The sequence below is a fragment of the Kitasatospora sp. UYEF31 genome, from assembly GCF_057291755.1.
Map to the genome: position 1 here is coordinate 1 of NZ_JBXAWK010000006.1, position 57,671 is coordinate 57,671.

At 69.7% G+C, this 57,671-nt stretch carries 54 protein-coding genes and 2 tRNA genes (1 of these 56 running past the window's edge); 47 read left to right on the forward strand and 9 right to left on the reverse strand.

What is annotated here, in order from left to right; genetic code table 11:
• The 3 genes from AC0Z36_RS04405 to AC0Z36_RS04415 all read left to right on the forward strand — a co-directional run.
• The coding region (locus AC0Z36_RS04405; protein WP_485461330.1) for a transposase at window positions 1–405 on the forward strand (405 nt) is incomplete at its 5' end.
• A gap of 67 nt (window positions 406–472) precedes the next feature.
• Complete coding sequence (locus AC0Z36_RS04410) at window positions 473–613, forward strand: hypothetical protein (RefSeq protein ID WP_485461331.1); 141 nt, start codon at window positions 473–475, stop codon at window positions 611–613.
• Window positions 610–933 carry a type II toxin-antitoxin system PemK/MazF family toxin gene (locus tag AC0Z36_RS04415; protein ID WP_485461332.1) on the forward strand — a complete coding sequence of 108 codons (324 nt, stop codon included), beginning with the start codon at window positions 610–612 and terminating at the stop codon, window positions 931–933. The genes AC0Z36_RS04410 and AC0Z36_RS04415 overlap by 4 nt, the downstream gene beginning before the upstream one ends.
• Before the next feature lie 219 nt (window positions 934–1,152).
• Here AC0Z36_RS04415 and AC0Z36_RS04420 read toward each other — a convergent pair whose 3' ends face one another.
• The 6 genes from AC0Z36_RS04420 to AC0Z36_RS04445 form a co-directional block, all read right to left on the reverse strand.
• The gene (locus tag AC0Z36_RS04420; protein ID WP_485461333.1) at window positions 1,153–2,793 is read right to left on the reverse strand and encodes an ABC transporter substrate-binding protein; all 1,641 of its coding nucleotides are present in this window, start codon (window positions 2,791–2,793) and stop codon (window positions 1,153–1,155) included.
• Between the two features lie 374 nt (window positions 2,794–3,167).
• Window positions 3,168–4,766, reverse strand: a complete 1,599-nt coding sequence (locus tag AC0Z36_RS04425) for an ABC transporter substrate-binding protein (protein WP_485461334.1) — start codon at window positions 4,764–4,766, stop codon at window positions 3,168–3,170.
• Window positions 4,767–5,197: 431 nt separating this feature from the next.
• Window positions 5,198–6,208 (reverse strand): ABC transporter ATP-binding protein, encoded by a 1,011-nt coding sequence (locus AC0Z36_RS04430; RefSeq protein ID WP_485461335.1) that lies wholly within the window; start codon window positions 6,206–6,208, stop codon window positions 5,198–5,200.
• Window positions 6,205–7,245 carry an ABC transporter ATP-binding protein gene (locus tag AC0Z36_RS04435; RefSeq protein WP_485461336.1) on the reverse strand — a complete coding sequence of 347 codons (1,041 nt, stop codon included), beginning with the start codon at window positions 7,243–7,245 and terminating at the stop codon, window positions 6,205–6,207. The genes AC0Z36_RS04430 and AC0Z36_RS04435 overlap by 4 nt, the downstream gene beginning before the upstream one ends.
• The gene (locus AC0Z36_RS04440; RefSeq protein WP_485461337.1) at window positions 7,242–8,135 is read right to left on the reverse strand and encodes an ABC transporter permease; all 894 of its coding nucleotides are present in this window, start codon (window positions 8,133–8,135) and stop codon (window positions 7,242–7,244) included. Before AC0Z36_RS04440 ends, AC0Z36_RS04435 begins: the two co-directional genes overlap by 4 nt.
• Complete coding sequence (locus AC0Z36_RS04445) at window positions 8,132–9,118, reverse strand: ABC transporter permease (protein ID WP_485461338.1); 987 nt, start codon at window positions 9,116–9,118, stop codon at window positions 8,132–8,134. The genes AC0Z36_RS04440 and AC0Z36_RS04445 overlap by 4 nt, the downstream gene beginning before the upstream one ends.
• Before the next feature lie 539 nt (window positions 9,119–9,657).
• Between AC0Z36_RS04445 and AC0Z36_RS04450 the strand changes: the two genes are divergently transcribed.
• From AC0Z36_RS04450 to AC0Z36_RS04575, 26 genes are all read left to right on the forward strand, one after another.
• On the forward strand, window positions 9,658–10,965 hold the full coding sequence (locus tag AC0Z36_RS04450) for an ammonium transporter (protein ID WP_485461339.1): 1,308 nt from the start codon (window positions 9,658–9,660) through the stop codon (window positions 10,963–10,965).
• Complete coding sequence (locus AC0Z36_RS04455) at window positions 10,962–11,300, forward strand: P-II family nitrogen regulator (RefSeq protein ID WP_485461340.1); 339 nt, start codon at window positions 10,962–10,964, stop codon at window positions 11,298–11,300. Before AC0Z36_RS04450 ends, AC0Z36_RS04455 begins: the two co-directional genes overlap by 4 nt.
• 75 nt (window positions 11,301–11,375) lie before the next feature.
• The gene (locus AC0Z36_RS04460) at window positions 11,376–13,739 is read left to right on the forward strand and encodes a [protein-PII] uridylyltransferase (protein WP_485461341.1); all 2,364 of its coding nucleotides are present in this window, start codon (window positions 11,376–11,378) and stop codon (window positions 13,737–13,739) included.
• 214 nt (window positions 13,740–13,953) lie between these two features.
• Window positions 13,954–15,513: a signal recognition particle protein gene (ffh, locus tag AC0Z36_RS04465; RefSeq protein ID WP_485461342.1), complete on the forward strand. Its 1,560-nt coding sequence runs from the start codon at window positions 13,954–13,956 to the stop codon at window positions 15,511–15,513.
• Window positions 15,514–15,521: 8 nt separating this feature from the next.
• Window positions 15,522–16,091, forward strand: a complete 570-nt coding sequence (locus tag AC0Z36_RS04470; RefSeq protein WP_485461467.1) for a GNAT family N-acetyltransferase — start codon at window positions 15,522–15,524, stop codon at window positions 16,089–16,091.
• Window positions 16,092–16,256: 165 nt separating this feature from the next.
• Entirely contained in the window at window positions 16,257–16,460 is a 204-nt protein-coding gene (locus AC0Z36_RS04475) for a cold-shock protein (RefSeq protein WP_485461343.1), read from the forward strand.
• 149 nt (window positions 16,461–16,609) lie between these two features.
• Window positions 16,610–18,022, forward strand: a complete 1,413-nt coding sequence (gene proS, locus AC0Z36_RS04480) for a proline--tRNA ligase (RefSeq protein WP_485461344.1) — start codon at window positions 16,610–16,612, stop codon at window positions 18,020–18,022.
• A 603-nt stretch (window positions 18,023–18,625) separates the two neighbouring features.
• A complete protein-coding gene (gene rpsP, locus AC0Z36_RS04485; protein ID WP_485461345.1) occupies window positions 18,626–19,105 on the forward strand; it encodes a 30S ribosomal protein S16 in 480 nt (159 codons plus the stop codon).
• 2 nt (window positions 19,106–19,107) lie between these two features.
• Window positions 19,108–19,347, forward strand: coding sequence for an RNA-binding protein (locus AC0Z36_RS04490; protein ID WP_485461346.1), 240 nt, complete (start codon window positions 19,108–19,110; stop codon window positions 19,345–19,347).
• A 124-nt stretch (window positions 19,348–19,471) separates the two neighbouring features.
• A complete protein-coding gene (gene rimM / locus AC0Z36_RS04495; RefSeq protein WP_485461347.1) occupies window positions 19,472–20,029 on the forward strand; it encodes a ribosome maturation factor RimM in 558 nt (185 codons plus the stop codon).
• Complete coding sequence (gene trmD / locus AC0Z36_RS04500) at window positions 20,026–20,946, forward strand: tRNA (guanosine(37)-N1)-methyltransferase TrmD (protein ID WP_485461348.1); 921 nt, start codon at window positions 20,026–20,028, stop codon at window positions 20,944–20,946. Before rimM ends, trmD begins: the two co-directional genes overlap by 4 nt.
• A 258-nt stretch (window positions 20,947–21,204) precedes the next feature.
• The gene (gene rplS / locus AC0Z36_RS04505) at window positions 21,205–21,567 is read left to right on the forward strand and encodes a 50S ribosomal protein L19 (protein ID WP_485461349.1); all 363 of its coding nucleotides are present in this window, start codon (window positions 21,205–21,207) and stop codon (window positions 21,565–21,567) included.
• Window positions 21,568–22,079: 512 nt separating this feature from the next.
• Window positions 22,080–22,682 carry a signal peptidase I gene (gene lepB, locus AC0Z36_RS04510; RefSeq protein WP_485461468.1) on the forward strand — a complete coding sequence of 201 codons (603 nt, stop codon included), beginning with the start codon at window positions 22,080–22,082 and terminating at the stop codon, window positions 22,680–22,682.
• Window positions 22,683–22,918: 236 nt separating this feature from the next.
• Complete coding sequence (gene lepB, locus AC0Z36_RS04515; protein WP_485461350.1) at window positions 22,919–23,725, forward strand: signal peptidase I; 807 nt, start codon at window positions 22,919–22,921, stop codon at window positions 23,723–23,725.
• A 188-nt stretch (window positions 23,726–23,913) separates the two neighbouring features.
• Window positions 23,914–24,966: a signal peptidase I gene (gene lepB, locus AC0Z36_RS04520; protein WP_485461351.1), complete on the forward strand. Its 1,053-nt coding sequence runs from the start codon at window positions 23,914–23,916 to the stop codon at window positions 24,964–24,966.
• A gap of 100 nt (window positions 24,967–25,066) precedes the next feature.
• Entirely contained in the window at window positions 25,067–25,642 is a 576-nt protein-coding gene (locus AC0Z36_RS04525; RefSeq protein ID WP_485461352.1) for an NUDIX hydrolase, read from the forward strand.
• 127 nt (window positions 25,643–25,769) lie between these two features.
• A complete protein-coding gene (locus tag AC0Z36_RS04530) occupies window positions 25,770–26,096 on the forward strand; it encodes a DUF2469 domain-containing protein (protein WP_485461353.1) in 327 nt (108 codons plus the stop codon).
• Window positions 26,097–26,246: 150 nt separating this feature from the next.
• Window positions 26,247–26,615, forward strand: a complete 369-nt coding sequence (locus AC0Z36_RS04535) for a YraN family protein (protein WP_485461354.1) — start codon at window positions 26,247–26,249, stop codon at window positions 26,613–26,615.
• Complete coding sequence (locus tag AC0Z36_RS04540) at window positions 26,615–28,201, forward strand: YifB family Mg chelatase-like AAA ATPase (protein WP_485461355.1); 1,587 nt, start codon at window positions 26,615–26,617, stop codon at window positions 28,199–28,201. The genes AC0Z36_RS04535 and AC0Z36_RS04540 overlap by 1 nt, the downstream gene beginning before the upstream one ends.
• Window positions 28,202–28,204: 3 nt before the next feature.
• Window positions 28,205–29,401 (forward strand): DNA-processing protein DprA, encoded by a 1,197-nt coding sequence (dprA, locus tag AC0Z36_RS04545; protein WP_485461356.1) that lies wholly within the window; start codon window positions 28,205–28,207, stop codon window positions 29,399–29,401.
• Window positions 29,402–30,355: a tyrosine recombinase XerC gene (locus AC0Z36_RS04550; protein WP_485461357.1), complete on the forward strand. Its 954-nt coding sequence runs from the start codon at window positions 29,402–29,404 to the stop codon at window positions 30,353–30,355.
• The gene (gene whiG, locus AC0Z36_RS04555) at window positions 30,330–31,226 is read left to right on the forward strand and encodes an RNA polymerase sigma factor WhiG (protein ID WP_485461358.1); all 897 of its coding nucleotides are present in this window, start codon (window positions 30,330–30,332) and stop codon (window positions 31,224–31,226) included. The genes AC0Z36_RS04550 and whiG overlap by 26 nt, the downstream gene beginning before the upstream one ends.
• Before the next feature lie 40 nt (window positions 31,227–31,266).
• Complete coding sequence (locus tag AC0Z36_RS04560; RefSeq protein WP_485461359.1) at window positions 31,267–32,556, forward strand: deoxyguanosinetriphosphate triphosphohydrolase; 1,290 nt, start codon at window positions 31,267–31,269, stop codon at window positions 32,554–32,556.
• Window positions 32,557–32,604: 48 nt separating this feature from the next.
• Window positions 32,605–33,033 (forward strand): GNAT family N-acetyltransferase, encoded by a 429-nt coding sequence (locus tag AC0Z36_RS04565; protein WP_485461360.1) that lies wholly within the window; start codon window positions 32,605–32,607, stop codon window positions 33,031–33,033.
• A gap of 46 nt (window positions 33,034–33,079) precedes the next feature.
• Entirely contained in the window at window positions 33,080–34,993 is a 1,914-nt protein-coding gene (gene dnaG, locus AC0Z36_RS04570; RefSeq protein WP_485461361.1) for a DNA primase, read from the forward strand.
• Between the two features lie 75 nt (window positions 34,994–35,068).
• The gene (locus AC0Z36_RS04575) at window positions 35,069–36,133 is read left to right on the forward strand and encodes an RNA polymerase sigma factor (RefSeq protein WP_485461362.1); all 1,065 of its coding nucleotides are present in this window, start codon (window positions 35,069–35,071) and stop codon (window positions 36,131–36,133) included.
• 235 nt (window positions 36,134–36,368) lie between these two features.
• On the opposite strand, the gene AC0Z36_RS04580 is transcribed toward AC0Z36_RS04575, so the two are convergent.
• Window positions 36,369–36,698: a YtxH domain-containing protein gene (locus AC0Z36_RS04580; protein WP_485461363.1), complete on the reverse strand. Its 330-nt coding sequence runs from the start codon at window positions 36,696–36,698 to the stop codon at window positions 36,369–36,371.
• A gap of 479 nt (window positions 36,699–37,177) precedes the next feature.
• Between AC0Z36_RS04580 and AC0Z36_RS04585 the strand changes: the two genes are divergently transcribed.
• A tRNA-Asn gene (locus AC0Z36_RS04585) sits at window positions 37,178–37,250 on the forward strand.
• Between the two features lie 197 nt (window positions 37,251–37,447).
• Window positions 37,448–37,524 (forward strand) — tRNA-Ile (locus AC0Z36_RS04590).
• A 183-nt stretch (window positions 37,525–37,707) separates the two neighbouring features.
• Here the strand turns inward: AC0Z36_RS04590 and AC0Z36_RS04595 are convergent.
• Window positions 37,708–38,427: an SGNH/GDSL hydrolase family protein gene (locus tag AC0Z36_RS04595; RefSeq protein ID WP_485461364.1), complete on the reverse strand. Its 720-nt coding sequence runs from the start codon at window positions 38,425–38,427 to the stop codon at window positions 37,708–37,710.
• Window positions 38,428–39,042: 615 nt separating this feature from the next.
• On the opposite strand from AC0Z36_RS04595, the gene AC0Z36_RS04600 reads away from it, so the two are divergent.
• Window positions 39,043–39,537 (forward strand): DUF3145 domain-containing protein, encoded by a 495-nt coding sequence (locus AC0Z36_RS04600; protein ID WP_485461365.1) that lies wholly within the window; start codon window positions 39,043–39,045, stop codon window positions 39,535–39,537.
• Window positions 39,538–39,630: 93 nt separating this feature from the next.
• On the opposite strand, the gene AC0Z36_RS04605 is transcribed toward AC0Z36_RS04600, so the two are convergent.
• The gene (locus AC0Z36_RS04605; RefSeq protein WP_485461366.1) at window positions 39,631–40,632 is read right to left on the reverse strand and encodes an alpha/beta hydrolase; all 1,002 of its coding nucleotides are present in this window, start codon (window positions 40,630–40,632) and stop codon (window positions 39,631–39,633) included.
• A gap of 331 nt (window positions 40,633–40,963) precedes the next feature.
• Between AC0Z36_RS04605 and AC0Z36_RS04610 the strand changes: the two genes are divergently transcribed.
• From AC0Z36_RS04610 to AC0Z36_RS04680, 15 genes are all read left to right on the forward strand, one after another.
• A complete protein-coding gene (locus tag AC0Z36_RS04610; protein ID WP_485461367.1) occupies window positions 40,964–42,253 on the forward strand; it encodes a flavin reductase family protein in 1,290 nt (429 codons plus the stop codon).
• 53 nt (window positions 42,254–42,306) lie between these two features.
• The gene (locus AC0Z36_RS04615) at window positions 42,307–43,623 is read left to right on the forward strand and encodes an acyl-CoA dehydrogenase family protein (RefSeq protein ID WP_485461368.1); all 1,317 of its coding nucleotides are present in this window, start codon (window positions 42,307–42,309) and stop codon (window positions 43,621–43,623) included.
• A complete protein-coding gene (locus AC0Z36_RS04620) occupies window positions 43,620–45,164 on the forward strand; it encodes an aldehyde dehydrogenase family protein (RefSeq protein ID WP_485461369.1) in 1,545 nt (514 codons plus the stop codon). The genes AC0Z36_RS04615 and AC0Z36_RS04620 overlap by 4 nt, the downstream gene beginning before the upstream one ends.
• Window positions 45,161–46,333 carry an FAD-dependent oxidoreductase gene (locus tag AC0Z36_RS04625; protein ID WP_485461370.1) on the forward strand — a complete coding sequence of 391 codons (1,173 nt, stop codon included), beginning with the start codon at window positions 45,161–45,163 and terminating at the stop codon, window positions 46,331–46,333. The genes AC0Z36_RS04620 and AC0Z36_RS04625 overlap by 4 nt, the downstream gene beginning before the upstream one ends.
• Window positions 46,330–47,808, forward strand: a complete 1,479-nt coding sequence (locus AC0Z36_RS04630; RefSeq protein ID WP_485461371.1) for an aldehyde dehydrogenase family protein — start codon at window positions 46,330–46,332, stop codon at window positions 47,806–47,808. Before AC0Z36_RS04625 ends, AC0Z36_RS04630 begins: the two co-directional genes overlap by 4 nt.
• Window positions 47,809–48,016: 208 nt before the next feature.
• Window positions 48,017–49,816 (forward strand): carbon-nitrogen hydrolase family protein, encoded by a 1,800-nt coding sequence (locus AC0Z36_RS04635; protein ID WP_485461372.1) that lies wholly within the window; start codon window positions 48,017–48,019, stop codon window positions 49,814–49,816.
• Entirely contained in the window at window positions 49,813–50,625 is an 813-nt protein-coding gene (locus AC0Z36_RS04640; RefSeq protein ID WP_485461373.1) for a hypothetical protein, read from the forward strand. The genes AC0Z36_RS04635 and AC0Z36_RS04640 overlap by 4 nt, the downstream gene beginning before the upstream one ends.
• Entirely contained in the window at window positions 50,622–51,641 is a 1,020-nt protein-coding gene (locus AC0Z36_RS04645; RefSeq protein ID WP_485461374.1) for an alpha/beta hydrolase family protein, read from the forward strand. The genes AC0Z36_RS04640 and AC0Z36_RS04645 overlap by 4 nt, the downstream gene beginning before the upstream one ends.
• A gap of 75 nt (window positions 51,642–51,716) precedes the next feature.
• Window positions 51,717–53,036: an aromatic ring-hydroxylating dioxygenase subunit alpha gene (locus AC0Z36_RS04650; protein ID WP_485461375.1), complete on the forward strand. Its 1,320-nt coding sequence runs from the start codon at window positions 51,717–51,719 to the stop codon at window positions 53,034–53,036.
• Window positions 53,033–53,851 carry a hypothetical protein gene (locus AC0Z36_RS04655; RefSeq protein ID WP_485461376.1) on the forward strand — a complete coding sequence of 273 codons (819 nt, stop codon included), beginning with the start codon at window positions 53,033–53,035 and terminating at the stop codon, window positions 53,849–53,851. Before AC0Z36_RS04650 ends, AC0Z36_RS04655 begins: the two co-directional genes overlap by 4 nt.
• Entirely contained in the window at window positions 53,838–54,827 is a 990-nt protein-coding gene (locus AC0Z36_RS04660) for a hypothetical protein (RefSeq protein WP_485461377.1), read from the forward strand. The genes AC0Z36_RS04655 and AC0Z36_RS04660 overlap by 14 nt, the downstream gene beginning before the upstream one ends.
• Window positions 54,824–55,669, forward strand: a complete 846-nt coding sequence (locus AC0Z36_RS04665) for an SDR family oxidoreductase (protein ID WP_485461378.1) — start codon at window positions 54,824–54,826, stop codon at window positions 55,667–55,669. Before AC0Z36_RS04660 ends, AC0Z36_RS04665 begins: the two co-directional genes overlap by 4 nt.
• Window positions 55,666–56,403: a hypothetical protein gene (locus tag AC0Z36_RS04670; protein WP_485461379.1), complete on the forward strand. Its 738-nt coding sequence runs from the start codon at window positions 55,666–55,668 to the stop codon at window positions 56,401–56,403. Before AC0Z36_RS04665 ends, AC0Z36_RS04670 begins: the two co-directional genes overlap by 4 nt.
• A complete protein-coding gene (locus AC0Z36_RS04675) occupies window positions 56,400–57,143 on the forward strand; it encodes a maleate cis-trans isomerase family protein (RefSeq protein ID WP_485461380.1) in 744 nt (247 codons plus the stop codon). Before AC0Z36_RS04670 ends, AC0Z36_RS04675 begins: the two co-directional genes overlap by 4 nt.
• A gap of 241 nt (window positions 57,144–57,384) precedes the next feature.
• On the forward strand, window positions 57,385–57,671 hold the 5' portion of the coding sequence (locus AC0Z36_RS04680; protein WP_485461381.1) for a hypothetical protein. 229 nt of this gene lie beyond the right edge of the window; the window shows 287 of its 516 coding nt (coding positions 1–287); the start codon lies at window positions 57,385–57,387; its stop codon lies off the right edge, out of view.

The following is a 57,671-nucleotide window of genomic DNA, read 5'->3' on the forward strand; positions in this document are numbered from 1 at the left end:
ACCGACACCATCGGCCTGCTCCTCGCCGTGACCGTCACCGCCGCGAGCCTGTCGGAAAACGCCCTGGGAATACGACTCCTCAACCAAGCCAAGCAGACCTATCCGACCATCACCAAAAGCTGGGTCGACACCGGCTTCAAGAACGCCGTCGTCGAGCACGGAGCCACCCTCGGAATCGACGTCGAAGTGGTCCACCGAAAGTCAGACATCCCCGGATTTCACGTCGTCAAAAGACGCTGGGTAGTCGAACGAAGCATCGGATGGATCATGATGCACCGCCGCCTGGCCCGCGACTACGAGGCCCTGCCGGCCAGCTCCGAAGCCATGATCCATATCGCCTCGATCGACAACCTCGCCAAGCGCATAACGGACGAAACAACACCAACCTGGCGAGGGACTTACTAGTGCATAAAGGTAAATTTGCCTACATTAAACGCCCTCTGAGAGCGAGCTGTTGCGTGCGCTGATCGCGGTGGCCCGGCATGTCGTTGAGGACAAGAGTGCGGAGTCCGGTTACGCCGCGCTCGCTGTGGAGCTTGAGGCGGAATCCGCCGAACGCCGCGCCATCGCCGCATCCCGCAGGGAACGTCGGGACCGCGGAGGTGAAGTGTGAGAGAAGTTGTTCCGGCACGGGGTCGCGTCTACATGGCGACGCTCGGCAAGGAAGGGCGCAAGCCCTATGTGGTGGTGTCGAACGACCGGCGCAATCAGGTGTTCAGGAGTTTCCTCGCCGTGCGGGTGACCACCACGGTGAAGGCCATGGCGCCGTCCGTCGTCGCGTTGGACGGGACGGACCCGGTGGTCGGCAGGGTGATCTGTGACGACATCGTGGAGATCTGGCGCGACGAGATCGACGATGACATGGGTGCGCTGACCCATTCGACGATGCTCAAGGTCGGCGAGGGCCTGAAGGCCGCGCTCGCCTTGCTGTAGAGCGAACGACAAACGAACGACAAACGAGCGACAAGCGAACCACAACGGCGGCCCCGGAGGAATCATCCCCCGGGGCCGCCGCCTTCTGTGAACTGAGGCCAGCGCACTGACCAGTCACCTGAACAGTCACCTGACCAGTCACCTGACCAGTCACCTGACCAGTCACCTGACCAGTCACCTGAACAGTGACCTCCCCAGCGAACTGACCGGCCGGAAAACCTACTTCAGCCCGATCCGGTCCATGAACGCCACCCCGGTGTTGTACTGCTCAACTCCGGTGACCTTGTTGTTGTAGATCGGCCCGATCCACGACTGCGCGTACACCCACACCGGCAGGTCCGCGATCATCGCCTTCTGCAGTTCGGTGTAAGCCGCCTTGCGGACCGCCGGGTCGATGCTGCTCCGCCCCTGCAGCAGCGCCTGGTCGGCCTGCGGGTTGTTCCACCCGATGAAGTTCAGCGGGCTCTTGGAGAAGAAACTGTTGAACATGACCGGTTCCGGGTCCGCGTTCCAGTTCTGGAACAGCATCGCCTGGAAGTCCTTCTGGATCGCGTACTTCACGATGTAGGCGCCGATCTCCAGCGGCTGGATCTTCATCGTGACGTTCTGGTACGCCTGCAACCGCGACTGCATGAACTCGGCGACCGCCGTCGAGGACGGGTTCTGCGGCACCAGGTAGGTGAAGTCGACCTTCTTGCCCTCGGCGGCCAGTTCGTTGAACAGTTTCTGCGCTTCGGCCTTGTCCGGCGCGGGCTGCTTCAGCGACGCGTCGTAGTACGGCGACGTCTCGGGGAAGAAGCTGTTCGCGGGGATGTATCCGTTGTTCAGCGTCGGGCCGATCTCGGCCGGGTCCATGGCCAGGGCCACCGCCCGCCGGGCCCTCGGGTCGTTGAACGGCGCGCGGGTCAGGTTGAACTGGAACATCTGCCCGCCCTCGGCCTTGAGGACCCGGGTGTTCAGTTCCTTGGCCGCCTTGTTCAGAACGGCCTGGTCGGAGCTGAAGAACAGGTCCGCGCCACCGGAGTTGACGGTGTTGTACTGCTGTTTGATGTCCGGCACGTTCTTGACCGTGAGTTTGTCCAGCTTCGGCAGGCCCTTGTCCTTCTGCCAGTAGTTCGGGTTCCTGACGAACACCTGCTCGCTGCCGCGGGTCCAGCTCTGCAGCATGAACGGGCCGGCGCCGACCGGCTTGGCGCCGTAGACCTCGGGGCCCTGGTTGAGTGCCGACGGCGCTTCGATGTACGTCAGTTCGATGGAGAGCGCGCGGTCGAAGTTGACGTTCGGCATCACGGGAGTGAGCTTGAGCGTCAGCGGGTCCACGACTTCTGTCTGCAGCCCGCCGGCCGCGGCCCGGTGCAGGGACTGCACCTTGGCGTCGCCGTGCATCGTGTAATTCAGCTTCACCGCGGCTGCGTCCAGCGGCGTACCGTCGCTGAACTTCACGTCCGCGCGTAGCTTCATGATCCAGGTCTTGCCGTTGTCCTGGGTTGTCAGGCTCTCGCCCAGGAACGGCTTGACCTTGTGGTCGGCGTTGTCCTGGTAGAAGAGCGGGTCGTACAGGGCCGCGAGCCTGGGCTCGTCGGCGACGGCGATGTTGCTGGCCCGGAACACGTCCAGGGAAGCGGAGTCCTGGACGGCCAGCATGGTCAGCGAACCGCCGGCCTTGGCCGGTGTCTGCGACGCGGCGGCGACGTTGTCGGTGGGGGGACCCGACTGCTTCTTGCCGTCGTCGGCTGAGTCGCCGGAGCCGCAGGCGGTCGCGACGAGGGTCAGGGTCAGCGCGCCGACAAGCAGCGAACTGCTTCGCTGGTAGCGGATGGTGCGTACTGCCGAAGTCTTTCGTACGGACGGTGCGGACATCGTTCTTGCCACCTCCAGGCGGGAGCGTGCGGGACGGTTTGGTGCCTGACGAGCGGTGGAACCTGGCGGAACCGATGTGCTGCGGAACAGACGTGCGACGAAACGGCCAAACAGTGAAACGGCGGAACGGCGGAACGGCCAAACAGTGAAACGGCGGAACGGCCAAACAGTGAAACGGCGGAACGGCCAAACAGTGAAACGGCGGAACGGTCAAACGGCGAAACGCCTGTACGGGAGAGCAGGAGCGCAAAGCACCGGAGCCCCCGAGCGGCTGGGGACCCGGCCCCCCGCGCCTGCGCAGCGCGGGGGGCCGGAGCCTGCCCAGGAGTCGTCCGTACGGAATTCTCCGCACGAACGGGCCTACGGGAGCCCGCCTACTTCAGCCCGATGCGGTCGAACAGCATCCCGCCGTCGTTGACGCCGACGACGCCGGCCACCTTCGAGTTGGAGATGATGTTGGTGACCGCCTCCTGGTAGACGACGACCGGGAGGTCGGCGTTCAGGGCCTTCTGCAGGTCGGCGTACGCCGCCTTGCGTCCGGCCTCGTCGGGTGCGGAGCGCCCGGCGATCAGTGCCGCGTCGGCCGACGGGTTGTTGTAACCCGTAATGTTCTGCGGGCTCTTCGAGAAGAACTGGTTGAACAGCACCGGCTCGGGGTCGCTGGTCCACAGCTGGTTGAGCGCGGCCTGGAAGTCCTTCTGCTGGGAGGTCTTGACCACGTACTGGCTCGGGTCGATCTTGTCGAGTTTCACCTCGACGTTCTTGAACGAGTTCAGCGTGGTCATGGTGTATTCGGCGGTCTTGTCCGACGCCGGGTTCGCCGGGGTCGTGTACGTGAACTTCACCGGCTTGCCTTCGGCGGCCAGTTCGTCGAACAGCTTCTGCGCTTCGGCCTTGTTCGGCGCGGCCTGCGCCGAAGTGGCGTCGAAGTATCGGCCCTTGCTGTTGAGGATGCCCTTGGCGGGGACGGCCGTGCCGCTGAAGACGGTGGTGTTGAGGTCCGCGGGGTCGAGCGCCAGCGCGACCGCGCGGCGGGCCCGTACGTCGTTGAACGGGGCCTTCAGCGTGTTGAAGGCCACCATCTGGCCGCCGTCGAGGGTGAACGGCGTGACGCCCAGCCCGTTGTCCTTGGCGTCCTTGGTCTTCACCGGGTCGATGGCGAAGAACAGGTCGGCGCCGCCGTTTTTGACGGTCTGGAGCTGCTGGGCGACGTCCGGCACGTACTTGAAGACGACAGTGTCCAGGAGGGGCTTGGCGGGCCCCTGCCAGTAGGTCGGGTTCTTCGTCAGGGTCAGCTGCGAGTTCTGCACCCACTCCTTGAGGACAAAGGGACCGGCCCCTACGGGCTTGACGCCCTTGGGGTCCTCGGCGATCGCCTTGGGCGACGCGATGAACGCCAGGTCGGCGGCGACCGTACGGTCGAACTGCATGTTCGCCATCGGCAGTGTGATCTTGAGTGTCAGCGGGTCGACGACCTCGGACTGCAGGCCGCCGGCCGCCGCGCGGTGGTAGGACTGCATCTCGGGCTTGGCGTGCAGGTCCCAGTTGGTCTTGACCGCCGCCGCGTCGTACGGCGTGCCGTCGCTGAACTTCACGTTCGGCTTGACCTTCAGGGTCCAGACCTTGCCGCCCTCGCCGGGGGTCAGGCTCTCGCCGATCTGCGGTTTGACCTTGTTCTCAGTGTTGTCCAAGTAGAACAGCGCGTCGTACAGGGCCAGGACCCGGTTGAGGTCGGTGACCGTCGCGTACGACGTGTGGAACGGGTTCAGGCTGCGGGCTTCGACGGGCAGCAGCATCGTGAACGTGCCGCCCTTCTGCGCGGCCGAGGCGTTCGGGGCGGCTGAGCCCTTGGATCTGGTGTCCGTCTCGTCGTCGCCACTGCCGCAGGCGGCGAGGGTGGCGGCGAGTGCTCCGGCGGCCAGCAGGGCGCCGGCCTTCCGGCCGTACTGCGTTGCGGGGTTGTGCTTCCTCACGGCGACTCCTCCGATGTCACGTGTGGACCCCCCTGCCGAGACGTTCCGACAAAGCGGTTCGCGCGGTGGTGCTGCAGGGCAGGAGACCTGCCCCCTTGGGTGAAGACGTCGGATCTGACGTGCAGTCATGCAGTGGTGCAGGGAGATTCGACCACGGAACCATGCGGGTGCGTATGGAATTGCGCACATGGTTAGCCGACCGCAATACAACCCGGGTTGCGAAGCGGAACCCCGGATTGCGTCGCAGGTGAAAGCGGTCGTACGGCAGGAACCGTCCCGCACGGAACGGAGGTCTCAGTGCACGGAACAAGACCTCGGCCGTACGGCAGGAACCGTCCCGCACGGAACGGAGGTCTCAGTGCACGGAACAAGACCTCGGCCGTACGGAATTCAGGCAACGGAATCCAGGTAGTGGAGCGCGTCCTCCGACGTCAGCCGGAGAACTTCTCGTGCTCGCCCACCAGCGGGAAGTGGCAGGCCACCCGGTGGCCCGGTCCGACCTCCCGCAGGACCGGCACGTGTGCCGCGCAGGCGTCCTGGGCCAGCGGGCAGCGCGTGCGGAACCGGCACCCGCTCGGCGGGTTCATCGGCGAGGGGATCTCCCCGCTGAGGGCAGGACCGGCCGGTACGGCACCCGGGTCGGGTGCCGGCACGGCGTCGAGCAGCGCCCGGGTGTACGGGTGCGCGGGGTTCTCGTAGATCGCCCGGGTGTCGCCGGTCTCGGCGATGGTCCCGAGGTACATCACCGCGACGTCGTCGCTGATGTTGCGGACCACGGCGAGGTCGTGCGCCACGAAGATCATGGAGACGCCGGTCCGCGCCTTCATCTCGTCGAGCAGGTCGAGCACCTGAGCCTGGACCGATACGTCGAGCGAGGCCACCGGTTCATCGCAGATCAGCAGGTCGGGGTCGACCACCATGGCCCGCGCGATGGCGATGCGCTGGCACTGGCCGCCGGAGAACTCGTGCGGACGGCGTTCGGACACCAGCTCCGGATCCAGGCCGACGGCCGTCAGCACAGCGTCCACCTTGGCCTTGTGCTCCGCCTCCGGGACCCCGGCGATGACCAGGCCCTCGGCGACGATGTCCTTGATCTTCCGGCGCGGGTTGAGCGCGGAGACCGGGTCCTGGAACACCATCTGGATGCGGCGGCGGGCGTCGCGCAGCTGACTCTTACTCAGTTTGGTGAGTTCCGCACCGTCGAACAGCACCGAACCCGACGTGGGCTTCGTCAGCTGGACGACCGCACGGGCCAGCGTGGACTTGCCGCAGCCGGACTCGCCGACCAGGCCGAGCGTCCGGCCGCGGCCCAGGGTGAAACTGACCCCGGCCACCGCGTTGACGACGCCGCCGGGCACCCGGAACTGCTGGACCAGCCCTTCGACTTGCAACAACGTTTCCGCGCCGGCGGACTTCCCGGTCTCTTCGATGACAGCCGTCACGCGCCGGCCTCCTTGCTGAGCTGGGGAACCTTCGTACCCACCGGGTTGTGACAGGCGAACCGGTGGCTGCCGTCGGTCAGTTCGGGGCGCTCCGTACGGCAGACTTCCAACGCCGCCGGGCACCGCGGGGCGAACGCACAGCCCGCCCCGAGCGTCACCAGGTTCGGCGGACTGCCCGGGATCGCCTTCGGTCGCTGGTCGATCGGCACGTCCAGACGCGGCACGGCGCCGAGCAGAGCCTCGGTGTAGCGGTGCTTGCGGTCGGCGAACAGGCCGACGGTGGACGAGGTTTCGACCAACCGGCCGGCGTACATGACCGCGATGTCGTCCGTACGTCCGGCGACGACACCCAGGTCGTGGCTGACCAGGACCATCGCCATGCCCCGCTTGGCCTGGATCTCCTGGAGGAGGTCCAGGATCTGCCGTTGCACCGTGACGTCGAGCGCGGTGGTGGCCTCGTCGGCGACCAGTACGTCGGGGTCGCAGGACAGCGCCATCGCGATCGTCACCCGCTGCCGCATACCACCGGACAGCTGGTGCGGGTACTGCTTCGCCCGCTCGACCGGCGACGGGATGCCGACCAGTTTGAGCAGGTCCACGGCCCGCTCCCGGGCCTCCTTCTTCTTCAGTTTCAGGTGCAGCCGCATCGACTCGGTCAGCTGGCGTTCGATCCGGACCACCGGGTTCAGCGAGGTCATCGGGTCCTGGAAGACCATCGCGATCTTGTGGCCCCAGATCGTCCGGGCCTGCTTGCGCGGCATACCCACCAGTTCGGTGCCGTCGAGCTTCACACTGCCGCCGATGGTCGCGATCGGCGGGCAGATGCCCATCAGCGACCGGACCAGCATCGACTTGCCCGAACCCGACTCGCCGACCAGACCGAGCGTCTTGCCGCGCTCCAGCGTGAACGAGACACCGTCCACCGCTTTGAGCACGCCGTTGGGGGTGTTGAGGTGGACCGTCAGGTCCCGCGCTTCCAGAAGAGCGTTCACAGGCTGGCTGTTCTCAGGCTGAGCGTCCACAGGCTTGGCGTTCACAGGTTGGCCTCCCGTACGTCGAAACGGGCGCGCAGCCGGTCACCGATCACATTCAGCGAGAAGACCGTCAGGAACAGCACCGCGGCCGGAGTGAAGACCGTCGCGGGATACGTCTCCAGATTGTCCTTGTGGGCGTAGATGATGCCGCCCCAGCTGGGCTCGGGCGCGGGCACCCCCAGCGACAGGAAGGACAGTGAACCCTCGGCGACGATCAGTACGGCCATCACGATGACGGCGTACGAAAGGACTGCCGGGAAGGTGTTCGGCATCAGCTCCTTGAAGATGATGCGGCTCGGCTTCGCGCCCATGGCCTTGGCCACCAGGACGTACTCCTGGTTGGACTGGGCGATGGCGTTCGCCTTGGTCAGCCGGGTGAAACCGGGGACCGTCAGGATCGCCAGCCCGATGGTGATGGTGTAGATGCTCGGCTCAAGCGCGGAGGCCAGCGTCAGCAGCAGGATCAGCGGCGGGAACGCGAGCAGCGCGTCGGAGACGATGTCGATGACCGTCTCCACCCAGCCGCGGAAGTACGCCGCGACAAGGCCGAGCACACCGCCGATGACGATGCCGGCGAGGGCTCCGATCGACGACACGGTCATGGACACCCGGCCACCGCGGGCGAGGCGGGTCAGCGAGCTGCGGCCCAGGCCGTCGTACCCGAGGAACTCCGGGAAGGTGTTGAACGGTTCGAGGTTCGGCTTGCCGACCGGCCGCTGGAAGTCGTGCGGCAGCAGGTTGGCGAACAGTGCGCCCAGGACGATCAGCGTCATCCAGACGATCGCGAACCACAGCAGCCAGCTCGGCCGCTTGCGCTTCCCGCCCTTGGCGACCGCGGCCTGCGACGGACTCTCCGGCCGGATCAGCGCCGGATCTGCTTGCAGGGTGCTCATCGCGCCCTCACTCTCGGGTCGAGCAGCGCGTAGCCGATGTCGACGAGGGTGTTCATCAGGACGTAGACGACCGCGATGACCACCACCGTGCCCTGCACGATGGGCATGTCCTGGGACTGGATCGCCGTGACGATGTTCTGGCCCAGGCCCGGGCAGGAGAAGTAGAACTCCACGATCACCGTGCCGCCGATCAGCCGGCCGAGCGTCAGCCCGGACACGGTGACCAGGGAGAACGACGAAGGCCGCAGTGCGTGCCGGAACAGGATGTACGGGGTGGACAGCCCCTTGGCCCGCGCGGTCAGGATGTAGTCCTGCTGGAGCGTGGCCAGCATGTCGCTGCGCAGCAGTCGCTGGAACTGCGGGATCTCAGCCAGCGCGAGCGCCAGCGCGGGCAGGAAGGCGTACTTCATCAGCCCGAACTTCACATCGAACAGACCGAAGTCCCACGTGTCGGGTTTCCACCCGTTGTTCGGCAGGATGTTGAGGAAGTTGCCCTTGGTGGCGAGGAAGTAGACCAGCAGGATCGAGCTGACGAAGGTGGGGACCGCCAGGAGTCCCGAGGTCACGCCGCCGATGGCTCTGTCGGCCAGGCCGCCGGCTCTGGCCGCCGTCCACATCCCCAGCGGGATGGCCACGGCCAGGGACATCACCAGCGCCATCACCGCCAGCTGCAGGGTGACCGGGAAGCGCTGCGAGATGCTCTCGGTGACGGCCTGCTTGTTCTTGATGGACTCGCCGAGGTCGCCCTTGACTGCGTCGCCGACCCAGGTGACATAGCGGGACAGGAGCGGCTTGTCGTAGCCGTACTCCTTCTCCAGGTCCTTCAGCTGCTGCGGAGTCGTGTCCTGCGGGGCGATGGACGCCACGGGGGATGCGTTCGGGTCGCCCAGCTTCATGAGGTCGGGCATCGCGGTGGTCGCGAGCGTGACCAGGAACAGCACCGGTATCAGGTGCAGGATCTTGCGGCCGAGCAGGCGCAACACGTCGATGCCACCCCCTCTCGCTGATCTTTGTCGTATCTGCGGACCGTCATTGGTTCTCCGTCGGGCGACGTTCAGTGCCTGGTGCTCACTGAAAGCACGCGCGTGTCTATGTGACGGTGCGTCAGTCAAGCATGAGGACTCATTACGGCAGTGCCGCCGATCAAAGTCAATGGACCGACAGGTCATTACAGGCGCTGTTCAGTTCCTGTACACCACACGTGCCGACCACCCGTTACGTAGCCGTACGGGCGACCCGGGGCCGGTCGCCGAACGGCTGGTTTTCGCCCTTGGAACCGACCGTTCGGTCAGGTGGGAGGCCACTTCGGTGCGTGAGTGGCCGTTCACCAACTGGTAACACATGTGCGGAAAGCGTCACGTGGTCGAAACACGGAGCGACACGACGTGAAACCTCAACTCAGGAAGCTCCGTCACAGAAGCCCCGGCGGTCCGCACCACGCCGACGGGGCGAGGGGAACCGGTCGGCCGGCGGACCCACACACGTTCCTCGCACATTCCAAACGAGTGGAAAGAGGCACAGGATGGACGCGGGTAACACTGCATTCGTGCTCCTTTGCGCCGCACTGGTCATGCTCATGACGCCGGGTCTGGCGTTCTTCTACGGCGGTATGGTCCGCGTGAAGAGCGTCCTGAACATGCTGATGATGTCTTTCATCTGCCTGGCCGTGGTCACTGTCCTGTGGGTGCTGTTCGGGTTCTCGATGGCGTTCAGCAAGGACGCGTTCGGCGGACTGGTCGGCAACTTCGACTGGTACGGCATGCGCGACATCGGGCTCAACCAGCTGTGGGACGGTTACACCATCCCGGTGACCGCCTTCGCGCTGTTCCAGATGCTCTTCGCGGTCATCACCCCCGCACTGATCAGCGGCGCGGTCGCGGACCGTACGAAATTCACCGCGTGGACAGTCTTCGTCGCACTGTGGGTCACGATCGTCTACTTCCCGATCGCGCACTGGGTCTGGGCCGCCGACGGCTGGTTGTTCAAGAAGGGCGTCATCGACTTCGCCGGCGGAACCGCCGTGCACATCAACGCCGGTGTCGCCGCGCTCGCCCTGACGTTCGTCCTCGGCAAGCGCGTCGGCTTCAAGCGTGACCCGATGCGTCCGCACAGCTTGCCGCTGGTGCTGCTCGGCGCGGGTCTGCTGTGGTTCGGCTGGTTCGGCTTCAACGCCGGGTCCTGGCTCGCCGCCGACGGCGTCACCGGGCGGGCCGCGATCAACACCCAGATCGCCGCCGCCGCCGCGATCCTCGGCTGGCTGGCCCTGGAGAAGTTCCGCGACGGCCACTTCACCCTCCTGGGCGCCGCCTCAGGTGCCATCGCGGGACTGGTCGCCATCACCCCCGCCTGTGGTGCGATCAGCCCCATGGGCTCGATCGGCCTCGGCCTGCTCACCGGCGTGGTCTGCGCCTGGGCCGTCGGCCTGAAGTACAAGTTCGGCTACGACGACTCGCTCGACGTCGTCGGCGTCCACCTCGTCGGCGGCATCATCGGCTCGATCGCCCCCGGCTTCCTGGCCACCGGCCACATCCAGTCCGACGCCAAGGGCCTCTTCTACGGCGGCGGCACGCACCAGCTGACCACACAGCTGATCGGCGTCGGCGCGGTCCTCGCGTACTCCGGCATCGTGACGTTCATCATCGGCACGCTCATCCAGAAGACCATGGGCTTCCGGGTCGCCGAAGAGGTCGAGACCGCCGGCATCGACCAGGCCGAGCACGCCGAGACCGCCTACGACTACTCCGGCGTCGGCGGCACCCGCAGCAGCGGCATCCTCACCGGCGTCGGCACGCAGTCCCACACCCCTGCTGAGACGAAGGTGGAAGCGTGAAGCTCATCACCGCGGTGGTCAAACCGCACCGGCTCGACGACGTCAAGAACGCCCTCCAGGCCTTCGGCGTCCACGGTCTGACCGTCACCGAAGCGCAGGGCTACGGCCGCCAGCGCGGGCACACCGAGGTCTACCGTGGTGCCGAATACCAGGTCGACCTCGTGCCCAAGGTCCGCATAGAGGTCCTGTGCGACGACGAGGACGCCGACGAACTGCTCGACGTGCTCATCAAGGCCGCCCGCACCGGGAAGATCGGTGACGGCAAGGCGTGGATCGTGAACGTCGAAAGCGTCGTACGGGTCCGCACCGGCGAAAAGGGCCCTGAAGCTCTTTAACCTGAAGACAAACCCAGGGGGTGGAGCGCTTTCCGGCGCTCCACCCCCTGCTGCACAGGACGGGGACCGCCAGCGATGCCCAGCACGGCCACCGAGCAGTACAAAAGCGACCGGCAGCACCTGCTCGACGACCCGGGACTCACCGGCCCTGCCCGGCGCCGGGCCCTGTCCGAGGCCGCCGACATCTGGCTGGCCGCACTCCTGGCCGACACCGGCGCCGAAGCGCGGCACGGCGTGTCCCTGGTCGCCGTCGGCGGCTACGGCCGCCGCGAACTGTCGCCCGGCAGCGACCTGGACGTCGTCCTCCTGCATACCGGCCACCCCGGCATCGCCGCGCTCGCCGAGAAGATCTTCTACCCCGTGTGGGACGCCGGAGTGAAACTCGACCACTCCGTACGCACCCCCGACGAAGCCCGCCGGGCCGCGGACGAAGACCTGCGGGTCCACCTCGGCCTCCTCGACAGCCGCCACATCACCGGGGACGACACGACAACGTCGGCCGTACGGACCGCCGCACTGTCCGCGTGGCGCACCAGATCGGCCACCCGGCTGCCCGAACTGCGCGCCTCCGGGACCGACCGCGCCGAGCGGTTCGGCGAACTCGCCTTCCTCCTCGAAGGCGACCTCAAGGAAGCCCACGGCGGACTCCGCGACGCCCAGGCGCTGCGCGCGATCTCCGCGTCCTGGATCGCCGACGCCCCGCACACCGCCCTGTCCTTCGGCGGCGGAGCCGCATCGCCTACCACCCCGATGGTCGCCCGCGAGACCCTGCTCGACATCCGCGACGCCCTGCACCTGGTGACCGGCCGCAGGGGTGACCGCCTCATGCTCCAGGAACAGGACGCCGTAGCCCGGCACCTGGGTCTGCTCGACGCGGACACCCTGCTGCGCCGGGTCTGCGAAGCGGCCCGGGTCCTGGCCTACGCCTCCGACGTCACCTGGCGTGAGGTGGACAGAGTCCTCGGTGCCCGCAAGACGGGTGTACGGCGGCTCCTGCGCAACCGCAACGCCGGGGGCATGGAACGCCGGCCGCTCGCCGAAGGCGTGGTCGAACACGACGGTGAGGCCGTCCTGGCCGCGTCCGCCAAACCCAGCCGCGACCCCGTCCTGCTGCTGCGCGCCGCAGCCGCCGCCGCACAGCACGGCGTGCCGCTGTCCCGGCACGCCGTCGAACGGCTCGCCGTGGAGTGCCCCCCGCTGCCCGACCCGTGGCCACCCGCCGCCCGCGAGGCTTTCACGACCTTCCTCGGCGCGGGGCGCGACGCCCTGGTGGTCTGGGAGGCCCTGGAATCCCGGCAGTTGATCAACCGGCTGCTCCCCGACTGGGAGCGGGTCCGCAACCGCCCGCAACGCAACGCCGTCCACACCTGGACTGTCGACCGGCACCTGGTTGAAACAGCCCTGAAGGCCGCCGACTTCACCCGCCGCGTCGCCCGCCCCGACCTGCTCCTGGTCGCCGGGCTGCTGCACGACATCGGCAAGGGCTGGCCCGGCGACCACAGCGTCAGCGGCGAGGTCATCGCCCGCGAGGCCGCCCAGCGGATGGGCTTCGGGAAAGACGACGTCGAGATCCTCGCCGTACTCGTCCGTCACCACCTCACTCTCGTGGAGACGGCAACCCGGCGTGACCCGGAGGACCCCGCCACCGCGGCGTTCCTCGCTGAGACGGTGGGCACCGCCGACACCCTGGACCTGTTGCACGCCCTGACCGAAGCGGACGCGTCGGCCACCGGGCCGGCGGCGTGGAGCACCTGGCGCGCGGCTCTGGTCGACGACCTCGTACGGAGGACCCACGCGGTCTTCGCCGGGCGGCCGGTGCCGCCCGCCGAACCCGTGCGCCTCGACGATCTGGAACTCGACGCGCGCGGGCTGACCGTACGACTCGACCCGCTGCCCTACGGGGCCGAAGTGACCATCGCCGCCCCCGACCGGATCGGCCTGCTGTCCCTCGCCGCCGGGGTGCTCGCCCTGCACCGGCTCACCGTGCGCTCCGCGACCGTCGGGACCAGCGGCGACACCGCCGTCACCGTCTGGACCGTCGAAACCGAGTTCGGCGCGCTGCCCGACCCGGCTGTACTGCGGTCCGACGTGCGCCGCGCCCTCGACGGCGGACTCGACGTCGCGGGGAAACTCGCCAAACGGGAGGCCGCGTACGCCCCCCGCCGCGGCATCCGCGTCCAGCCGCCCCGGGTCACCGTCGTGCCCGGCGTGACCGACGACGCCACCGTCCTCGAAGTCCGCGCGCACGACACCCCCGGGCTCCTGCACCGCATCGGCCGCGCCCTCGCCGACGGCGGCGCGAACGTCGCCCAGGCAAGGGTCGCGACCCTCGGCGCGGACGCGGTGGACGCGTTCTACGTCGTCGGCGCGGACGGGGGACCACTGGACCCCGAGGCCGCGCGGGCGCTGGCGCGCAGCGTGCAGGACAGTCTCGGTTAGTCGTTCCGCCGTCCGGCGGGTGCGCGGGGGCACCGGGGGACTACACAGAGTGCCGCCCACCAGCCATACGGGTACGGCCGTTCCTCTACACACAGTGGACACCGCACATCCCGCGTCGTCCGGGTGCGGGGGATCAGGGCTAGGCTGGGACGCGCCCCGACCCTTGTCCTCGATTGTCGTTCGATGACAACTAGCAAGAAGGACCTCTGCCGACGTGTTCGACACCCTTTCCGACCGCCTCGCAGCGACCTTCAAGAACCTCCGCGGCAAGGGCCGGCTCTCCGAAGCCGACATCGACGCGACCGCGCGGGAGATCCGCATCGCGCTGCTCGAGGCCGACGTGGCGCTGCCCGTCGTCCGCGAGTTCGTCGCCCAGGTCAAGGAACGGGCCCGCGGCACGGAGGTCTCCGGTGCGCTGAACCCGGCCCAGCAGATCATCAAGATCGTCAACGAGGAGCTCGTCCGCATCCTCGGCGGCGAGACCCGACGGCTGCGGTACGCCAAGAACGGCCCGACGGTCATCATGCTCGCCGGCCTCCAGGGCGCCGGAAAGACGACCCTCGCCGGAAAGCTCGGCAAGTGGCTGCGCACACAGAAGCACGCGCCCCTCCTGGTGGCCTGCGACCTGCAGCGCCCCAACGCCGTCAACCAGCTCACCGTCGTCGGCGAGCGCGCGGGTGTGCCGGTCTTCGCCCCGGAGCCCGGCAACGGCGTCGGCGACCCGGTCAAGGTCGCCCGCGACGCGATCGAGTACGCCAAGACCAAGCAGTACGACGTGGTCATCGTCGACACCGCCGGCCGCCTCGGCATCGACGCCGACATGATGCGGCAGGCCGCGGACATCCGTGACGCGGTCAGCCCGGACGAGATCCTGTTCGTCGTCGACGCGATGATCGGCCAGGACGCGGTCGTCACCGCGCAGGCGTTCATGGACGGCGTCGGCTTCGACGGCGTAGTCCTGTCCAAGCTCGACGGCGACGCCCGCGGCGGCGCCGCCCTCTCGGTGGCCTCGATCACCGGCCGCCAGGTCATGTTCGCCTCCAACGGCGAGAAGGTCGACGACTTCGACGCCTTCCACCCGGACCGCATGGCCTCGCGCATCCTCGGCATGGGCGACATGCTCAGCCTGATCGAGATGGCCGAGGAGAAGTACGACAAGGACCTCGCACTCAAGGCCGCCCAGAAGATCCAGGGCGGTGGCAAGGACTTCACCCTCGACGACTTCCTCCAGCAGATGGAGCAGGTCAAGAAGATGGGGTCGATCACCAAGCTGCTCGGCATGCTCCCGGGCATGGGCCAGATGAAAGAGCAGCTGGCCAACATCGACGACCGCGACATGGACCGGGTCGCGGCCATCATCAAGTCGATGACCCCGGGCGAGCGCCACGACCCGAAGGTCATCAACGGGTCGCGCCGCGCGCGTATCGCCAAGGGCTCGGGCGTCACGGTCAACGAGGTCAACAACCTCCTCGAACGGTTCAACGAAGCCCGCAAGATGATGATGGCGATGTCCAAGGGCGGCGGCATGCCGGGGATGCCGGGCATGCCCGGCATGGGCGGCGGCCACGGCAAGCAGGCCAAGAAGCCCAAGGCGGCCAAGGGCAAGAAGCAGTCCGGGAACCCGCTCAAGCGCAAGCAGGAGGAGGCGGCCCAGGCCGTCCGCGACGCCGAGCGCGCCGCGAACCCCTTCGGCCTCCCGGCCGGCGGCTCGGACGACCCGGCCGACTTCGAACTCCCGGCGGAATTCAAGAACTTCCTGCCTCCGCAGAAGTGAGCAAACCCTTGTTCACCGCCGAGGGATACCGCGTCGGGGTGCGGGCGCCGCATCCTGAAGACGTGGCGCCCTACGCCGCCGCGGTCCGCCGGTCGCTCGACTACATCTCGGTGTGGAACCCGGTCGACCCCGACGAACTGCCGTCGCTGATCGGCCGCCAGGGCGAGGCACTGTGCACTTTCCTGGTGGTGGACCTGGCCGACAGTGGCATCGTCGGCAAGGTCAACGTCGCGAACATCGTCCGCGGCCGGTTCCTCAACGCCTCGCTCGGCTACGACGCCTACCGCCCCTACGCGGGAACGGGCCGGATGGCCGAGGGACTCGGCCTGGTCGTGGACCGCTGTTTCGCCGCCCGGCCGGGTCTGGGCCTGCACCGGCTTGAGATCAACGTGCAGCCGGGCAACGCGAAATCCGTCGCCCTGGCCGGCGGGCTCGGTTTCCGGCACGAAGGCACTACACCCCGGATGCTGTTCCTCGGCGGTGCCTGGCGGGACCACGAACGCTTCGCGATGACAGCTGAGGAATGGCCCGGCGTGCCGCCGAAAGTGATCCAGCGCAATCCCGGGCAGGCGTGTTAGGCTGATCGAGTTGAAGTCGTAGGTTTCCTGGCTGTGCAAGACACACCCCAAGGAATTTATGGCAGGCGGAATCGCCGGGTTTTCCTAGGAAAACGTGGGGATGCTCCGCCGCAACGCTGGGGTAGACGCAGTGTCGGCCCCGGATTTTCCTCAGAGGGAGAGCACATGGCGCAGGGCGCGGTGAAGTGGTTCAACAGCGAAAAGGGCTTCGGGTTTATCGCTCAGGACGACGGCGGCCCGGACGTTTTCGTCCACTTCTCCGAGATTCAGACCAACGGCTTCCGCGAGCTCGCTGAGGGCCAGCGCGTCGAGTTCGAGGTCACGCAGGGCCAGAAGGGCCCGCAGGCCTCGAACGTCGTCCCCCAGTAATTCGGGACTGACGCAACACGAGTCTGCTAGATGAGCGAACCCCCACCGGCTTGCCGGTGGGGGTTCGTTCGTGTGCCCGCTCTCCGGCAACGCCGGGCCGGGGTAATCCGGTTCGAAGTGCGGGGGCCTGAGGCCGTAGCATCTGCCCCATGGCAAAAGCTCCTATCCTCACCCCGCAGGCGGACGACTTCCCCCGCTGGTACCAGGACGTTCTGAACAAGGCCCAGCTGGCCGAGTCGGGCCCGGTCCGCGGCACCATGGTCATCCGACCGTACGGCTACTCGCTGTGGGAGCGGATGCAGTCCGACGTCGACGCCCGCATCAAGGCTGAGGACGTCGAGAACGCGTACTTCCCGATGCTCATCCCGCAGTCGTACCTGACGCGGGAGGCGGAGCACGTCGAGGGCTTCGCGCCGGAGCTCGCCGTAGTCACCCACGGTGGCGGCAAGGTGCTCGACGAACCGGTCGTCATCCGGCCCACCTCCGAGACGATCATCAACGAGTACTTCTCCAAGTGGGTCCAGTCCCACCGGGACCTCCCGCTGCTGATCAACCAGTGGGCCAACGTGGTGCGCTGGGAACTGCGGCCCCGCACCTTCCTGCGGACCACCGAGTTCCTCTGGCAGGAGGGGCACACCGCCCACGCCACGCACGAGGACGCCCGCCTCTTCGCGGCGAAGATCCACGAGCATGTGTACGGCGCGTTCATGCGCGACGTGCTGGCGATGGACGTCGTCCTCGGCCGCAAGACCAAGAAGGAGCGCTTCGCGGGCGCGATCAACACATTGACGCTCGAAAGCATGATGGGCGACGGCAAGGCCCTGCAGATGGGCACGTCGCACGAACTCGGCCAGAACTTCGCCAAGGCCTTCGACACGAAGTACCTCGCGTCGTCCGGCGAGCAGGAGTTCGTCTGGCAGACCTCGTGGGGCGTCTCGACCCGTATGGTCGGCGGCCTGATCATGTCCCACGGCGACGACGCCGGACTGCGCATCCCGCCGAACCTGGCCCCGGTCCAGGTCGTAGTCATGGCGATCAAGGGTGACGACGCCGTGGTCGCCAAGGTCCGCGAGATCGGCGCCGTGCTCAAGGCCGCCGGCATCCGCACCAAGGTCGACGACCGTACGGACACCCCGTTCGGCCGCCGCGCGGTGGACTGGGAGCTCAAGGGCATCCCCGTGCGCCTGGAGATCGGCCCCCGCGACCTGGAGGCCGGCACCGCGATGCTCGCCCGCCGCATCGCCGGCGGCAAGAGCCCGGTGCAGATCGACGGCATCGCGCAGACCATCGCCACCGTCCTCGACGAGGACCAGGCACTGCTGCTCGCCCAGTCCACCGAGCGCCGTGTCTCGCGCACCGTCGACGTGAAGAACGTCGAGGAGGCCGTCGAGGCCGCCGCCACCGGCTGGGCCCGCATCCCGTGGGCCGACCTCGGTGAGGCGGGAGAGGCCGAACTGGCCAAGCAGGGCGTCACCGTGCGCTGTCTGGTCGCCGAGGACGGCAGCGTCCCGACGGACGACGACCAGCCGGGCGTCACCGCGATCGCGTCCCGCGCCTACTGAGACGCGCCGCGCGCCCTGATCCCCGTGCGGGGCAACGGGCGCGCAGCGCCGCAGCTCCACCACCGTGAGGTGAGGGGAGCGAAACGCGCCAGCCCCCACCACGGAGCGAGGTGCGTGGAGTGTCCCGGCAGCCCCACCACGGATCGAGGGCGCGCAGCGTCCCGGCGGTCCCACGACGAGGCGAGGGCGCGCAGCGTCCCGGCGGTCCCACGACGAGGCGAGGGCGCGTAGCGTCCCGGCGGTCCCACGACGAGGCGAGGGCGCGCAGCGTCCCGAGCGCGTCCGGAGGACGCAGTCTTTTCCGGGCGACGCGCGGGCGCCGAGCGACGCCTGAGCGAAGCGAAGGCGGCGGGAGGATGACGCCCGCGCTTGGAGCCCGGCTTAAGAACAGCCCGCGCTTGGAGCCCGGCTTAAGAACAGCCCAAAAGCAGAGTGGTTAGTCGTACGGGTGAACATCTGGCAGAATGGACCGCTGAGTACCCGGAGCATGCTGGACCCTCTCTCCTTATGTCTCCGTGTCCATAGAGCAGTCGACCGCGATGTGTTTCCCCACCTGCGGGACGGCTGCTCAATCACGTTGAGATTTCAGGAGACACCACTCTCGTGGCAGTCAAGATCAAGCTGAAGCGCCTGGGCAAGATTCGTTCGCCCCACTACCGCATCATCATCGCCGACTCGCGCACCAAGCGTGACGGCCGCGCGATCGAGGAAATCGGGATCTACCACCCGATGGAGAACCCCTCGCGCATCGAGGTCGACTCTGAGCGTGCGCAGTACTGGCTGGGTGTCGGCGCGCAGCCGACCGAGCCGTGTGCCGTCATCCTCAAGCTGACCGGTGACTGGCAGAAGTACAAGGGCCTGCCGGCCCCGGCCCCGCTGCTTGTCGCCGCCCCCAAGGCCGACAAGAAGTCGCTGTTCGAGGCTGCCGCCAAGGAAGCCATGGACGAGCCGAAGGACGGCGCCACCACGCCGAAGAAGAAGTCCGAGAAGAAGGCTGAGGAGGCTCCGGTCGCCGAGGCTGAGGCTCCCGTCGTCGCAGAGGCTCCCGCCGAGGTCGTTGAGACCCCCGCGAGCGAGGGCTGACCGTGCTCGAGGAAGCCCTCGAGCATCTGGTGAAGGGCATCGTTGAGCACCCGGACGACGTCCAGGTGAGCGAACGCGACCTACGTCGCGGACGTGTCCTTCAGGTGCGTGTCCACCCCGACGACCTGGGAAAGGTCATCGGACGTGGGGGCCGCACCGCCAAAGCGCTGCGAACGGTCGTCACCGCACTCGGCGGGCGTGGCGTCCGCGTCGACCTCGTCGATGTCGACGAGGTGCGCTGAAGCACAGCAGGTTTGAGTACGGGTGGCCCCTCGGGTCGGTTGCGAGACCGACGCGGGGGGCCGTTCGTCGTTTTCAGGAACAACCTCGAAGAACCCCGCAGGACCTCAAGGAAGAAGTAGCACAGTGCAGCTTGTCGTCGGCCGTATCGGCCGTGCCCACGGCATCAAGGGTGAGGTGACCGTCGAGGTCCGCACCGACGAGCCGGAGCTGCGGCTCGGCCCCGGTGCCGTGCTGATGACCGAACCGGCGTCGGCGGGACCGCTGACCATCGCCTCGGGCAAGGTCCACAGCGGCCGTCTGCTCCTGGTCTTCGAAGGCGTGCACGACCGTACCCAGGCCGAGGCGCTGCGCAACGTCCTGCTCATCGCGGAGGTCGACCCCGAGGACCTCCCCGAGGATGAGGACGAGTTCTACGACCACCAGCTGGTGGACCTCGACGTGGTCCTGGAGGACGGCACCGTCGTCGGCCGGATCGCCGAGGTCGCCCACCTGCCGTCGCAGGACCTGCTGATCGTCCGTACGCCGGACGGCCGCGAACTCATGATCCCCTTCGTCGAGGAGATCGTCCCGGAGATCGACCTGGACGAGCAGCGGGTGCTCATCACCCCGCCGCCCGGCCTGATCAACCCGCTTGAGGCTGAGACCGCCGGTTCGCGTGACGAGGAAGAGCCCTCGGAGTGAGGATCGACGTCATCTCGATCTTCCCCGAGTACCTCGCTCCGCTGGACCTGTCCCTGGTCGGCAAGGCGCGGGCCAAGGGCATCATCGACGTCCACCTGCACCAGCTGCGGGACTGGACGTACGACGTCCACCACACCGTGGACGACAGCCCGTACGGCGGCGGCCCCGGCATGGTCATGAAGCCCGAGCCGTGGGGCGAGGCCCTGGACCACGTGCTGGCCCAGGGCGCGGGGCGCTTCGCACGCGAGGCGGCTGAGCGCAGCGAAGGAGCGGGACCGGAGGGCGCGGCCCCGCTGCGTAGCAGCTGTGGTTCACAGCCGGCCGACCCCCCAGCGCTTGGAGCCCGGCCAAGGATGATCGTGCCGACTCCGTCGGGGCGTCCTTTCACCCAGGAGCTGGCCGTCGAGCTGGCCGCTGAGCCGTGGTTGCTCTTCACCCCAGCGCGGTACGAAGGCATCGACCGCCGGGTGATGGACGAAGCGGCCGGTCGCATGCGCGTGGACGAGGTCTCCATCGGGGACTACGTGCTCGCCGGCGGCGAGGTCGCGGTGCTGGTGATGGTCGAGGCCGTCGCCCGGCTGCTGCCCGGCGTGCTGGGCAACGCGGTCTCCTTCCAGGACGACTCGTTCGCGCCCGGCGCGATGGAGAACCTGCTCGAAGGGCCGGTCTACACCAAGCCGGCCGCGTGGCGCGGGCACGAGGTGCCGTCGATGGTCACCTCCGGGAACCACGGCGCCATCGCCCGGTGGCGACGGGACGAGGCGCTGCGGCGCACCGCTGCCCGGCGCCCCGACCTGCTTGAGCGGTGGACGGTCGGACGCACCGACAAGCACGACCGGAAACTGCTCGCCGAACTGGGCTGGACGCCCGGTGCCGACGGCCGGTTTAGGTACGTCCCCGCTGCTATGGCAGAATGAACAGCTGTTGCCCTACGTCCTGCCCTGGACCGTATTGAATTTGGGCTGTGTGCTGGCTTTGTCACCCGCTGCGGAGCAGCTGTTATTCACAGCGCTTCGCTCACGTGCCGACGCCACTTCAACGCAGCGCCTGAGTCATGGTCCGGCGGGTGCTCCTGCCCCAGGGGGAGTGCCGTACCGCAGGGCCGGCAACACCCCTTCTTCGGAATTCTAGTTTTCGCGGGTGACCTGTGGCACTCGTGAGGAAGTGACGCGAGCATGGCAAACATCATCGACACGATCGACTCCGCCTCCCTGCGGAGCGACATCCCGGACTTCCGTCCCGGTGACACGCTGAACGTCCACGTTCGCGTCATCGAAGGCAACCGCTCGCGTATCCAGGTCTTCAAGGGCTTCGTGCTGCGTCGCCAGGGCGCCGGCGTCCGTGAGACCTTCACGGTCCGCAAGGTCAGCTTCGGCATCGGCGTCGAGCGCACCTTCCCGGTGCACACCCCGATCCTTGAGAAGATCGAGCTGGTCAGCCGCGGTGACGTCCGTCGCGCGAAGCTCTACTTCATGCGCGACCTGCACGGCAAGGCTGCGAAGATCAAGGAGAAGCGCGACCCGATCACGGGCCGCTGACCCGAGGACATCGCAGTGCCCAGCGGGGGAAGTCGAACACTCTCCCGCTACGCTCGTCCGTAATGGATGAGAAGAACGAGAACAACGCCACCGGCCGTGGCTCCGCAGTGGAGGACTCCTCCACACCTACCCCGTCGAACGGGGCCGCGGAGTCACGGCCGGTTGTCGTTATCGAGCAGGCCACGGGGGAAGAAGCCGGTAACGCCGAGGGTCCGGAGCCGGCGCCCATACCGGTTCCGGTCTCCTCGGCGAAGGACAACACGAAGCCGGGGCCTGCGGAAGCGGAGACCGTCGAGCCGGAACCCGCGGTGGAGGAGCCGGTCACGGTCCACCGGTTGAAGGCACCCGGGTCCGTCGCGTGGCAGAAGTCCGTCGAGTCCGGTCCTGCGGGGGGCTGTCCTGGAGAGTCCGGTCCCGCGGAGTCCCCGGACGCTGAGGACAACGCTGACGTCGATGTTGACGACGACGTGGTCGCCGCCACCCCACCCCCGTCCCCGCGCTGGCCGGCCTGGGTGGAACTGCCGTTCCTGCTCCTCGTCGGTGTGCTGGTCGTGACCGTCGTGAACCTGTTCGTCGCGCAGCCCTATCTGATCCCCTCCGGCTCGATGGAGAACACCCTCCACGTCGGGGACCGGGTCGTGGTCAACAAGCTCGCGTACCGCTTCGGCGACATCAAGCGCGGTGACGTGGTCGTCTTCGACGGCAGGGGCACGTTCACTTCCGCCGACACCTCCCAGCCCTCCCTGTTCGACCGGGCCGGGGCACTGTTCGGCCTGACCTCTCCGGACGACGACAACTTCGTCAAACGTGTGATCGGGGTGGCCGGAGACCGCGTCAAGTGCTGTGACGCACAGGGCCGGATCCTCGTCAACGGGGTGCCGGTGGAGGAGACGAAGTACCTCTACCCGGGCAACGTCCCTTCCGATGTGGTGTTCGACGTGGTCGTCCCCAAGGGCAGGATCTGGTTGATGGGGGACCACCGGGAGAAGTCGGCTGACTCACGCGCGCACCTGGGCGACCCGGGTGGCGGGATGGTCGAAGTGGACAACGTCATCGGCCGTGTCGAATGGGTCGTCTGGCCGTTCGGCCGGCTCGGCGGCGTCTCCGGTGGTTAAGAAAACCGTGCTGGTTAAGAAGCCCATGGCGGCTGGGGAACCGGCGGCGGGCCGGCGTGGGTAAGAGGGGCAAACCCCGGGTCGCGGGTCCGGGCGGCGCGCGGCGGGACCCCGGTGGGCAGGACGCTGCGGCGCAGCGGACCGTACGCCCGGATGGTCTTGACCTTCCGCCGCAGGCGGTCTCCCACGGCGGCCGGCGGCGACGCCGCAGGGACGATGGGACGCCCCGGTCGTTGATGCGCGAACTGCCGCTGCTTGTGGTGACGGCGCTTGTCCTCGCGCTGCTGATCAAGACGTTCCTCGTGCAGGCGTTCTTCATCCCGTCGGGGTCGATGGAGAACACCGCGAAGATCGGCGACCGGGTCGTGGTGAACAAGTTCTCGCCGTGGTTCGGGGTGAAGCCCGAGCGGGGGCAGATCGTGGTCTTCCGCGACTCCGGTGGTTGGCTGGGGCGCAAGTCGGCGGGGGATCCGCCACCCGTCCTCAAGCAGTTGAAGCAGGCCGGGGTGTTCATCGGGCTGCTCCCGTCCGACGATGAACAGGACCTGATCAAGCGGGTCATCGGGGTCGGCGGCGACACGGTGGTGTGCTGCGACACCGCGGGGCGCGTGACGGTGAACGGGACGGCGCTCGACGAGCCGTACCTCTTCCCTGGTGACGATCCGTCAACCCAGCGGTTCACCATCCACGTTCCGGCCGGGCGACTGTGGGTGATGGGCGACCACCGCAGTGATTCCGGGGACTCCCGGGCACACATGGACAAGCCGTTCGAAGGGACGGTATCGGTGGACGATGTGGTGGGCCGGGCCGTCCTGGTCGGCTGGCCGATCGGCCGGATACACCGCCTCCCGGTTCCACGGACGTTCGGGAACGTGTCGAGGAAGCCTCAAGGCACCGTAAATTCCACGGAAAGGGAAGAGAACCTGCCGACAGTTGCGACTCCAGCGGGCCTTTCGTTCGTTATGCCGGTGGCGGGCGCCGTTCCGGTGGTATCGCTGCTCAGACGTGTACGCTCACGCCGGGGCTTGCCCGGACGTTCCTGACGGACGCCACAGGGAACCCCTTGGGCAAGCCACGGCGTTCGGGTGCACTGAAGTTTTTTCGCCGTACGGTCACACTCCGGCGACGTCGTAGCGGAACGACGACGCGTCGGGGCACACGTGACTTTGCGCGGGGTAAAGCACAGTCGAGGAGACGCCGTGGGGTTGATGCTGTGATCGGAGCGCGGTCGGTGGACGAGAACGACGAGTACGGCCGTGGGCCGACCTCTCCGGGTCGGACCGACAGGCCCGCCGACCCGGTGGACGTCAGCGGTGCGGACGCCGCCGCGGACACCAGGCCTGGCGGGGATGTCCCGCTGGCCAAGGGCACCACGCCCGCCCAGGGCACTACGCCTGGCGGAGGCGCCGTGGACGGAACGGTCGTGGACGGAACGGTCGTGGACGGAACGGTCGTGGACGGAACCGCCGCGGCGGGGACCGACGACGAGGTGCCGGCCGGGAAGCCGGCCCGCAAACCGCAGAAGAAGGGTTCCTTCTGGAAGGAACTGCCACTCCTCCTGGGCATCGCCCTGGTCCTCGCGCTGCTGATCAAGACGTTCCTGGTGCAGGCGTTCTCCATCCCGTCGGAGTCGATGGAAGACACCATCAAGGTCGGCGACCGGGTGCTGGTGAACAAGTTCTCACCGTGGTTCGGGGCCGAACCCGAGCGCGGCCAGGTCGTGGTGTTCAAGGATCCGGGCGGCTGGCTGAACGGCGACCCGGAGCAGTCCGACAACGCGGTGGTCCGGGGCATGCAGAAGGGTCTCTCCTTCGTCGGCCTGATGCCTTCGACGAGCGAGAAGGACCTGATCAAGCGGGTCATCGGCGTCGGCGGCGACACGATCACCTGTTGCGACGCGCAGGGCCGGGTCCTGGTCAACGGGGTGCCGCTCGACGAGCCCTACCTCAAGAAGAACGTCCGGCCCTCGGACATCGCCTTCTCGGTCACCGTGCCCAAGGGCCGGATCTGGGTGATGGGTGACAACCGGGCCAACTCCTCGGACTCCCGCTACCACATGAACGATCCGGGCATGGGCACGGTCGACAAGGACCAGGTGGTCGGCCGGGCGTTCAGTGTCGTGTGGCCGCTGGGCCGGATCCACGGTCTGGGTGTGCCGTCGACCTTCGAACAGAAGGGCCTGGCCGCCGGCATCGTCTCCAGCGGCCCGATGGCTATGGGCCTGGTCGGCGCGGTCCCGCTGGTACTGATGCGCCGTCGCTGGAAGCGCGCCGCGGACGCGTAGCCGCGGGGGAACAGTGGAGTGACGACGGTCACGGCCCGGTTTGTGCGTGTAGCGCATGACCGGGCCGTTGCTGTTTTCCGGGGGCGGGAAGAATCGGGCTATGACTGACACGACCGATTCCGGAGCCGGTCCCTGGCCGGTCCAGGTGCCAGGTCCCGTGCCGGACTATCCGGCCGACTTCCAGGCCGATCTCGTACGCCCCGCGGTCAGAGTGGTCGTGGTCGACCGCGAGGGCAAGGTGCTGCTGATCCGGGCGGAGGCGCCGACCGAAGCGGTCCCGGTGTGGTGGGACCTGCCCGGCGGCGGTGTCGACCCGGGGGAGACCTACGTGGAGACCGCAGTCCGTGAACTCTTCGAGGAGACCGGCCTGCGGATCGACCCGGCACGCGTGGGACCCCCGATGTGGCGGCGCAGCGTGACGTGGATCCGGTACGGCGAACGCCGCGTCCAGCACGAACTGGTGGTCCGGGTGGAGATCGCCGACAGCGCTCCGGAACTGCTCGACCGGTCGGGCTGGGAGCCGCAGGAACTGGAGGAGTACACCGCGCTCCGCTGGTGGACGGTTGCGGAGATCACAGCCGGGGATGCCCGGTTCTATCCGGGGACGTTGCCGGACTACCTGCCCCGGTTCCTGGCCGGGGAGCGGATCGACGAACCGTTCGAACGCTGGAATTGACCCGCAGGATCGGGAGTGTTCCCCGGGTACACAATGTTGTGCGACACGGTTGTGTGATGCCGGGCGGAGTCCGGCTCGGCTGACCCACAGGTACAGCTTGCTTTGCTCGACCAGCGAGGGGCGGCACATGAGTGCAGAGGATCTCGAAAAGTACGAGACCGAGATGGAGCTGCAGCTCTACCGCGAGTACCGCGACGTGGTCGGTCTGTTCAGATATGTGATCGAGACCGAGCGGCGGTTCTATCTCACCAATCAGTACGACCTGCAGGTGCGGTCGGCCGACGGCGAGGTGTTCTTCGAATTGTCGATGGCTGACGCATGGGTGTGGGACATGTACCGTCCCGCGCGCTTCGTGAAGAACGTGCGGGTGCTGACGTTCAAAGACGTCAACGTGGAGGAGCTCACCAAGAGCGAGTTCGAACTTCCGGAGGACGGAAAGGGCTTCGGAACGTGACCGGGAGTTGAACTGAGTGTTTTCGTACGGATCCGCAATCCCCTGTCCGGGTGAACGTGTTGTCCACAGTCCGGGTTTATCCACAACTGGTCGGTAACCTGTCCGCCTCCTCCGTTCCCGCACGACATCGTCGGGTGCGGAGGTGGTGTCATGGGAGCACGGACGGACGCCGTCGGACAGTTCGGCGAGCGGGTCGCGGCCAGGTATCTGACCGCACAGGGCATGGAGGTCGTCGACCGCAACTGGCGTTGCCGCGACGGCGAGATCGACATCGTGGCCAGGGACGGGGCCACCCTGGTGGTCTGTGAGGTCAAGACCCGCAGCGGCACGGTGTACGAACACCCGTGCGCGGCGGTGGGGCCGGCCAAGGCCGGACGGCTGCGGCTGCTCGCGGGCCTGTGGCTGACCGGGCACCCGGGCGCGCTGCCGCAGGACGGTGACGTACGGATCGACCTGGTCGCCGTCGTCTGCGCGAAGGCCGGGGCCGCCGCGGTGGAGCACGTACGGGGGGCCTGCTGATGGGGTTCGCCCGTACCCGCTCGGTCACGCTGCTCGGCGTAGACGGCGTCCTGGTCGAGGTCCAGGCCGACCTCGAACCGGGCGTCGCCACCTTCACCCTGGTCGGCCTGCCGGACCGGACCCTCTCCGAATCCCGGGACCGGGTCAGGGCGGCGGTGGTCAACTCGGGAGAAGAGTGGCCGCAAAAACGCCTGACGGTGGGACTGTCCCCGGCCGGGGTGCCCAAGACCGGCAGCGGCTTCGACCTGGCCATCGCCTGCGCGGTCCTGTCCGCCGCCGGTGACATCGACCCGAAGGACATCGCCGACCTGGTGATGATCGGCGAACTCGGACTGGACGGGCGGCTGCGACCGGTCCGCGGGGTGCTGCCCTGCGTGATGGCCGCCGCGCTCGGGGGCGCCCGTACCGTCGTCGTGCCGGAACAGGCGGCCGTGGAGGCCGCACTGGTCCCCGGAGTCGAAGTGCTGGCTGTCAGGTCCCTGCGCCACCTGCTCGCGCTGCTGCGCGGCACGGAAGTCCCCGACGAACCGCCCGCCGTCACCGACATCGGCTGCGGCCCTGACCCGGCAGTGATGTCCGGGGTGCTCAGCACGGCGCCGGGCGCGGCCTACCAGGACCTGTCCGACGTCGCCGGGCAGCACAGGGCACGCCGGGCACTGGAGGTGTGCGCGGCCGGCGGACACCACCTCTACCTCCTCGGCCCGCCCGGCGCGGGGAAGACGATGCTCGCCGAACGCCTGCCCGGACTGCTGCCGCCGCTCGACGGCGCCGCCGCCCTGGAGGTCAGCGCGGTGCACTCGGTCGCCGGGACACTGCCCGTCGGCCGGCCACTGGTCACCCGGGCGCCGTACTGCGCACCGCACCACTCGGCGACCATCCCGTCCATCGTCGGCGGCGGCAACGGCATGCCGCGCCCCGGCGCGGTCTCCCTGGCACACCACGGCGTGCTGTTCATCGATGAGGCCCCGGAGATGAGCGGCCGGGTCCTGGACGCACTGCGGCAGCCCCTGGAGTCCGGCACCGTGGTGATCGCCCGCTCCGCCGCGACGCTGCGCTTTCCGGCGCGTTTCCTGCTCGTCCTGGCGGCGAATCCGTGCCCCTGCGGGCAGTACGCGGGCAAGGGTGTGGACTGCACGTGCTCGTCGGTGATGCGCAGCAAATACCTGGGCAGGCTGTCGGGTCCGCTCCTCGACCGTATCGACCTGCGGGTCGTGGTCGACCCGGTGTCCCGCGCCGAACTCCTCGCGCCGGAGGGCAGCGGGGAGAGCACCGCAGTCGTAGCGGCCCGGGTCCTGGAAGCCCGGCAGCGGGCCGCGCGCCGCTTCCAGGACACCCCGTGGCGGACCAACGCCGAAGTCCCCGGACGGGAGCTGCGGACCCGATGGACGGTCGCGCCCGACGCGCTGGCCACCGCTGCCTGCGACCTCGAACGCGGCCGACTGACCGCCCGCGGCCTGGACCGCGTCCTGCGGGTCGCCTGGACCATCGCCGACCTGCGCGGACACCACCGTCCCGACAAGGGTGACCTGGACGCGGCCCTCGAACTGCGCACCGGCTTCTCCCGCGGCGCACTGGCTGGAGCGTGACCAGTGGACGACGCACACTTCCTCGCCAGGGCCGCCCTCACCCGGTTGAGCGAACCCGGCGACGCAGCCCTGGGCAAGGCGGTCGCCGCACACGGCCCGCTGGCCGTCTACCAGGCGATCCGCGGCGGCGGCCCGCTCCCACCCGAGATGTCCCGCCGCGACCCGGCCGGCTACCGGGTCCGGCTCGGCGGCCCGCCGCCGCAGGCCGACCTGGACCGGGCGGCGGCCGTCGGCGCCCGGTTCCTGGTGCCTGGCGGCTCCGACTGGCCGACCCAGCTCGACGATCTCGCCCACCGGGTCCCCCTGGGCCTGTGGGTGCGGGGCGCGCAGCCCCTGCGCCCCACGGCCCTGCGCTCGGTAGCGGTGGTCGGTTCCCGCGCGTGCACCGACTACGGCCTGCATGTCGCCGCGGACCTGTGCGCGACCCTGGCCGAACGCGGCTGGACCGTCGTGTCAGGCGGCGCGTACGGCATCGACGGGGCGGCCCACCGGGGCTGCCTGGTCGCCGACGGCACCACCGTGGCGATCCTCGCCTGCGGCATCGACACGGCCTACCCCCGCGGCCACGAGAACCTGCTCGGCCGGATCGCGGAGACCGGACTGCTGCTCAGCGAACTCCCACCGGGCCAGAACCCCACGCGCTACCGGTTCATCGAACGCAACCGACTCATCGCGGCGCTCACCCGCGGCACCGTGGTCGTCGAAGCCGCGCTGCGCAGCGGCGCGCTGTCCACCGGCCGCCGGGCACAGAAACTCGGCCGCCTGCTGATGGGCGTGCCGGGCCCGGTCACCTCAGCCGCCTCGGCGGGAGTGCACCAACTGCTCCGGGAGGAGGGGACCTGCCTGGTCAGTGACGCTGCGGAGATCATCGAACACGTCGGGCTCATCGGCGACGACCTCGCCCCGGAGCTGCGCGGGCCGGTCTACGCCAGGGACCATCTCGGCCCGGAGACGGCCAGGGTCCTGGAGGCGGTCCCGCCCGCACTGCTCCGGCCGGCCCGCGACGGGGCGGGGGTGCCGCCCGGTGTGACGGCCGGGGAAGCGGCCCGTGCGGCCGCTGTCGGGCTGACCGCAGTCCACCACCACCTCGCCGACCTGGTGGGCCGAGGGCTTGTTGAACACACCACAGGGGGTTGGCGGAGATGCCACCACTCTTCCGGGGTCCTTGACGCCACTCCAAGGAGTGATCACGGTGGGTGAATGGCAAACGCGAATCCAAGCCCGCACCAGGTCCCGGCGGACATCCCTCTGCCACCCGCGCTCGCGGACGCCGCAGCACGTTTCGCCCACCACCTCAGTGCTGAGCGCGGCCTGTCCGCGCACTCGGTCCGGGCGTACACCGGTGACATCGCGGGTCTCCTCGAACACGCCCGCCGGACGGGTGTCACCGAGCCTTCGGAGATCGGTCTGGCGGTCCTGCGCAGCTGGCTGGCACGGCTCACCACGACCGGCAGGGCCCGCACCACGATCGCCCGCAGAGCCGCCGCCGCGCGTGCGTTCACCGCCTGGCTGACCCGCGCCGGACTGGCGGAAGCCGACGCCGGAGCGGGCCTGGCCACCCCCCGGGCCGGACGTCCGCTACCCGTGGTCCTACGTCAGGACCAGGCCCGTGACCTGCTGGAACAGTCACAGGAAGGAGACAGGGGGCCGGTCGCGCTACGCGACTGCGCGGCTCTGGAACTGCTCTACGCCACCGGTGTGCGGGTGGGCGAGCTGGTGGGTCTGGACGTCGACGACCTCGACCTGGAACGCCGGGTCGTCCGGGTCGTGGGCAAGGGCGGCAAAGAGCGCACGGTGCCCGTCGGGCTCCCGGCGGTGCGTTCCGTCGAAGCCTGGCTCCGGCTGGGCAGGCCGCTGCTGCTGACCGGGAAAAGCGGCCCCGCGCTCCTGCTCGGCAGCCGCGGCGGACGCCTCGACCAGCGGGCCGTCCGCACCCTCGTCCACGCTCGGGCCGCCGCTGTGCCCGGGACCCCCGACACCGGTCCGCACGGGTTGCGGCACGCCGCCGCGACTCACTTGATCGAGGGAGGCGCGGACCTTCGTAGCGTTCAGGAGCTGCTTGGTCACGCTACGCTCACGACCACCCAGATCTACACTCACGTCTCGGTCGAACGACTCAAGGCAACCTATGCCCAAGCACATCCCAGGGCGTGAAGGCACCACCACGGCCCTGTCCCGCGAGGCCACGCCTCGCGTGATCCCGTCCCGCGGGGCGCCCCTGCGGGCTGCCCGGACAGCCGGCGGCACCAGCGGCGACAGTGATCCCAGCCGCGCTCTGGACGCCTTGTGGAGCGAGTTCAAGAGCACGGGTGAACCGCGGCTCAGGGAACAGCTCATCCTGCACTACTCACCCCTGGTCAAATACGTCGCGGGACGGGTGGGCGTCGGCCTGCCGGCGAACGTCGACCAGGCGGACTTCGTCAGTTACGGCATCTTCGGACTGATCGACGCGATCGAGAAGTTCGACCTGGACCGGGCGATCAAGTTCGAGACCTACGCGATCAGCCGGATCCGCGGCGCGATCATCGACGAGCTGCGCGCGCTCGACTGGATCCCCCGGTCGGTGCGGCAGAAGGCCCGCAACGTCGAACAGGCGTACACAACCCTCGAAGGCAAGTTCCACCGGAGCCCCAGCGACACCGAAGTCGCCGCCGAGATGGGCATCAAGCTCGAAGACCTGCACACCATCTTCAGTCAGTTGTCCCTGGTCAACGTCATGGCGTTGGACGAGATACTGCACGTCGGCTCGGAGAGCGGCGACCGGCTCAGCCTCGTCGACACCCTTGAGGACACCACCGCGGACAACCCCGTCACGGTGGCCGAGTCCCGCGAGATGCGACACCTGCTCAACCGGGCCATCAACAACCTGCCCGAGCGGGAGAAGACCGTCGTCACCCTCTACTACTTCGAAGGCCTCACCCTGTCTGAGATCGGCCACGTCCTAGGCGTCACCGAGTCCCGGACCTGCCAGATCCACACCAAGGCCGTGCTGCAGTTGCGCAGCAAACTCGCCGGACTGCGGTGACCCGCGTTCCAATGTCGCCGCAGGGTCCTAACCTGGTCGCATGGCACCACAGGCGTCCCCGCAGCAGCAGAAGCACGACGACCACGGGTACGACGAACACGCTCGGACGCGCCGCCTGACCGAACCCGGCAAACGGCCGGGCCGCACCGACTTCCAACGCGACCGGGCCCGCGTCCTCCACTCGGCCGCACTGCGCCGGCTGGCCGGGAAGACACAGGTCGTCGACCCCGGCGAAGGCCGCCCCGGGGTGCAGGACAGCCCCCGCACCAGGCTCACCCACTCCCTGGAGTGCGCGCAGGTCGGCCGCGAACTGGGCCTGGCCCTCGGCCTGGACCCCGACCTCGTCGAGACGGCCTGCCTGGCCCACGACATGGGCCACCCGCCCTTCGGGCACACCGGCGAAGACGCCCTCGCCGCCGCGGCCCAGCCCTGCGGCGGCTTCGAAGGCAACGCCCAGAGCCTGCGCCTGCTCACCCGCCTCGAACCCAAGACCTTCGCTCCGCCGACCGAGGAGGGCGAAGGGCGCAGCCTGGGCCTCAACCTCACCCGGGCCACCCTGGACGCCGTCCTGAAATACCCCTGGCCGCGCCGCGCCGGGACCACCAAGTACGGCGCGTACGAGGACGACCGACCGGTCTTCGACTGGATCCGCCAAGGAGCTCCGGACAACCGGCGCTGCATGGAGGCCGAAGTCATGGACTGGGCCGACGACGTCGCCTACAGCGTCCACGACCTGGAGGACGCCATCGTCTCCGGACGCCTGGACCCGGCACAGCTGACCGACACCCACGAGCGCACCGAACTCTTCGCGCTCACCATCGAGCGCTATGCCGAGGGCACCAGCCCGGAGCAGCTCGACGAGACACTGACCCGCCTCCAGACGTGGGAGTGCTGGCCCGGGGCGTACGACGGCAGCCGCCGCGCCCAAGCCCGGCTGAAGAACACCACCAGCAGCCTGATCGGCCGGTTCTGCCGCAGCGCCGAACAGGCCACCCGCGAGCGGTTCGGCCCCCTCCCGGGGACGAGGTACGCGGCCGAGCTGATCGTCCCCGACGCCGTCCGCCTCGAATGCGCCCTGCTCAAGGCCGTCACCGCGCGGTACGTCATGGCCCGCCCCGACGCGGCCCGGTTGCGCGCCCGCCAGCACCAGACCGTCGCCGACCTCGTCGGACTGATCACCGAGCACGCCCCTGAAGTCCTGGACCCGGCCCTGCGCGAGGACTACGCCGCAGCCGGCGACGACGCTGCCCGGTTGCGGGTCATCGTCGACCAGGTCGCCTCGCTCACCGACGCCGCCGCACTGGCACTGCACCGCCGACTGACGCCCTGACGCGTCTGGCAGGATCGGGAGCACCAAGTAACGGGCGAGGGAGAGCACATGCGCATCGAACGGGCCGCAGTCGACGAGATCTTCGAACTGCGCTGGGCGGTGCTGCGCACCGGACTGCCGCGCGAAGCGGCCGTCTACCCCGAGGACGGCCTCGCCGACACCTTCCACCTCGCGGCGTACGACGACGCCGACAACCTCGTCGGCTGCGTCACCTTCTTCCCCCAGCCCTATGAGGGCCGGCCCGCCTTCCGCTTCCGCGGCATGGGCACCGACCCCGCCGTCCGCGGCGCGGGCTACGGCCTCGCCCTGGTCCGCCAGGGACTGGAGGAGTGCGCGAAGGAGGGTGGCGCGTACGTCTACTGCAACGGCCGGACGAGCGCCGCGGGCTTCTACACGAAACTCGGCTTCACCATGGTCGGGGAAGAGTTCGACGTCCCGCCCAGCGGACCGCATTACGTGTTCGTCCACAAGCTCTGACCCGCCTTCGGTCCGGCCGTCGGCGGCGCCCCGTAGACTCGCCGTCGTGGCAGGTCGGATCAAGGATGAGGACGTCAAGGCGGTCCGCGATGCCGCGCACCTCGAAGACGTCGTGGGTGAACACCTCCAGCTGCGCAACGCGGGCGGCGGCAATCTGAAGGGGCTGTGCCCCTTCCACGACGAGAAGTCCCCGTCCTTCAACGTCAGCACGGCGAAGAACCTTTACTTCTGCTTCGGCTGCCAGGAGGGCGGCGACGTCGTCGACTTCGTGATGAAGGTCGACCACCTGTCGTTCGCCGAAGCGATCGAGCGCCTGGCCGGGCAGGTCGGCATCCAGCTGCGGTACGAAGAGGGCGGGTACACCCCCGGCCGCCAGCAGGGCGAGCGGACCCGCCTGGTCGAGGCGCACAAGGTCGCCGCCGCGTACTTCACCGAACAGCTGCACACCCCCGAGGCTGAGACCGCCCGCGCCTTCCTGGCCGGACGCGGGTTCGACGCCGACGCCGCGAAGCACTTCAGCGTGGGCTATTCACCGCAGGGCTGGGAGCACCTAGTCCGCCATCTGCGCGACAAGAAGTTCTCCGACGCCGAGATCATCAAGTCGGGGCTGGCCAGCGAAGGCCGCCGCGGCCCGATGGACCGCTTCCGCGGCCGCGTGATGTGGCCGATCCGCGACGTGTCCGGCGACATCGTCGGCTTCGGCGCTCGCAAGCTCTACGACGACGACAACGGGCCGAAGTACCTCAACACGCCCGAGACCCCGATCTACAAGAAGTCGAACGTCTTGTACGGCCTGGACCTGGCCAAGAAGGAGATCGCCAAGTCCGGGCGCGCGGTGATCGTCGAGGGCTACACCGACGTCATGGCCGCCCACCTCGCCGGGGTCACCACCGCGATCGCCACCAGTGGCACGGCCTTCGGCGCCGACCACATCAAGATCCTCCGCCGTCTGCTGATGGACAGAGCCGGCTCGACCGGCGAAGTGATCTTCACCTTCGACGGCGACGCCGCCGGGCAGAAGGCCGCACTGCGCGCCTTCGAAGAAGACCAGAAGTTCATCTCGCGCACGTTCGTCGCCGTCGAGCCGAACGGCATGGACCCGTGCGACCTGCGGCTGGCCAGGGGCGACCAGGCGGTCCGCGACCTCATCGACGGCCGGGTGCCGCTGTTCGAGTTCGCCATCCGCAACACGATCGAGAAGCACGACTTGGAGACCGCAGAGGGCCGGGTCGCGGCCCTGGACGCGGCTGCCCCGATCGTCGCCGACATCAAGGACCAGTCGCTGCGCCACACCTACGCCGTGCAACTGGACAAGTGGCTCGGCTTCCTCGACGAACGGTTCGTCGTCGGCCGGGTCGCGCAGCTCGACCGCTGGAAGCACGACCGCACCCGGCGCGGCGACCAGAACCCCCACCAGCGGCGTGAACCGCAGCCGCAGGCCCCGCAGCGGCCCGCCGCCCCGCGCAGGTTCCGGCCCGACCCGCACAACCCCCAGCAGGCTGTCCAGCGCGAAGTGCTGAAACTGGCGATCCAGAACCCCGTACTGGTGACGCCGTTCTTCGACGGCTATCGGCCGGACGAGTTCACCGTGCCGCAGTACGCGGCGGCACGGGTCGCGATCGCCGCGGCCGGCGGGGTCAACGGTCCGGCCGCGTTCAGCCCCGACTGGGTTTCGGTCGTCCGCGCCGCGGCGGCGGACGACACCGTCCGCGGGCTGGTGACCGAGCTCGCCGTGGAGGCGATGTACACCTCCCGGAAACCGGACGAGGCCTACGCCGGGGGCAATCTCGTACGCCTCCGGCTGTTCTCGGTCGACCGCTCGGTCGCCGACCTGAAGTCGCAGGCGTCCCGGATCGACCCCCGCAGGGAACCCGACCGGGTCAAACAGGTCTACCAGGACCTGCAGACCCTGGAGCAGTACCGCCGGGCGTTGAAGGACCAGGGCGCGGAAGCTCTCTGACGGTCTGTGCGCCGATTCGTTTTCCTGCCGCGCACCTCTCACCACCGGGCCCCGTTCTGCCCCATCCTGGGGAGGATGCCGGAACACGCGCAGCGTGACGACTCACCCGACGGGCCCGATGACGCGGAACTGCACGACGCCGCGGACACCGGAGCCCCCGGGGCGGACGCTACGCCCGACCCGGCACCCGGCCCGCTGCCGGCGCTCGACGACACCGGTGGTGTCTCCGCCGACATCCTGCGCCAGTACCTCCGCGAGATCGGCCGCGTGCCGCTGCTCACCGCGGCCGACGAGGTGCACCTGGCCCGCTGCGTCGAGGTGGGACTGTTCGCCGGGGACAGACTCCAGCGGCAGCACGGGCAGGACGACGCCCTGCCCCCTGACCTGCGTGCCGCGTTGGAGACGCTGGTCGAGCAGGGCCGCGCGGCCAAGCGGCGGCTGATCGAGGCCAATCTGCGGCTGGTCGTGTCGGTGGCCAAGAGATACGTCGGGCGCGGGCTCAACATGCTCGACCTGGTGCAGGAGGGCAACCTCGGGCTGATCCGCGCGGTCGAGAAGTTCGACTACACCCGCGGCTACAAGTTCTCGACGTACGCGACCTGGTGGATCCGGCAGGCGATGAGCCGGGCGCTGGCGGACCAGGCCCGTACCATCCGGGTGCCCGTGCACGTGGTCGAGCTCATCAACCGGGTGATCCGGACAAAGCGGCGGATGCTGCAGGAGAGCGGTGCGGAGCCGACGCCCGAAGAGGTGGCGGCGGCCGTCGGGATCGACGCCACGCGGGTGGTCGAAGTGCTGCGACTGGCCCAGGACCCCGTGTCGCTGCACGTGCCCGTGGGAGAGGACGACGCCGTCCTCGGCGACATCGTCGAGGACGCGGACGCGACTTCACCCGTCGAGTCCGCGGCGGCCTTGCTCCTGCGTGAGCACCTGGAGCAGCTGCTCGGCACTCTCGGCGACCGGGAGCGCTCGGTGGTGCGGATGCGCTACGGACTGGTCGACGGGGAGCCGCGCACCCTGGAGGAGATAGGCCGGGTGTTCGGGGTGACCCGCGAACGCATCCGGCAGATCGAGTCCCGCACCCTCAGCAAACTCCGCGACCGGTCCTACTCGGACCAGCTGCGCGGATATCTGGACTGAGCGCGTCCCGGCCGGTGCATGGCGACTGGGTGCGGCGGAAGGAGCGCGGCCGGAGGGCGCGGGCCGCTGCGGAGCAGCTGTGCTTCACAGTCCGGGCGACGCTCCCCCCGGACTCTGTCCGGGGGGAGCGCCCCCTGGTGCCGGGCAGTTCCGGAGCGAAGCGACGGCGGGAGGCACCTCCCGGACGGAGTCCGGGGGAGCGTGGGTGACGCCCGCACTCGGAGCCCGTTGTCAGTTACAGCCCGCCGGTGTACCGCGGCCCAGGTCCGTCCTGGTAGCCGACCCGGTCGTAGCGTCCGTCGGCGCCGTTGTGGCGCCCCGGCAGGCGTCGGGTCAGCCCGGCGAGCTTGTCGGGCACGTGGATGTGGTCGCCGATCGCGTGGACGGCCTTTCCGCTCGCTTCGCGGCCGTACTCCGCGGCCACGTGTGAGGCCTTCTGCACGGCGGTGTTGCCGCGGATGCGGTCCGACGCCTTGCGGATCTGCTCGTAGCGTTCCCGGCCGGCCTTGGCCCCCAGGACGTAACCGGCGACAAGGCCGGCGGCGAAGGAGATTCGGGTGCGCATGGTGTTCCTTCCGTGCAGGTGGCTGCGGATTTCGCCGTCCTGCGGGGCGATGGGCGCGAAGCGTCCCGAGCGCGTCCGGAGGACGCTGTTTGTCCGGCGACGCACGGGCGCCGACCGGCTCCGGAACGAAGCTACGGAGACGGAGACTGTGAACCACAGTCACTTCGCGGCGGGCACCCGTGCTTGGAGCCGGGTTAACAAGGTCGTGCCCCGCGCCTACCCGTGGTCGCCCCGGGGCAACCCAGTCGTGTCCGGCTGGCGTACGACCTTGTGTGATCGGGTGCTGGAGTAGCGGCTCCGTGTTACGGCTACACGCAGCTCGGGCAGAGCATGAGCCTCGCGCGCACGGGATGAGGCCCGGTGGGCCTCCCGGCGGAAACCCGGTTCGGAACACCCCTCCGGATGCGGTAATGTTTTCCCCGTCGGAGAGCGCGAAGCGGTCCTGACGAGCGAAGAGCCGGGAATCCGGCACCAAGCATTCCCCTGTAGCTCAATTGGCAGAGCAGCCGACTGTTAATCGGCAGGTTACTGGTTCGAGTCCAGTCGGGGGAGCGCAGGAGAACGTCCCCGTATCCCACGGGGACGTTTTTGCGTGCAACGCCTATTGCTGACCGCCTGTGTCCGCATGAGTGCTGTCCGCGAACGCCTTCGTCCATCGGAGCGGTCTTATGGCCCGACGGTGCAACGAAGTCGGGGGTGGTGGCGCATTTCCGCGCGGGGCAGGGCAGGATGGGCGCAGCACGGCACGCGGGGCGGTAGCTCAGCTGGTTAGAGCAGGGGACTCATAATCCCTGGGTCGTGGGTTCGAGTCCCACCCGCCCCACCACAAGATGCAGCCGCACGGCATGGAGTCGCGTCGGAACCTTCGGCGACGTGTGTCACAACCCGGGTCCGCTGCACAGAGCTTAGCGCTCTGTTTATGCCGGTTGACCGTAGAGTCACCTGAATGAGTGATGCCTGGCTGCCGGTCGGCTCATTTCGGCGCAGCGCCGTCCCCGCCGACGGCCTTTCATTCCCAGCGGAAGCCCTCCCGGGACGTCAGCTCGGCCAGTCGCGCCTGCCCGCTGCCGTTCGGGTGGAAGAAGTCCCACTTGCTCAACTGGCCCTTGCTGAACGTCGTCGCGTTGACCGCGCCGCCGTCGTACCGGCAGCCGGCCCACTCCCGGCACACCCGGCGCAGTACGTCGTTGTAGGCCGTGACCTGGTCGCGGACCTGCTGGCGGCGCTGTACGGCGGCCTGGGACTGCGATGTGGGGTCGTTCAGCATCGCAGGGCAGATCTTCGCCGTGGACCAGATGGTGCGCGCCCAGCTGTCGCCCTGTCCGGCGTCCCGCAGCCGGCCGAGGTCGGGGATGCTGACCACCAGCACCCGGGAGTCCTTCGGGAGCCCGTCGCGCAGGATGCCGAACGCTTCGCGGAAGTGCCGCTCGTACACGTTGACCGGTGTCATCGAATCCACGTCGGCCCGGCAGGCATCGTTGGCCCCCATGAGGACGGTGGTGTACTCGGCCTTCTGGAAGGCCGCCGCGCGGGCCTGGCCGGGGAGGTCCGACATCTTGGCGCCGGTGACCGCGTAGTTGAACGTCTTGTCGGCGGGGATGCCCAGGCGCAGCGCCTGGCTGTTGACCGCCGGATCGGTGCCGGTCGCCCAGGACCTGGCGGTGCAGTCCTGCAGGGGCGTGTCGCAGGCGTCGAACCCGCGGGTGATGGAGTCGCCGAGCGCGGCCATCGAGCGGGGCCTGGGGGTGGCACTCGGACTCGGCGAAGGGGACGGTGTGCGGGTCTGCGGGGCGGCCTCCGGGGCGCCCCGCGGTGCAGCGCCGGCTCCCGGGGCCGCGGCTTGCGCTGTGGTTTGCGTACCGTCGTCGCCTGAATCGCAGCCGGCGACCGTGGCCGTCGCCGCGGTCGCGAACAGGGCGGCCGACGCCAGGAGCACCGCCCGGCTGTGTCTGCCAGGGGGGCGCCCGCCGGACCCCCGGCGGGCGGCGGAACGGCGGGGGTGGGGTTTCGGCATACGTGCACTCCCGTCGTTGTCCAGCGTCGATACTCCGTATACGACAGTAATTCACACCTTCGGGTGGCACTGGCGAGGGAGCTGATTACGTCACGGGGCCGGGGGCAGGGTCAGTGCTACCGACCGCCGTCCTTCTGTCGATCGGGTTGGGCGAATTACGTAGAGTGTCCAGATTTACGAATCACGTTTCAGCTAATTACGGAGAGTGATTAACTCGCGTGGTGTTCACGTGATCCGTGGGGCACAATGAAACGTGCGTTCCGTGGTGACGGGCAAGGTGAAGAGGCCGCTGGGGAAGGCGAACCTCGTCTTTGATGCCTGGAGGTCCCGGTGACGACACGTGGAGTTCTGTACGTGCACTCCGCACCGCGCGCGCTGTGCCCGCACGTCGAGTGGGCTGCGGCGGGCGTGCTCGGCATGCCCTTGTCCCTGGACTGGGTGCGTCAGCCGGCCGCCCCCGGAATGCTGCGCGCGGAGCTCAACTGGCGCGCCCTGCCCGGCACCGCCGCCAAACTGGCCTCCGCGCTGCGCGGCTGGCACATGCTGCGTTTCGAGGCGACTGAGGAACCGTCACCCGGGGTGGAGGGTGAGCGTTACAGCAGCACTCCCGAGCTCGGCATCTTCCACGCGCTGACCGGCGCGCACGGTGACATCCTCATTCCGGAGGACCGGCTCCGGGCCGTCATCGACCGCGCCACCCGTGGGCAGTGCGAACTCAAGAGCGAGCTGGAGCTCATGCTCGGCAAGCCGTGGGACGACGAGTTGGAACCCTTCCGCTACGCGGGCGAGGGCGCCCCGGTGCGCTGGCTGCACCAAGTGGTCTGAGAGTTTATCGAAAACCGGAATCAGCAGGCCGTGTACGGATTTCACATCCGTACACGGCCTGCTGTCTTGGTGCCGGTCCTCAGTTGTCAGTTGTCAGCTGCCCGAGAGTGTCTGCACCACGCCGGAGGTGTGCAGCGACTGATAGTAGCTGCCGCCCGGGTAGTACGAGGCGGTGTGTGTGCCGTCCGCGAAGTCAACGGCCCATCGGGTCGCGAAGGTTTGCAGTGCGGCGACGTTGCGGGGCTGGGATGTGCCGTTGAGGACGGTGCACAGGCTGTTGGTGCTGGCGCCTTCGGCGTCGCAGTGCGAGCCGCTGGTCAGGCGCACGCCGAGGAACGGGCGGTGTACGTCGGTGGTCAGCTCGACGGTTCCTGAGGCGTTGCTGTTTGCCGTGTAGGGGGGTGAGGAGATCGCCGCCATCGGCAGCGGGGTGGGGGCGAGGCCGTTGAGGGCGTTGGCCATGTTCAGGCCGGTGAAGGAGTTGACGGGGTCGAGCAGGACGAGTCCGTTCAGCCTGGCGAACGCCGCGGGATAGGTGGTGCGCAGGCGGTTGGCGGTGTACGCGACGGCTTCGCCACCGGCCGAATGGCCGGCGAAGACGAATTTGCCCGGCAGTGCCAGGCCGGGTCGACCCGCGCGCGCGCGGGCGTCGGCGAAGCTGCGGGCGAGTCTGCCGTCGGGGTCGGACGCGTTGCCGAACAGGTCGGCGACGTTGTTGAGGAACGCGGTGTTGTTGCCGAGGTTGGACACGGTGCAGCCGAACAGGTCTGCCGAGGGCAGGGTCGGCGCGAATACCACGAACCCCGCAGCGGCGTATTTGCCGGCGAGGTCGGTGAGCTGGTCGTTCGCGCGGAGGAAGCCGTGCTGTAGCCAGACCAGGCCCTTGGGGGTTCCGGCGGGGAAGTACCAGTCGCTGCTGCGGTGGTAGACGAACGCGGCACATTGCACGGCCACGCTGTTTTCGACCTTGGTGACACCGGGAGGCGGTTCGTCGGCCGAGGCCTGCGGTGCCGCGAGGATGCCGATGGCCGCGGCGAGGGCGGAGGCGGTGGCGGTACAGGCGATGCGAGTGCGCAACCGTGCTGTGACGTTCAACTGGAGCTCCTTGTGGGGCGGCGGGCCGCAGTGAGCGGCTGGACTGCTGCGCACGTACCGGAGGAGTGGTCACAAAGTTTCGCTTAAGCGAACGAAGTTTCGCCTACGCATATTGATAGGCCGGGGGCGTCCCCACGTCAAGAGGAGGGGGTGGCGGGTTCGCGCCGCCCCTCGTCCGAAGGTCGCGCGATCCGTGCCGTGACCGCCTCGGGGTGGATCCGCGTTGACATCGCTTCGCCGTCGTCGTTACATTCAACGAAACGGCGTTTCCTTCAGTGGAACATGAGCCGTGAGTACGGTGCGGGACCGCCGGACGGTATGAGGGGGCGTTGTGCACGGCGTCGAGATCGAGGACCTGCGGCGGGTGTTCGCGCAGTGGCCGAGTGGGGTCGGGGTGGTCACCGCCGTCGCCGACGGGGTGCGTCACGGGATGACCGCCAGTTCGGTCACCAGTGTGAGCCTGGACCCTCCGCTGCTGTCCGTATGTCTGGGCAGCGGGCTCCACAGTCATCGCATGATCCAGGAGAGCGGAGCGTTCGCGGTCAACATCCTGGGCCGCGACCAGGTGCTGCTCGGGCGAAGGTTCGCCGGCATGGAACCGCACGTCCAGGACCGCTTCCTCGGCTCCGACTGGGACATCGCGGCCACCGGCGCGCCGGTGCTGGCCGACTGCGTCGCCTGGCTCGACTGCACCGTGGAACACGCGTACCCCGGCGGCGACCACACCATCTTCGTCGGTCGGATCCGCGCATGCGCCACCCCGCGCGCCATCCCCCCGCTTCTCTACCACTCCAGGGACTGGGGCCAGTTGGCGGACCGCCTTCCCGAGCGGATCGAGATCGCGGACGTCGGCCTCACCGGCCGACTCGCCGCGAGCGGCACGGGCGAGGCGGACGTCAGCCGGCTCACCCACGCGCTGCGCGAGGCCGGGGTACGGGTCCGACTCGCGCCCCGCATGCCCCCCGCGCGCGGCGCGGACGCGAGAGGCCGCGACGAGAGCGACGTCGCGCCCCCGCACGGCACCGCCTCCGCCCTGGTCGACACCCCCGACCAGGTCGCCGCCGCCGCGCGACGCGGCGCGGGAACCGTCGAGATACGCGTCCACTGGCGGGAAACACCCCACGACGCCGACCGTACTCTCGCCCGCATCGCCGAGGCCGCCCACACGCGCGGCCTCGGCGTCGCACTGCGGGTCGCCGACGCCTTCGCGCCCGCCGCGCGACCCGCCGTCCTGGCCCGAGTCGCTCGCGCGGCGTCGCTGGGCTGCGAGGAGATGTGCCTGGACGAGGGCCCGCACCCTACGTCCCCCATCGCCGTGCGCCTGCTCGTCCAGGACGCGCTCGCGGCGACGGGGACGGTCGCGTTGCGCGTGGGGCTGCGCGAACAGCACGGCCTCGGCATGGTCAACGCCCTGACCGCCATGAAGAGTGGCATCCACCTGTTCGACACGACTCTGGGCGGCATCGACGGTCGACTGTCCGCCGAAGACCTCCTCTACCTGGCACACAGCCTCGACGTAGCCGGCTCGGCTGACCGTCCGGCCCTGCTGAAGGCCGCCGCGGACCTGGAGCGGGTGTGGGGCGCGGAACTACCCGCCCGCACCTACCGCACCGCCTGCTGACGGCGCGCCGCCGAGACCCCGCGCCACCCGTCCACGGAAGGAACCTTTACGTGATGTCCGAAGCGCAGGTGGCCCCCATGCCGCCGACCCGACAGAGCCCGCCCACACTGACCGCCCAGCGACTGATCGACACCCTCTCGCCCGAGGAACGCGAACGGGCCGCCCGCGTCGAAGCAGTCCTGCCCGCGCTGCGGGACGCGGCGGAACGCGCTGACACCACCGGTGCCTTCCCCGCGGGGCACGTCGGCCTGCTGCGCGACGCCGGACTGCTGGGCCTGGTGGTGCCGCGCGACTACGGAGGCCTCGGCGGGACGCTGCGCGACCTGGCCGCGGCGACCTACGCGATGGGCACCGCGTGCCCCTCGACCGCACTCGCGTTCTTCTTCCACAACACCAGCGCCTCCCGCGGCCTGCTCCCGCTCGAAGCCATCGCCGCGGGCCTGTTCACCGACGACGAGAGCCCCGTCGTCGCGGCGTTCGCCGAGAAGATCCTGACCCGCATGGCCAGCGGCACCTGGCTGGCGAACTTCGCCAGTGAGTCAGCCAAGAGCGCCGGCGCCAACATCGCCATCGCCACCACCGCCCACCCCGTCGACGGAGGCTGGCACCTGGACGGCGAAAAGTCCTTCGGCTGCGCGACCGGCGTCGCCGACACCTACCTGGTGACCGCGCGCGTCGCCGGCGACGACACCGCGGACGGGCTCGCCCTGTTCCTGGTACCGCGCGACACCACCGGCGTCACCGCCCGCCCCGCGTGGAACGGCCTGGGCATGCGCGGATCCGCCAACCACGGCATCGTGCTGCGCGAGGCGTTCGTCCCCGCGGACGAAGCCCTCACCGTCCCCGGCGCGTTCAGCCGCATGCTGCGCGTCAGCCGGGGCAGCTTTGTCGGCAACCAACTCGCCATCTCCGCGGTATACGTGGGCGCCGCCCAACACGTCTACGACGAGGCGCTGCGCCGCACCACGACCAAGGCCTTCGCCGACACCGGCCGCCCGGTCGCTTCCAGCCCCATGCACCAGGTGATCATCGGCGACATGACGCAGCACCTGGAGACCGCCTACCTGTGGGTGCGCCGCCAACTCGACCTGGAGACCTCCGAACCCCCGCTGCGCACGAAGGCCGAGGAACACCGCCAGTGGCGCCTGGGCAAGGGCGCCGTGTGCGAGTCGGCGTTCGCGGTCGCGCTCGGCGCCCTCAAGGCCTGCGGGACATCCGGAGCCACCCTGGACGGCGTCATCGGCCGAACCTTCCGCGACCTGGCCATGGGCCTGGTCATGACCTTCCCCGCTGAACGCGGACGCCTGGAGGCGGCGCAAATGGTGACCACCGCCCTGGAGAACGACCTGTTCGCGGTGGTCGCCCCGTGACCGGCCCGGGCCACGGCGGACTCGAGGCCGGTACGAGCCCCGCCCCCACCCGCGACCTGGTCGCCGGGTCGTGGCGCGCGTGCACCGCCGACACCGGCCTCGTGTTGGAGGACCCAGCCTCCGGACGACCGCTGCGCCCGGCGCGGGGCAGCGTCCCCGGGCGGGTCGAAGACGCCCTCGCGGCCGCGGCCGAACTCGCCTCCGCCGGGCCGTGGGCAACCTCCGTCTCGCGCGCGGACGTCCTCGACGCCGTCGCCGACGCGCTGGAGCCGAGGCTGGCCGAGATCAGCGCGCTGGAGGCGTTCGCCACCGGCGTGCCGATCACCCAGACCACACCGCTGGGCACGATCGTCGCCGGCTCCTTCCGGCTGGCCGCCGCCCGCCTGCGCGCGGGCGTGCTCTACGGCGAACGCGTCCGGCCCGACGGCCGCGCCGTCGAGGTCCACCGGCGGCCCCGGGGGCCGGCCCTGTGCCTGGTGCCGTGGAACGCGCCCGCGCCGATGGCCGCGCACAAGACGGCCAGCGCGCTCGCCGCGGGCTGCCCCGTGCTGCTGAAACCGAGCGAGTTCGCGCCGTACGGCACCCAGTTGCTCGCCGAGGTGCTGGCCGGTGTCCTCGCCGACCACGGCGTGCCGCCGGCGACGTTCCAACTGCTGCATGGCGACGCGAGCACCGGCGCCGCGCTGGCCCGGGACGCGCGCGTCGCAGCCGTGTCCTTCACCGGGGGAACGGCGGGCGGTCGCAGCGTCGCCGCGGCGTGCGCGAGCCGTTTGGCCCCCGCCCAGCTCGAACTGGGCGGCTGTAACCCGCTTCTGATCATGCCGGACGCCGACGTACGGGCCGCCGCCCGCGCGGTGGTCGACCTGTTGACGACGCTCAACGGCCAGTGGTGCAGGGCCCTGGGACGCCTGATCGTCCCGACCCATCTGTACGACCCGCTCATGCGCGCCGTCGGCGACGAACTCGCAAACCTGCGGGTCGGCGATCCGCTCGACGCGGACACCGACTTCGGACCGCTCGCGCACAGCGCGCACCGCGACCGCGTCCAGGGCGCCGTCACCCGACTGACCGGCGCCGGCGGAACCGTGCACACCTGGACCAAGGTCCCCGAGCGCGGCAACCACCTGGCGCCGACATTGATCACCGGCGTGCCGTCCGAGGCCGCGCTGGAAGAGATCTTCGGACCGGTCGCCACCGTCCACACCTACGCCTGCGCGGGACCGGGGGACCGCGCGTCGACGGCGCGGGGCATCGCGCTGGCCGACGCCGGGCCCTACGGACTCGAGGGATACGTGTGGGGCACCGACGAACAATGGGCACTGTCCGCGGCGCGGGCGATCCGCACCGGCGAGATCAAGGTCAACGGGTCGAGCGTGCTGAGCCTGCACATGGACACGCCCCGCCCGGCCTGGGGCCTGTCCGGCCTCGGCGACGAAGGCACCGACGAGACTCTGCTGTTCTTCACCGGCGCGCAGGTCGTCGGCGTCGAGCACGGCCACGCCCTGCACCGGCGAGCCCCGGCGACCGGAGACCGGGCATGAAGCCGATCGTGGTGGCCGGGGCCGGTCCCGTCGGGCTCACCGCCGCACTCGCGCTGGCGCGACGCGGTCTACCCGTCACGGTGCTCGAAGCCGGGCCGACGCTGTCCGCCCAGTCGCGCGCGTCCACGTTCCACCCGCCGACCCTGGAGATGCTCGCCGACCTGGGCATCGGCGACGCGTTGCACGAACGCGGCCTGGTGGCGCCGGTGTTCCAATACCGGGACCGGGTCGACGGAGTGGTCGCCGACCTCGACCTGGGGCTGCTCGCCGACGACACGCCCTACCCGTACCGGTTGCAGTGCGAGCAGAGCAAACTCACCCCACTGCTGCTCGACGCACTCGGCCGACTCCCGGGCACCGACGTGCGCTTCGGTCACCGCGTCACCGACGTCGTCCCCACGCCCGGCGGAGTGGAGATCCGGCTGGCCGACGGCGGACACGAGAGCGCCGACTGGCTGATCGCCGCCGACGGCGCGCACTCCGCCGTCCGACGTTCCCTGAACCTGCCGTTCGAGGGCAGCACCTACCCGGAACGGTTCCTGGTGGTCTCGGTCGACGAGGACCTTCCCCGCGTGCTGCCCGACCTGGCGTTCGTTACCTACGTCATGGACCCGGTGGAATGGCTCGTCCTGCTGCGCACCCCGGACCACTGGCGCGTGCTCATCCCCGTCCCACGGGCCACCGACGACCGGGAGGAGCAGCCGGATCCGGCGTGGATCCAGGCACGCCTGCGCGCCGTGGCGGACTTGAGCCGCGACTGGCGCGTCGTGGAGACCAGCGTGTACCGGGTCCACCAACGCCTCGTGTCGCGGTTCCGCGCCGGCCGTACCCTTTTGGCTGGCGACGCCGCCCACGTCAACAACCCCCTCGGAGGCCTGGGCATGAACAGCGGAATCCACGACGCCGTCGCCCTGACGTCGGCGCTGACCCGACTGCTGGCGGGCGAACCGGAAACGGTGCTGGACGAGGCGGCCGAACACCGGCACACGATTGCGGCCCGATTCGTGGGTGAGAGCGCGCACCGCAACCGCGAGCGGCTGCGCACCACCGATCCGCTGCTACGCGACCGGGACCGCGCCGAACTGCGTGCCCTGGCCGCCGACCCGAAACGGGCCCGCGCGCACCTCCTGCACACGTCCATGATCGCGTCGGTGCGGGCGCCGGCGTGAATCCGACCACGGGCGAGGAGATCGTGCGGGAGAACCCGGCGCGATACCGCGAGGTCGTCTCCCGGGTCACCGCCGCCGACGCGGCGTCCGTCGACGCCGCGGCCCGCCGGGCCCACGACGCCTGGCACCGCTGGCGGCTCGTCCCGGTCGCGGACCGATGCGCGGCACTGCGCCGCGCGGCGGACGGCGTCGAGGCCGAGCACGGCGACCTCGCCGTGCTGCTCAGCCGCGAGACCGGCAAGGTCCTCGCCGACGCGTACGGCGAACTGGGCTTCGCGGCGGCCGTGTTGCGCTGGTACGCCGACCGCGCGCCGACCGTGCTCGCGGACACCTGCCGAGACGACGACGCCGGGCGCCTGCTCGTGCGTCACGCACCCTACGGTGTGGTGGCCGCGGTCACCCCATGGAACGCTCCCCTCGTGCTCGCCGCCCTCAAGGTCGCCCCGGCGCTGGCCGCGGGCAACACGGTGCTGGTGAAACCCTCGCCGCTGGCGCCGTCGGTCGTGGACCGGTGGGTCCAACTCCTCGCACCCCACCTGCCCGCGGACGTGCTCGCCGTGCTGCACGGCGCAGCGGACACCACCGCGTGTCTGGTCTCCCACGGCCTCGTCGCCAAGGTCGCGTTCACCGGCGGGGGCGCCGCCGGCCGCGCGGTCGGGCGCGCGGCGGCCGGCGCGCTCACGTCGACCCTGATGGAACTGGGCGGCAACGACCCCGTAGTCCTGCTCGACGACGCCCGGCTCGCCCCGGCGGACTTCGACCGGCTGGTCATGGCGAGTTTTGCCACGTCCGGTCAGGTCTGCATGGCCGCCAAACGGCTGTACGTGCCCCGGGCGCGGCTCGCGGACTTCACCGACGCGTACATCGACGCCGCGCAGCGCACCCTGGTCCTCGGCGATCCGCTGTCGAAGGGCGTCACGCTGGGCCCCGTGGCCACCGCGGCCGCCCGCGACCGGGTCGAAGCCCTGGTCCGCGACGCGCGTCGGCGCGGCGCCGAGGCCATCCCGTTGGGCCGTGTGCATGCGGACGCGGAGCTGGACGCGGGCTACTTCGTGGCTCCTACCCTGTTGACGGGGGCCGGGGACCGGGCACCCGTGGTGGCCGAGGAGCAATTCGGGCCGACCGTTCCGGTGCTGGCGTACGACGCAGAGGAGGAGGTCCTCGCGCGGGCGAACGCGGGCGAACTGGGGTTGGCGGCGTCGGTGTGGAGCGCGGACGAGGATCGGGCGTTCGCGTTCGGTCGCCGTCTCGAGGCCGGGTTCGTCTTCATCAACACGCACAACCGCACCGGGCTCGCGCTCACGGTGCCGTTCGGCGGCGTCAAACGCAGCGGCCACGGCCGGGAGTACGGCGACATGGGCCTGGCCGAGTACACCCAGGCGTGCGCCGTCTACGCGGCCGCGGCGTTTCGCCCCGGAGGCCCCGGGGCGCCGGCGAACGCGTACCCGCCGACACACCCGGAACCCGTGCACTGATGGCGCGTCAGCACTACTCGTCGATGACCGCGCGGTCGGTTGACCGCGGGTCGGCGAACCGCGTCGGGACGGTGTGGACGATCACCGCGATACCTCTTCGTAACCCCCGGTGATCTGTTGCACCGAAGGCCGCGAGTGTATGTTCGGGAAACACTGTTCCGCTAGAGGAACCGGCGTGGTCCGGTTCGGAACGCTGCCAGGGGGCTCCATGAACGAGCACGGCACGGCATCCACGGTCAAAGTCGCGGCAGCGCAGTTCGCGGTGGGCACGGACCGGGCGGACAACCTGGCCGCCTGCCTGAGGGCGATCGACGAGGCTGCCGGACGCGGAGCACGGATCGTCGTGCTCCCGGAGTTCTGCAACCACCTGTCCTGGTACCCCGACCGCGCTGACGCCCGGCGACTCGCCTGCCGCGAAGGGGACGCCTTCCTCACCGCGATCGCCGAACGCGCCGCACGCTACGGCGTCTACGTCAAGACCGGTGTGACCTACGCCCACCCCGACGGCCGGACCTGCGGAACCGGCGTCCTGCACGGTCCGGACGGCAGCGTCCTAGCCCTCGCGGACAAGCAGATCCTCATGGGCTCCGAGAACGACTTCCTCGACCACGCCGTCGCGACGACACCCGTAGTGCCCACCGCGTTCGGACCCGTGGGCCTGTACGCCTGCATGGAAGGCGTCATCAACGAGCCCGCCCGCTCCCTCGCCGTACGCGGAGCCCGACTGCTGCTCAACAGCCTCAACTCCTTCGCCACCGACGAGGCTTCACTGCACGTCCCGGTGCGCGCCGCGGAAAACCGCGTGTGGGTGATCGCCGCCAACAAGGTCGGCCCGCTGGTGCCCCCCGACATGGCCGTCACCGTCGCCGCCGGACTCGGCATCCCCCTCGACCGCCTCCACGGCGCCGGCGAGAGCCAGATCGTGGCACCGGACGGGAGCGTGGTGGCCCGCGCGCCCGCCACCGGCGACGCCGTGGTCGTCGCCGACATCGACATCACCCTCGCTGACGACAAGGTCCGCCCCGACGGCACCGACCTGTTCGCCTCCCGACGGCCACACGTGTACGCCCAGCTCAGCGCAGCCCCCAACTCCCGCGCGCCCCGCCCAACCGGCGCCGACCGCGCGCTCGCGCGAATCGTCCATCCCGCGGGCACCGCCCAGGAAGCGGTGCGCGACGCGGCCGCCCTGCTGCGCGAAGCCGTCGCCGACGGCATCGACCTGGTCGTACTCCCCGAACTCTTCCCCTTCCCCACATCCGGCCACCCGCCCCGCGAAGACTCCGCCCCGGCAGCTTCGTTCCCGCGCCTCGACGCCGTCCTCGCGGCGGACGCCCGCACCGCGATCGCCCGAGCCCTGCGTGGGGGCCGCACCCACGCCGTGTTCAGCCTCCCCTCACCCGAAGGCGACGCACACCTGGGCTACGTCGTCGGCCCCGAGGGCATCGTCCACATCCAGCCCCGGCTGCACCGCAGCGCACGACACCGATCGTGGACCACCCGCGACCCGGCCGACACGCTGAACGTCGTCGACCTTCCGTTCGGCCGGCTGGCGGTGCTGGTCGGGGACGACCTGCTGTACCCCGAGACCGCACGCTTGGCCGCGATCGCCGGCGCCGAGGTCATCGCGGCACCGTACGCGCCCGCGCAAGCCTGGGAGTTCACCCTCGGCCTGCCCGAACGCGCCGCTGAGAACCGGATCAACCTCGTCGCAGCCGGACGCGAGAGTCCCTCGCTGCCGACACCACCGGGCGGGATCTTCGCCCTGTCGCCCGACTTCACTCTGTGGACCACCTGGCAAGGCCCGTTCACCGGCCGGATCAGCCACCCCGTCGTCACCGCCCAGGCCGGCCGCGCCACGACCGCCGAGATCCGGCCCGCGCTCGCCGCGAACCGCCTGGTCTCCCGTGGCACCGACCTCGTCGACGGCCGCCCCCGACACCTCCTGGACGCGCTGGTGACCCAGCCTTCACCCGAACAGTCAGCACGTGTCGAGAAAGGACCGCGATGACACCCGAGACGGTACGCCGCGTCGAGAACATGCTGGACGACTCACCCGTCGTGGACGTGACCGAGACGTTCCTGGTCTGGAAGGGACTTCTGAACGAACTCAAGGCCAAGATCGACGCCCGCTTCACCCTCACCCGCGATCCCTCCACCCACGACCTGGAGACCTACGGGAACCATCCCGACGGGCCCGGCGGCAGCGTCGCGGCCTACACCGGCCCCGAGGTCGACTGGATGGTCCACTCGTGGCTGGGCAACCCGTCCGCGAGTTTCGCCAACCTGCACCTGACCGTGTGGCTCGGACCCCACATCCGCGTCCCCCACCTGGGCATCGCACTGATGGTCTGGCCGCAGGGCTGGTTCTATCTCGACTCCGTCCCGCGCACCCAACTCGCTGCCGACGGCGACTACTTCGACCGGTACTACGCGTCGCTCGAGGAGGAATGGCTCAAGATCCGCGACGAATACGGACAGCTGAGCTGGTTCACCAGCCGCGCCGCCTTCATCCGCACGAGCCTGTCGCCCACCGCCTACTGCTACTCCATGCCCACCACCCTCGAACACATCGACCTGGTGTCCCGGCTCACCCACGAGCACGTCGACCGCTGGCTGGGCTGGGTCGACCAGGCACCGCGGGTACCCCGGGGCGAGCGCGCCGAACTGGCCGCCCGGGACCTGGCCATCCGCCGCAACATCGCCCAGCGCGACCCCGCCAACGTGATGGGGGAGCGCTACTTCGGCCGGGACACGACCGACCGCCTGGTCCGCGCCCTGTGGGGCGGGGACCGTGAACTGCCCCGGCCCGGCGCATGACCGGCCCCGACGCCACCCGCGCCCCCGGCCCGCGGCGGGTGCGGTCGCTGTGGGGGGCGGTCCGCGTACCGGGCCAGGAACCGCCCCTGGACACCGCACACCTGCGCGTGTACTACCCGGCAGCGCCGCAGGATACCGACGCCGAACGCCTCACCGGCGTCCTCGCCGCGGACCCGGAAGGCGCTCCGTACCCCGTCGTGATCCTCCTGTCCGGCATCAACGTCGGCCAGGACGCCTACCGATGGCTCGCGATCCGCCTGGCCCGAACCGGACTCGTCGCGGTGACCGCCGACTTCGTCGGGGCCCTGCCCGGCGCGAGCCACGGAACCGGGCCCGGACTCGACCCGGCGTCCATCGTGCCCGGCGGCTACGGTCACGGCCCCACCACACCGCTGCCCGGCGCACTGCTGGACGAGCTGCGCCGCATCGCGGCGGCGGACTCCGGCACACCCCTGGCCGACCGCCTCGACCTCGACCGCGTCGCCCTGGTGGGCCACTCCGCCGGAGGCACCCTGGCATTGCAGTCCGCGGGCTTCCTGCCGGGCCTACGCGCGGTCGTGGCCTACGCCGCACACCTGCGGCCCGCCGCGTTCCTGGGCTGGCCACCCGACACGATCCTGCCCGCCCACACGAACGCCCCGGTCCTGCTGATCTCCGCCGAACACGACGACGTCATCGCAGCCAGCGCCGGCCGCTACGCCACCACGACGGCCGACCCCGTGGCCGCCACGTTCGCCCGTTCCCTGACCGACGCCGCCGGCGAGCACCTGCACGTCGTCCTGCGCGGCGCCGGACACTTCACCATCACCGACTCCGACGACGACACCACCGCGCGCGGCTTCCTCGAGACCCCGCGACCCGACGTCGACGCGGACGCGATCCGATCCCAACTCGCGGCCCTGATCGACGCGTTCTGTCTGGCCCACCTGCGCGACGACACCCGGGCGCGCGCCCGGATCCAGGCGCTCGCCGACCACGACCGAGGCTCCCACGTCCTCGTCGCCGGCCGACGCTGACCCAACCCCGCACGGCACGGGGGAGGCCGCCCGCGCGGCCCTCCCGAGACCGCACACGAGCCGAGGAGGCAACCAGTGTTCAAGAACTTCTGGTACGCGGTCGAGTTCACCGAACGCGTCGACCGCACGCCACGCCAAATCACCTGTCTGGGCCAGCGGCTGGTGATCTACCGGGATACGTCCGGGCAGCCGGTGTGCCTGTCCGACCTGTGCGCCCACCGTGGCGCCGCACTGTCCGGCGGACGACTCGCGGGCGACTGCGTGGTCTGCCCCTACCACGGTTGGGAGTACCGGCCGGACGGCGCGGCCACCAGGATCCCGGCGAACCAGCCCGGCCGGGGCATCCCCCGCAAGGCGCGCGTCGACGCCTACCCCACCGCCGAACGCTACGGACTGCTGTGGGTCTTCCTCGGCGACCTCCCCGAGGAGGAACGTCCGCCGATACCGCACTGGCCCGAGTTCGACGACCTCGTCCAGGACGGCGGGAGCTACCGCGCCGTCCATGGCGAGTTCCTGTGGCACAGCAACTACGAGCGGATCCTCGAGAACGGCTGCGACATCGCCCACACACCGTTCGTGCACGCCGGATCGTTCGGCAACCCGCAGCGCCCGGAGGTCGAGGAGTACACCCTCGAAGAACCCGACGAATGGTCTGCGTTCGCGACTGTCAACCTGCACCCACCCGCGGCCGGAGGCCTGTGGTCACGTCTGTACAAACGTGCCGGCAGCCTCGCCGAACGACCCCCCGTCGCGGTCACGGCCGGATGGATGTTGCCCAACCTGATCAAACTCCACGTGCGATTGCCGCTCGGCAACATGATTATCTACGACACCAACATCCCGGTGAACGAGACCACCACACTCGTGAAGTTCATCGCCCTACGGGACTTCTTCACCGGGACCTGGGCGGACAACAACGCCCGCAAGCGCGTCATGCGGATCTTCGACGAGGACGCCCCCGTCGTCGACGGCGTCCGCCCCGAGCTGCTGCCCGAGGACCTCGGCGCCGAGCTCCACCTCAAGTCCGACGTCATCTCCGTCGCCTACCGCCGCAGACGCCGCGAACTGGTGGCCATGGGCTGGATGGTCGGCGCCGAGGACACCGTCGTCGGCGACGACCACGCACGCACCACGGCGACGGTCATTCCCTCACCGGGGCGCCGCCAGGTCCCCGGACTGGGCCGAGCGTGGGCACGCAAACGACCCGACGCCGACCCGGCGACGACCACCGACACCCCCGGCGCCGGCGGCACCGGCGGCACCCCCGGCATCCCCGGCGCCGGCGGCACCCCCGGCATCCCCGGCGCCGGCGACCAGGCACAGCCCGCCGACGAAAACACCGAAGCGCCGCGCACCCCCACCGCGGACACCGACCACCTCACGGAGCGCACATGAGCGGCAATCGCGAGGATCCCGCCCCGTCCACCCCGGCCGCGCGCCTGTGCCTGAGCCTGCTGCATCGCCTGGTCGAGGCGACCGACCTCACCGAAACGACGGCACCCCAGGGGCCGCCGGGGCAACCCTGGCGCACCCTGCACAGCCCGGCGTCCCCCGAACCAGTCGGCACCGTACGCCTGTTCCGCGGCACCCGCGTGGCCCACGCCGTCTACATCGGCCTGACCGCCCCGACGATCGGCCTGGACAGCCACATGATCTTCGCGTTTGGCCCGTCCGCGACCGCTCTGCCGCACTTCACCCTCGACTCCGTCGCCGCAAACGGGCGATACGCCTTCCACCTGGACCTCGTTCCCCGCGTCGACCTGGCCGTGCACCTGGCCTACATGGACCACACCTACGGCCCGCTGACGCCCTGGTACGAACGCGGCCAGGACATTCCGGGTCTGAGCGAGGCCGCCATCGGGCCCCGCCAACACGCCGTGATGTCCCCGTGGATGTTCGTCCGCCGCGCCACCGAAGACGCCTTCCTCGCCATCGACCCGATTGTTGACGCCTACCTCGACCACTGGCTGCGGCTCGTCCGCGAGGTCCTGCCCGCCCCGGTGGCCGCGACCCTCGCCGACACCGACTCCATCGCCCGCGACCACGCGCTTCGCGCCGTCCTGTTCGACCCCGACGTCGATCCCGTATGGCACCAGGTCGCCCGGCTGATCGGCGACAAGGACACCGACATCGTGCGCCACCTGCTCCAGCACGGACCCGACCACGAGCCACCCCACCCAGCGATGGAAGCCACCCATGACGACCACTGACCCCACCTCCCCGACCGCGAAAACCCCCGGTCCCAGTGGGTGGCAGCGCCGTATCGCCGGCGAATGGCACGGCCGTCCGTCCTTGTTCGACGCCAAGGGCACCTGGTGCGGCTACGAGGACATCCGACGCTCGTCGATCTACGAGGACGGGACCACCACCTACCGCATGGACGGCGGCCTCACCGGAGGCGGCCCGCTCGCCGGCCGACTGCGGCTCGGCGCCCCTTTCGCCTTCGGCGTGGTCGACTCCGACGCCGACCGCCTCTACACCGGGCCCGACTTCCACGGCAGCGGCCAGCCGTACGGATCCTTCGTGGACGCGCGCTACTACGGACCCGGCTGGCAGGTCGGACTCAACACCTGGAATCAGGTCCTGGCCGACGGCGACACCCAGGTGTACTCCTCGATCCTCTACCAGGGCTGGGCGGTGGTCGGCTGCTTCAACGGCGTCTACCGGCGCACCGACGACTTCGACACCAACAGCGAGACCCGTGCGTCCGTCACCGCCTTCCTCGAAGAGGAGACCGGCAACGGCCCGGTGCCGTTCATCCTGCCCACCAAGGAGACCGCCCGATACGCCGGTACGTGCCAACTCTGGTCGGAGGAGCAGAAGTTCCTCGGCGACGTGGACGTGAGCGTCGACGTCGAACCCCTGGACCTGTTGCGCACCCGACTGCACACCACGTGGTCCGGCGCGGTGGAACGACGGTTCACCGTCGAACGCCGCCGCGACGGCACCCGTTCCTTCATCGAGGGCCCCGACGCCTGGGGCAACGCCCAAGCCTTCGGACGGGCGAGCTTCCCCCACTGGCACTTCACCAACAGTGCGATCGAAGTCAAGGGCCGCGAATTCGTCGTCGACACCCGACCCGGCATGAACACCGGCCGCGTCCTCGCCGTCGCCTACGAACTCTTCGACGGCAATCGACTCACCGGCGTCCTGCACGGCACACTCACCCGCCAGGACACCGCGTGACACGAAAATCCGCGGGCCCCGTCGTAGTCGTCACCGGCGGCACCCGAGGCGTCGGTCTCGGACTCGCCCGCGCGTTCCTGGACCGGGGCTGTCGCGTCGCCCTGTGTGGCCGCAGCACCGCGTCGACCGACAACGCCGTGCGAATCCTGTCCGCGGCACCCGGACGCCTCCTCGCCGTCACCGCCGACGTCACCGACCGTACCCGCCTCCAGGAACTGTGGGATCGGGCGGCCCAGACATTCGGCGCGGTTGACATCTGGATCAACAACGCGGGCGTGACGACCCACCGACGACCGCTGTGGGACCTGCCCCACACCGAGATCGACACGGTCGTCGCCGTGAACCTCCTCGGCGTCGCGCATGGATCCGCCGTCGCCCTAGCGGGCTTTCGCGAGCAGCGGTCGGGTCGGCTCTGGAACATGGAGGGCTTCGGGTCCGACGGCCGCCAGCTGCCGGGCCTGACCGGCTACGGGGCGACCAAACGCGCCGTCACCTACCTCACCGACGCACTCGCGAAGGAGGTGGCCGCCGCCGACCTCGGCGACGTCCGGGTGGGCCACCTCTCGCCCGGCGTGGTGGTTACCGACCTTCTCACCCACGGATACACCGACCGAGAGCTCGCGCGTTCGCGCAAGGTCCTGTGCCTGCTCGCCGACCGGGTGGAGACCGTCACCCCCTGGCTCGCCGACCGCGTGCTCGCCGGCGTCCCCAACGGCGGCCGGGTCGCCTGGCTCACCCGCCGCAAGGCGTTCGGCCGATTCGCCCTGGCGCCCATCCGCCACCGCGACCCCTTCGCCACGCCGACCACCACCGTCGACACCGGCACCGGAGGCCGCCCATGACCCACTACCCCCTCCCGCTCGCCTTGGAGGACTTCGTCCCGGTGCTCCTGACCGCGGGCGGAGCGGCGCTCCTGGTGCCCTACCTCACGCGCCGGGCCCCCGACGTGGTCAGGCGCGCCGCGGCCGGGGTGTGCCTGATCCTCGCGGGCGGCCTGGCCAAGGCCACCTGGAAGCTGACCCTCGCCCTCGACGGACCGGACCTGCAGTGGCTGGAGAAGGCACTGTTCCCCTGCCTGGGGATCGGGTTCGCCCTGCTCGCGCACGCCGCGCTCTCGGCAGGACCGACCGGGCGGACACCGGCCACCCGCAGCGGACAGGGCGCGTCCCGGCCACCTCCGTTGTGGGCGTTCCTCGCCCTGTCCGCCGCCATGGGCACGGCCGCAGCCGCGCTGCGCACCACCTGGCCAGTCCTGCTGTTGACGGTCGTGATGAGCACCCTTACGGCCGTGCGGCTGATCATCCTGGCCCGAGCCGACGACGACATTCCCTCGGCGGCACTCCTGGGCACCTGGCTCCTGGGCATGTTCGCCCTCGGCCCGCTGGCCTCTCGCCCGGACCAGTCGGTGACGTTGCAGTGGATCGAGCAGTCCTGCAACACCCTCACTCAGGCGGCCTTCGCCTGGGCATGCGGACGGCTGGCCCGCCGACGTCTTCCCACGGGCGACCCCACGATCGCGGCATCCGCCGCGTCTTGCCACACCGGAACCCGTACCGAAAGGAAGTCGACGACATGACTGACGCGCTCGGCTGGCGCCGCAAACTCGCGGTGATCGCCCCGAGCACCAACACCATCGTGGAACCGGACTTCTACGCGATGTCCGTCCCAGGCGTCACCGCGCACTTCGGCCGCATCCACATCCGCGACCAGGCCATGAACGGCGACGAGGGCATGAACCGCCTGCTCGAGCAGATCCGCGCCGGCATCGGCGCGGCCTGCGAACGCGTACTCACCTGCGAGCCCGACGCCGTGGTGATGGGTATGTCCGCCGAGACGTTCTGGGGCGGCGTCGAAGGCAACCGCGCCTTCGTCGACCACATCCAGCGCATCACCGGCCTGCCGGTCACCACCGGCGCCGAGGCCTGCCGACGAGCGCTGGAACTGTACGGGGCCAAACGCATCGCCGTCGTCACCCCCTACCAGCCGGTCGGAGACGCGAACGTCTACCAGTTCTTCACCGAACTCGGCTTCGACGTGGCCACCGTCCACGGCCTGCGCTGCCCCACCGCCGTGTCCATCGCCCACGTCGACGAGAACACCCTGCGGACCGCACTGATGAAGGTGAACGCCCCGGACGTCGACGCCATCGTGCAGTGCGGCACCAATCTGTCCATGATCCGCCTCGCCGACGAAGCCGAACGATGGCTCGGTAAACCGGTCATCGCCATCAACGCCGCCACCTGGTGGCTGGCACTGCGCAGCAACGGCATCACCGACGCAGTCCAAGGCGCCGGACGCCTGCTCCGCGAGCACTGAACGTACGCCGCACTCCCGTCCGCACTCCCGTCCACACCCTCATCGTCCCTCGCCTGGCCGTCCACCGGCCGACCGATCCCAGGAGCCCGCCATCAGACCCCGGCCCGTAATCACCGCCGCGACACTGTGCGCCCTCGCCGGCGCCGGAATCGCGCTCGCGGCGGCACCGACCGCCCACGCGACCCAAAGCACCCTCCAGTACACGTGCCAAGTACCTTTCGCCGGTGCGATCCCCGCCCCCGTGACCGTCTCCCTCACCGCGACACCCGAGACGCCCGCCGCCGGACAGGAGGTGACCTTCACGTGGAAGTCCGAACCGGTCCCGCAACTCGCCGGACCGTCCTCCTACGACGCCGACTCCATGCAGACGACCGGTACCATCGCACTCGCCGGAGCCCACAACGGCACGGTCACCATGACCAGCGCCCGCAAGAACCCCGCCGTCCAACCCGGCAGCCCACTGCCCATCGGTGAGATGACCGGCAAGGCCACCATCACCGGCACTGGACGCACCACCGTCACCCCCGG

What these genes read in the sequence shown, in the direction of transcription:
- lepB (WP_485461350.1), top strand. Translation starts at nt 22,919, where the DNA reads ATGCGCGAACTGCCGCTGCTTGTGGTGACGGCGCTTGTCCTCGCGCTG.
- whiG (WP_485461358.1), top strand. Translation starts at nt 30,330, where the DNA reads ATGCCCAAGCACATCCCAGGGCGTGAAGGCACCACCACGGCCCTGTCC.
- AC0Z36_RS04640 (WP_485461373.1), top strand. Translation starts at nt 49,813, where the DNA reads ATGACACCCGAGACGGTACGCCGCGTCGAGAACATGCTGGACGACTCA.
- AC0Z36_RS04565 (WP_485461360.1), top strand. Translation starts at nt 32,605, where the DNA reads ATGCGCATCGAACGGGCCGCAGTCGACGAGATCTTCGAACTGCGCTGG.
- AC0Z36_RS04675 (WP_485461380.1), top strand. Translation starts at nt 56,400, where the DNA reads ATGACTGACGCGCTCGGCTGGCGCCGCAAACTCGCGGTGATCGCCCCG.
- AC0Z36_RS04625 (WP_485461370.1), top strand. Translation starts at nt 45,161, where the DNA reads ATGAAGCCGATCGTGGTGGCCGGGGCCGGTCCCGTCGGGCTCACCGCC.
- proS (WP_485461344.1), top strand. Translation starts at nt 16,610, where the DNA reads ATGGCAAAAGCTCCTATCCTCACCCCGCAGGCGGACGACTTCCCCCGC.
- AC0Z36_RS04670 (WP_485461379.1), top strand. Translation starts at nt 55,666, where the DNA reads ATGACCCACTACCCCCTCCCGCTCGCCTTGGAGGACTTCGTCCCGGTG.
- AC0Z36_RS04530 (WP_485461353.1), top strand. Translation starts at nt 25,770, where the DNA reads ATGAGTGCAGAGGATCTCGAAAAGTACGAGACCGAGATGGAGCTGCAG.
- rplS (WP_485461349.1), top strand. Translation starts at nt 21,205, where the DNA reads ATGGCAAACATCATCGACACGATCGACTCCGCCTCCCTGCGGAGCGAC.
- AC0Z36_RS04420 (WP_485461333.1), bottom strand. Translation starts at nt 2,793, where the DNA reads ATGTCCGCACCGTCCGTACGAAAGACTTCGGCAGTACGCACCATCCGC.
- AC0Z36_RS04560 (WP_485461359.1), top strand. Translation starts at nt 31,267, where the DNA reads ATGGCACCACAGGCGTCCCCGCAGCAGCAGAAGCACGACGACCACGGG.
- AC0Z36_RS04615 (WP_485461368.1), top strand. Translation starts at nt 42,307, where the DNA reads ATGTCCGAAGCGCAGGTGGCCCCCATGCCGCCGACCCGACAGAGCCCG.
- AC0Z36_RS04660 (WP_485461377.1), top strand. Translation starts at nt 53,838, where the DNA reads ATGACGACCACTGACCCCACCTCCCCGACCGCGAAAACCCCCGGTCCC.
- AC0Z36_RS04655 (WP_485461376.1), top strand. Translation starts at nt 53,033, where the DNA reads ATGAGCGGCAATCGCGAGGATCCCGCCCCGTCCACCCCGGCCGCGCGC.
- AC0Z36_RS04550 (WP_485461357.1), top strand. Translation starts at nt 29,402, where the DNA reads ATGGCAAACGCGAATCCAAGCCCGCACCAGGTCCCGGCGGACATCCCT.
- AC0Z36_RS04440 (WP_485461337.1), bottom strand. Translation starts at nt 8,135, where the DNA reads ATGAGCACCCTGCAAGCAGATCCGGCGCTGATCCGGCCGGAGAGTCCG.
- AC0Z36_RS04575 (WP_485461362.1), top strand. Translation starts at nt 35,069, where the DNA reads ATGCCGGAACACGCGCAGCGTGACGACTCACCCGACGGGCCCGATGAC.
- AC0Z36_RS04645 (WP_485461374.1), top strand. Translation starts at nt 50,622, where the DNA reads ATGACCGGCCCCGACGCCACCCGCGCCCCCGGCCCGCGGCGGGTGCGG.
- AC0Z36_RS04540 (WP_485461355.1), top strand. Translation starts at nt 26,615, where the DNA reads ATGGGGTTCGCCCGTACCCGCTCGGTCACGCTGCTCGGCGTAGACGGC.
- AC0Z36_RS04580 (WP_485461363.1), bottom strand. Translation starts at nt 36,698, where the DNA reads ATGCGCACCCGAATCTCCTTCGCCGCCGGCCTTGTCGCCGGTTACGTC.
- AC0Z36_RS04475 (WP_485461343.1), top strand. Translation starts at nt 16,257, where the DNA reads ATGGCGCAGGGCGCGGTGAAGTGGTTCAACAGCGAAAAGGGCTTCGGG.
- AC0Z36_RS04450 (WP_485461339.1), top strand. Translation starts at nt 9,658, where the DNA reads ATGGACGCGGGTAACACTGCATTCGTGCTCCTTTGCGCCGCACTGGTC.
- AC0Z36_RS04635 (WP_485461372.1), top strand. Translation starts at nt 48,017, where the DNA reads ATGAACGAGCACGGCACGGCATCCACGGTCAAAGTCGCGGCAGCGCAG.
- AC0Z36_RS04535 (WP_485461354.1), top strand. Translation starts at nt 26,247, where the DNA reads ATGGGAGCACGGACGGACGCCGTCGGACAGTTCGGCGAGCGGGTCGCG.
- AC0Z36_RS04525 (WP_485461352.1), top strand. Translation starts at nt 25,067, where the DNA reads ATGACTGACACGACCGATTCCGGAGCCGGTCCCTGGCCGGTCCAGGTG.
- AC0Z36_RS04460 (WP_485461341.1), top strand. Translation starts at nt 11,376, where the DNA reads ATGCCCAGCACGGCCACCGAGCAGTACAAAAGCGACCGGCAGCACCTG.
- AC0Z36_RS04595 (WP_485461364.1), bottom strand. Translation starts at nt 38,427, where the DNA reads ATGGCCGCGCTCGGCGACTCCATCACCCGCGGGTTCGACGCCTGCGAC.